The organism is Streptomyces sp. GbtcB7 (assembly GCF_019091445.1).
GTDB classification, from domain to species: domain Bacteria; phylum Actinomycetota; class Actinomycetes; order Streptomycetales; family Streptomycetaceae; genus Streptomyces; species Streptomyces mirabilis.
The window spans coordinates 56781-112051 of record NZ_JAGXJM010000031.1 but is presented as its reverse complement, the minus strand read 5'-3'; the positions used below and the strand labels follow the sequence as shown (position 1 = coordinate 112051).

Here is a 55271-nt window from a genome sequence, read left to right as displayed (position 1 = left end):
CCTGCGACGACGCCCTCCGTTTGGGCCGCCTCGCCGTTCTTGCAGGACATCCTGACGACGCCAAACCGCTGCCCGCATGGCTCACCCGTGAGGGAGCGGCCGAGGCCAGGATCGCCGCAGAGGTCCTGCGTGAAGCGGTGACGCGGCTGCGCGAGACTCGGAGGAAGGCCGAAGAGGTTTTCACGGACAGGGTGCTGCAGGAAGATTCCCTCGAAGAAGTCACGCACCGGTTTGCCACCGTGCATCGGTCCATCGCCGGGAGGCTGTCTGCAGCGTGCCGCGCCGACCGGCGGTTGGTCAGGTCGCTACTCCCCGACGGCGGTAAATGCACCAGGGCGGTTGTGGCCGCGCTTCCGGGCGCGGTGGCTTGGCAGCAGGCAGCACGAACACTGAATGCCGAGGCCAGTCGCCATGCTTCGGTCCTCGGTCCACACTGGCGGAGCGAGGACACCGCCTTCGATGGCCTGGACTCCCTCATCAAGCGAGCAGATGAGATCCTCAGGCTCGCTCCCCGAGTGATGAACCAAGATGCGCTGGCGCGCGAGGTGGCTTTCGGAGGGCAACCGCGCCCTGCCGCGAGGAACACCGCGGAACGGGCAGCCGGCCGGCTGACCGAGTGGCGGGACTCCCTCGTGCTTCCCCCTGTGCCGGGGCCGTCGTATGAATTGGAACCGGGAAGCCTCAGAGCCGCTGCTCAATGGAGCCGCGCGCATGTTGCACCTTTGCGAGCGGCCGAGCGGCTGATGCGGATGGTGGAGGAGACCGCCGTCGCGGGCGGAGGAGCGGTTGCGGCACCGGGCACCTGGACTCTCTCCGCAGCACGCGCCGGTGTGCATGCCGTACGGGCAGCCCGCGCTGCCGCGGTGGAGTTCGAGTCCAGGGCGGAAGACGACCGGGCACTGCTCGGGGACCTCTACACGGGCCGGAGCACCAACCTGTCCGACCTGGGTGCCGCCCTCGATTGGATCACCACTCTGCGTGAGGCGTCCGGGCTTCAGAGCAGGGTGCCACTGAGTGCCGCCGCCGCTGAGATCCTCTACTGCGCGGAAGCCGACACCGAACTGGAAGCCGCCGCAGGTGCATGGGCACGGGCCACCGGGGCATTGGCGGACCTGTTTCATCCGGAACGTGCGCAGCAGCTCCGTGAGTCGTTCTCCCGCGGCCAGGATGCGGCCTTGAAGGCGCTCGCGGTCCTGGACGGCGAGCGGGGCGGCCCTGACGAGTGGCGTGCCTACGACAAAGGCCGCAGAGCTCTCGACGAGTTGAGCCTGGGTGATCTGGTGGACCGGGCGGTGCGCCGAGGGGTTGCTCCGGCCGACTTCCCGGCGCTGGTCGAACGTGCGGTTCTACGCGCCTGGGCTGATCTCCAGCTGTCCAATGATCCACGGTTGGCAACCCCACGATCCGCGGACCGCGATGACTTGGTGGCCGGCTTCCGGGAACTGGACGCGAGGCTGGCCAACCACGCTCGTGCGCGCGTCATCCAGACCTGTGACGCTCGGCGCCCGCGAACCACGGACGCTCCGGGTGCGGCGTTGATCAGACGAGAGGGCGAGAAGAAGACTCGGCACAAGCCGGTGAGAGAGCTCCTGGAAGCCGCCAGGGCGACGGTACCGCTGATCAAGCCGTGCTTCATGATGAGCCCGCTTACAGTCAGCCGATTCCTGCCGCCCGACCTCGTCTTCGATGTGGTGATCTTCGATGAGGCGTCGCAGGTGCTGCCGCAGGACGCGATCAACTGTGTCTACCGTGGTCGGGCACTGATCGTGGCTGGCGACCAGAAGCAGCTCCCCCCCACCGAATTCTTCTCTTCCACAGGCGATGACGAGGAGGACAGCGAGGACGAGGAGTCCCCCGATCAGTTCCGTTCCGTGCTGGATCTGTGCAAGGCGAGCGGGCTGCTGGAGAGTTTGTCGCTGCGCTGGCACTACCGCAGCCGTCATGAGGACCTGATTGCCTTCAGCAACCGGGAGTTCTACGACGAGTCCATGACCACCTTCCCCGGGGCTCACGCGGAGGGTGCGGATGTCGGCGTCGCCTTCTACCGCGCCAGGGAAGGCGTCTACCGTTCCGGGGCAGCCGCTCGGAACAACCCAGGCGAGGCTGAGGAGGTGGCCCGCCGGGTGATCCACCACTTCAGCACGCGCAAGGGCAGATCGCTGGGCGTGGTCGCGCTGTCCCAGTCACAGGCCGTCGCGATCCAGGACGCGGTGGACGCGGCACGCCGGAGCCGGCCCGACCTCGACGAGTGCTTCTCCGAGGACCGGCTGAACGGGTTCTTCGTCAAGAATCTGGAGAGTGTGCAGGGCGACGAACGGGACGTCATGATCCTTTCCGTCGGATACGGTCCTGACGCCCTCGGCAAGTTCTCGAAGAACTTCGGCCCCATGAACAAGGCGGACGGCTGGCGCCGTCTGAACGTCGCCGTGACCCGCGCACGCTACCGCGTGGAGGTCGTGGCCTCGTTCGACCCGGATGAGGTGGGGAACACCGGCAGCAAGAGCTTCCGGCACTTCCACCGCTACCTGCGGTACGCGCAGAGCGGTCCGTCTGTGCTCTCCCAGGAGACGGTGGACCCGGAAGCCCAGCCGGAGAGCCCGTTCGAGGAATCCGTACTGGCGGTGCTGCGCGGCTGGGGCTATGACGTACAGCCTCAGGTTGGCGTCGCTGGCTACCGCATCGACCTGGGTGTCCGGCATCCGCAGCGGCCCGGGTTGTACGCACTGGGGGTGGAGTGCGATGGAGTCATGTACCACTCCTCGAAGGCGGCCCGTGACCGTGACCGGCTGCGTGAAGGAGTGCTGCGGGGACTTGGCTGGGAGCTGCATCGGATCTGGGGCACCGACTGGTATCGCGACCGGTCCGGTGCCGAGGCTCGGCTGCGCGGCGCCGTCGAACGTGCGGTAGCCCTCGCCGGTACGAGCCCCAGCGCCACGGGAGCGGTCGAGGGCGACGCGACGAAACCGGGAGCGTCGTCGTCACGGACCGAGCCACAGAGTGGGCCTGCGCGGCGGTCCTCTGAGAGCCAGGGCGCCGGAACCCGGACCTCACCAGCTTCCGCTCCTACCACGCGGCAGCGCAGAACCGTGCCGACTCCGCGGCATGGTGAGTCCCCTTCTGTCGCCACCTACCCGGTGACGGCGTTGGCCAGGACATCCTGGCAACGTGTCGAGAACGAGCTGTCCCAGATACGCGCGTACCTGCGCCAGCGGGAACCCCTAGATACCGCCATTGATTATCGGGTGCGCGCCGATAACCGGCGTAAATGGGAAAAGCGGCGTGAACAACTCGAGGAGCGCGCCACCTTCCTGGAGAGCTTCCTCAGGGCAACCATCGCCACACCTCGCACGACCGGGGGAGAGAAGGTCGCCCCTGGTCGCTTGGTCGGCCTGACCTTCGACGGCTCAGCAGCTGTCGAGGAATACGAGATCACTTCTCAGAGCCCGGTCGGGGAGGATGGCCAGGCGCTCAGCCCGTTCACGCCTCTCGCAGCTGCCTTGCTGTGGCGCGAGGCCGGCCTCCCGGTGGAGTACGAGGACGGCTCAGGGAAGCGCCGCACCGCCCACATCCGACACGTTCGCGACTGAACGAAACCGTACGGATATCGGCCAGAGCCAGATACAGAGGAGCGATCGCGTTAAGGGGTGAGGGAGGAGGTCCCCCGTCTATGTGCCGGGAGCTCACAGAGGGTCATCCAGTGTGACCGGTTGCGGCTACCACTTGTCCCGCAGACTCACGGGCTTGGTGTTCACCTGGGAGGACAGAGGCGCCTACGCCGCCCGCCTGGTGCGGTGGGCGGCCCGGTCGGGGGTGGGTCAGGAGGCGGTGGGCTTGTCGGCTGCAGGCTTGGCCGGGGTCCGTTTGCGGGCGGGGCGCGGCTTCGGCTTGTCGTCGGCGGCCAGGCTGCCGGTCTTGGCGGCGGCCAGCTTGGCGGGGGTTCGCTTCCGGGCCGGGCGGGCGGGCTTGCCGTCAGCGGCCGTGGTGTCGGCCTTGGGGGCAGGCTTGCGGCGAGGCCGCATCGGGACGGCCTTGGCCGAGGGCTCGTCCGGGCTCTGCGGCTCGGGTTGGGGCTCCGGGGCGGGCTCGGGCGCGGGCTGGGACTCCGGCGCGGGCTCGGCCGCCTCTTCCCGGCCGACGTCGTGCGGCTCGGTGTGCGCTTCTGGGCCGCAGTCGCGCAGCGAGGTGCTGGCCGCCGACGTCGACTCTGCGATCACCTCGGACAGCGCGCTGTCGAAGACCTCCTCCCACGGGCGGTGACCGACGTACAGCGGCTTGGCTTCGAAGACCGGCGTCAGGCAGTCGGTGATGTGGTCGTAGAGGACGGCCGCGGGGTCCCTGTCAGCTTCAAGGCGGCCGATGTGGATCCAGGTGTGCCAGCGGCGGCCGCGCGGCAGGGGGGCGGTGCCTTCGGTGGGTTTGTGGTCGGCGGGCTCGGTGCCACCGGTGGCCCACAGCTGGATGTTGCTGCCGTTGCCGAGGAGTCGCATTCCGATCTGGCGGTCCTGGGGGCCGTTGAGGCTGATGATGTCGTCGATGATGAGTTCGTTGAGCGTCCAGCCGAGGTAGCCGCCGAGGGTTTCGGCGGTGGTGTGGAGGGCTGAGGGTGCGAGCTGCACTGGGTTCTCCAAGAGGTCGGTTGGTGCTGGTTGGGGCCGCGCCCGGGTGGGCGGGGCTGGCTTGGGGTCAGGCCGGGAGGCTGGACAGGAGGGTGCGGGCGGCTTCAGCGAGCTGAGGGGCGCCTGCCTCCTCGCAGCCGGCGTAGCTGCAGGCGGCGCGTAGGGCGTCGCGGGCTGCGTCGGTCTCGCCGCGGCCGAGGAAATATGCCGCAGAGTCGAGCGAGAAGGCGGCGACGCCGAGGGCGTTCTCCTGGTCGTCGCAGGCGGCACGATTGACGAGGGCGCGGGCTCGGGTGGCCCACTTGCGGGCGGCGGTTTCGAGGCCCGGAAGGTCGAACTGAAGGTCGAGGGTCGAGGCTGCGAGCTGCATGGGGTTCTCCAAGAGGTCGGGTGGTGCTGTGTAAAGGCCCCGCCCTGGTGGGCGGGGCCGGTGGGTCAGGCGGGCAGAAGGCGGACGCTGTCGCCCTCGTCGAGGAGCATCGAGAGGCGGGAGCCGCTGTCCCAGTGGATGTCGAGCTGGTTGAGGGCGGGGTGGTAGCGGCGGATGGTGCCTTCGTCTCCGGGACGGAGTTCGGTGTGGGGGTCAGTGGTGGCGTCGAGGGCGACGCGCTGGCCGGCTTCGTACATGAGGGCACGACTCGATTCGGTCGAATGGTGTGGCACATTCAGAGGCGGGCGGCGGTGTCGTCCGCCGCCCGCAGCGGGATCAGGCCTCGCGAACGGTGACTTCGCCGGTACCGGTCGTATTCAGCGTCGTCTCGCTCAGCTTGGCGCCGAAGGCCCAGACTTCGGCGATTACCGTGTCGCCCTCGTCTCGCAGCTTCAGCGTCCAGCCGCACTGGCATTTCATGGTGCAGTTCGTCGGCCGCTCACTCATGCGGTTCTCCTCAGGATGTAGGCCGGGTTTCTCCCCGCCCATCCCTCTTATTCTAGCGGCAATCAGTGGGAGGTCAAGAATCTTTTCGACGAAACCCCAGGTCAGTCCACCTTTGAGCCGATCGGCCGGTCGGCGAGCGCCATCGCCTGCTGCACCGCCTCGGCGACAGCGAGGCGGGCGAGGATCTCGTCGCGCTCCTCGAACAGGTGCTCGCGCTCCCGTGCGGTCCGGTCTGACAGGCCGCCGTCGGCGAGAGTGTCGCCGCAGGCGATCACGACGTTTGGGCCCAGGCCCCACACGATTGCGTTGACGGCCGCGCCGGCCGCCGCGAGCGGGTCGAGTTCGTTCAGCGCCCACTCGTAGTCGGCCGGGTCGAGGCCCATGTGGCGCAGGTGCTGGGCGAAGGCGCGGAACATGCCGCCCGTTCCGCCGGCAGGCTCGTGGAACCGTGCGCCCTTCTCTGGCGGTTCCAGGCAGGTCATCGCGGCCATCATGTCGCACACCTCGGGCGGTGTGTGGTACTCGCCCATGCCCTGGCGGGCGCCGTGCGAGCGCAGCGAGGTGATCGTCCACGACATCACGTCGGTGTCGGAACGGCACCACGGGTCGGGGTCCCCGGTCAGCTGCAGGATGCCGTGGCGCAGCGCCGTCTCGGTCACCCGGCGTACCGCGTACGCCTTCTCCTCCACGCCGTCCTCGGTGAGCCAGCCCATAAGCGGGGCCATGCGGGCACCCAGGTCGGGGCGGTGGGCCCAGGTGTGCGCGTAGACCTCGCGGTAGCCCTGCAGCATCTCCCAGTCGGTCGCGTTGCTGATGATGCGGGTGACGTCCTGGGTGTGGCCCTTGATGGGGAACAGAGCCAGGGCGGCGACGATGCTGACGGGAATGTCGATGCGGTAGCCACCCCAGTTGGAGGCGTGCCAGGTCTCGGCAACGGCCTCGCCCAGTCGCTGCCCGGCGTCGCGCGGGTTGCCAATCAGCAGCGGCGCTATGCGGCGCTGCGCGGGGATGGGGGTGTGCACGGAGGGCAGCTCGGGGCGGGGGTCGGCGAACAGGCCGTCGGGCTCGTCGTCGGCCGCCGCGATCGGCCGGGGGGCGGGCGCGGGCGCCGGGTGAGGCGCCCGCGGGGCGGTGACGGTGCGGGCCGGCTTGGGGCGGGTGGCGAACGTCGCCGGGACGGGGGTCTCCTCGGCGTCGGCGAATAGGTCGAGCTGGTCCATGGGTTGCTCCGTTTCGGTGTGGACGTGACGGCGCCCCGCCACCCGGGCCGGGAATCCAGCCGGGTGGCGGGGCGCTTGAGAGGGGGTCAGGTGCGGTTGTCGGTGTCGGGGGCGGCCTCGTACCAGTTCCACTCTTCGCCGCCGATGCTGTACAGGCCCTCGTCGTCGGGCAGCATGATCAAGGTGGCGTACTGGGCCTCTTCCTCGTCCTCGACGTAGACCCAGCGGACGTGGAGGACGACCGCGCGAGGGTTGCCCTCGCGGTCGGTGCCGCCGTCGATGACGTGGATGGTCTCGACGCTCTCGTAGTTGTTCTTGTCGGCCTGCTCCTGCGTGCGGGCGGCGATTTTGCGGACGGTGTCGAGGGCGAAACGCGGGGAGACCAAGCCCTTCCACCGTTTCGTGGGGTCGATCTTGGCCTCGTAGGGGCCGAGCGTGTCGATGTGGACCCAGGCGTCGATCAGGGGGTCTTCGGCGTCGGCGAGCGGCTGAGGCTGGTCGGTGTCGGGCACGGTGGGCTCCTTCGGGTGTGCTGCTGGCGTGGCGGTTGTCGGTGTGGAAGGGGCCGGGCGCCCGCGGTGCGGGGCCCGGCCCGGTGGGTGGCAGGGGCGGGGGTCAGAGGTCGGAGCTGGCGGCGGCGAGCGCGTTGACGAGCAGTGCCACGGCCTCGTCGTTGCGGTCGTCGGCTGCCAGCGCGGCGTAGCGGAAGAGGGTCGCCGCGGTGGTGAGAGTGAGCTGGCCGACGTACTGCTCGAACGTCAGCTCGCGCTGCCGCCAGGACCGGTGCTGGTATCCGGCGCGTAGCGCGGCTGTGGCCATGGCGTCGGCGTACCGGATTGCCTGGCCGGTCAGGTCCAGGTCCCGCGCGGCGCCGGTGAGGGCCTGCGTGGCGACGGCGAGGACCTGGTCGACGTGCCGGACGGCGGGGGCGCTGCGGCGTTGGGCGCGGCAGGCGTGCTGGCGGGCGCGGACGCTGCGGATGCGCTCGACGTCGTGGAGCTGCCGGGCGGTGCGCTGGGCCTCCTCGGTGGTGGGGGCCTCGACCTGGTACGAAGACTGGCGGGCCTCGTACAGGTCGTCGGAGGCGTCGGGGTCTTGGGGGGTGGGTTCGACGGCGACGATGCGCATCGCGTACGGCTCGTCGTCGAAGACGACGAGCCAGCGGCGGCTGGATGGATCGGGCGTGGTCATGCGGAACTCCAAGAGGTCGATTATCAGACCAAGGTTGTGGCACATCTTGGATGCGGGTTGGCGGCGGAAGTCAGTACAGGGCGCCGACGACTTCGGCGATGGCCTGGCCGATCTTGGTGAGGTCGGTGGTGGAGGTGAAGGGCAGGTGGACGCTGTCGCCCTGGGCGTCGTTGCGGATGTAGAGGTCTCCGGCCTCGCAGACACCGACCGTGAACGGGATGTGGTCGCCGCTGCGCAGGTGACCGGTCGTCCCCCAGGGGCCGGGCAGGGCTCCCCACTGGTCCCCCAGGAACTCAAGGGCGGCGCGCGCGACGTCGTAGGGCGTGTGGGGGTGCTGCTCGGGCTGCTCGTAAAAGCTCGTGGCCATGGGGCGATGTATTCCTCTCTGGCTGCTGCGCGCGGTCTGTGGGTACGCGCAGCCGGATGTTTTCTTGCCGCGGGTGTCAGCGGCTGATCTGGCCGATGTAGACGTGCATGTCGTTGGGCGCGAGCCACAGGCTCTTGGTGATGAGTGCGGTCTTGAAGAGCGTGTTGTAGAAGCAGTGGCAGACGACCTGCGTGAACTGCTCCCGGGTGAGGCCGTGCGTCCGGTTGATCCGGACGAAGTCCGCGTCGGCCTCGAAGGCGGCGTCGAGGGCCTCGTTGACGAGGGCCGTGGCGTTGCTGACGTCGGCGCCGGTGACGTCATGGCGGTCGACGATGGGGTCTATCCGCAGTCCGAGGTAGGGGGGAAGGGGTGTGAGGGTCGAGGTGGTCACGTTGCTCTCCAAGAGGTCGAGGTGGGGGTCGGGCGCCCCCCCGTTGCTCTTATTCTACCACTCTTCGGCGTGTTTGCCCTGCTAGGACGGACTTTCTCAGGCGGTGGGGCGGGGGAAGGTGACCACGAGCGCGGTCGCGTTGTCGCACTTCTCGTCGTGGCGACGGCCCACGGCCAGGGCCTCGGCCACCAGCGATCCCGCGCTGTCCTTCGCGTCCAGCGCGAGCTCGGCGGCTGCCTCCAGCAGGCCTGGCTCGCGGGTCTCGAGCGGGTAGTACACCCCGTCGGAGCACAGGATGAGCTGGGGGACCAGGTCCACCTCAACCTGGGTGCGGCCGATCTCGCCGTCTTCCAGGTGGGCCGTCACCGAGTGGTGGTCCCACGCCTTGGGGGTGCAGCCGGCGTCCAGCAGTTCCTGCGCGTAGTTGTGGTCCTTCGTCAGCTGGTCGAGACCGACGATGTGGTTGAGCCGGTAGGCACGGGCGTCACCGGACCAGGCCAGCCTCAGCGTGGGGTCGCCGTGGTGGTAGACGGCGACGACCGCGACCGCGGCCGGGTCCATGTAGTGCCGGTGCCGCGCCCCCAGTCGGGCGTTGATCTGTGCGCGGATCTGGACGATCGCGTCGGCAGGGTCGCCCGAGATGGTGGCTTCGCGGGCGAGTGCGGGCGCCCACCGGCGGACGTGGGCCTGTACGTCGTCCTCGTCGCCGATGCCATCGAGGACGACGTACGCCCACCGGCCGCTGGCGCGGTCGTGGCGTACGGCGTAGGCGTCGCACTGCACGTCGCGGGTGCCGATGTCCTGGGCGGCGGACACTGCGGGGGCGCCGTCGACGATGCTCGCCGCGCGCTGCAGGCTCGCCCAGTGTGCGATCAGCTCGGCGCTCGCGGCCGGGAGCGGCTGCAGTCGGCCGTCGCGGTCCGGCGCCCCGGTGACGATGACGGGGCCGCGCAGGTCGGGGCCGGCCCCACCGGCGAGGTCGTGCCAGGTGCTGAGTGCGACCTTGTTGCGGGGGCGCTGGTGCGCGTAGGGGTTGGCGTGGACGGTCAGGTGGCGGCCGAGCCGCCAGGCGACGGCGGGGCCGTCGAGTTCATCGGCGATCGCCTTGTGCTGGCGCTCGGCGTCGTCGGCTAGGGGGAAGTCCTCGATGTGGCCGCCTGGCTCGACGTACAGGGCCTCGGTGTTCACGGTTGTCCTTTCGGATGTGGGGAGGGCTGCCGGGCCCGAGGTGGGGCCCGGCCGTGGGCGGACAGTCAGGCGGAGGTGCTGTAGCGGGACTTGAGGGCGTCCATGACCTTCGGCAGGACCTCGTGCAGCGGCTCGGGCACGTCGGTGTGGTGACGGGAGTCGTCCAGCGCCCCCAGCAGGACGACCGTCCCGTACAGGCAGTAAGGCAGCTGGTTGAGGTAGATGCCGTTGACCAGCGAGGTCGCGTACAAGTTCTCCGGCTTCGTGAGCGCGCCGCCAGCGTCGACGGCCATCGCCAGGCGGCGCTTGCCGTCGGGACGGGCGTAGTGGGCGATCTCGACCCCGCCGTCGACCTGCCCGCGCAGCGCCTCGATCAAGCCGGCTGCGGCAGGCAGCTCTATGTCGGTCAGGGTGCCGTCGGGGTCGAGGCGGACACCGCGAATGGTCTTGCTCATGGTTTCTCCCAGTCGGGTGAGGGGTGGGGGCCGCCGCGGTGGCGGCCCCCGGGGCGGGTCAGAACGGGCGGAGCTGCAGGGCGAGTTCGGTGAACAGCTGGCGGCCGATGTGCATCGCGTAGCCGGTAGAGAACTCATCCCGCTCGGCGCGGGCGGCCATCTCCACGAGGCACTTCAGGAGCACCTCGGGCATGCAGTCGATCCACGTGTGCAAGTCCTGGCCGTAGCCCGCCGTCTGCCAGGTGGCGGTCAGGACCTGGTCGACGGTGATCGCGGCCTGGCCAGCGGCCTCGACGGTGAGGCCGAAACGCTCGGCGAGCAGGGCCTGCAGGTGCGGGCCCTCGAGGACGTCGGCGAGACGTTCGACCACCTGGCAGGTGGTGAGGGTGTACGGGGCGGCGAGATGGTCGGTGCGAGCGGTGCTGCTCATGGCTTCCTCCAAGAGGCCGTGGTCGTGCGGGAACAGCACCGGCCGCCCACCTGGGCGGGTGCGCGGCCGGCGAGGCGGGGTCAGACGAACCAGATGTCCCGGTACGCCTCCAGCCGCTCCAGAGCGGCCGAGAACTCCCGGGTTCTGGTCTGGGTGAAACTCGCCGTGTCGATCGGGCCGTGATCGGGGTGGATGTGCTGGAACGTGACCTTGACCTCGCCGACCTCCTGCGACTGGCAGGTGATCTTCAGGACGGCCGGGTCATTGGCGTAGCGGACGTAGAGGCTGTCGCCGATGGTGGCGATGACGCTGTCTTCGTCTTCGCCGAGGCTGGCGGCGAACAGGTCCAGCAGAGCGTTCACGGGCTTCTCCAAGAGGTCGTCGATCGAGGGCATCCCGGCATCGCGGGACCGTTTGAGAGTTGTGGCACACATCGTGGAGCGGTCCGGCCAGGCGGCCGGACCGCTCGCTGCGCTAGCAGCCGGCCGCGCCCCGGATTCCGTCGGCGGCCCGGGCGGCCAGCCACTTGCCGAACGGCGAGTCCTCGAACTCGACGTCGGCCGCCTCGCTCGCGCGTGCCTCGTTCCTGCTCTCCATGGCGTGCCTCCTTGGCGATGGACCGGGGGCTTTCCCCCGCCCCGTTCTCTTATTCTAGCTGCGCTCTTTGGGTGGGGCAAGGAGAATTTTCGCGTTCTCCCAGTTCAGGGGCTTGTAGGCGAGGGGTGTGCTCCGGCCAGGGCATCGCGTCAAGGGCCCGGCTTGGGAGTGGGGGGCAGCGCGGGTGCGGAGCGGGCTTCTCGCCGTCGGCCAGCTCCTCCAGCGCGACGCGGGCCAGGTGGGCGACGTCGCCGATCAGCGCGGTCAGGGAGTGCGAGTAGTCCTCGGCGCTGGCGCTCGCCGCCGCGAGGTACAGGGCCTGGCAGGTCAGCATGTCGTGGTTGGCGAAGGAGGTGATGAACCGCAGGGAGAACAGGTGCGCCGGGTGCTGGGCGCAGTCGTTGTCCGGGTCGGGCGCGGTCAGGGCCCACAGGCCCTCGGGGCTGGGGTGCCCGTACAGGCGGACGAGGGTCTGCCGTCCGGCTTCGGCGATCGCGCAGCACACGCCGTACATCTGACGGCCGGTACTGGCTGCGGCTATCTCGCCCATCACCTGCATGGCCCGGTCGTGGTTGTGGTTGACGGCGTGCTGCAGGACGTTCATGACCAGCTGGTCGCGACGGGGGGTGTCCATGGTGGCTCGGCTCTCTACTACAGAGGGTGGATGGGTGCCGGGCCGCGACCGCGGGGGTCTCGCTGCGGGCGCGGCCTGGATCACGGGGCGGTCAGTCGGTGACGCGGTGGTGGTGTCAGGCCTGCGGTTCGGGTCCGGCGGGCCCGACGTAGTGCGCGTTGCGGCATTCGGTGGTCGCGATGTGGAGGCCGGCGTGTGCCTCGCACCTCATGCGGGCCGAGGGAGCCTGGGCGTCGTGCTCGGGCGGCAGCAGGGCAAGGCTCGCGGCCCAAGCGCGGCCGCCGGATGCCCACGCCATCGCGTGCAGGGCGAGGCGTCTGTTCGGCTCCTCCAGCAAGCTGAGGTTGGCCATGGACAGGGCGTGACGTCCAGTCAGGACACAGGACAGGCGCAGGACTTGCCACTCCGGGAGGGTGCCGATCAGCGGGCCGTCGCCGGCGGACAGGCACGCGGAGGCCACCAGCCGCCAGGCGATGCGGGACTGGCCCTCGCCGTCGTTGTGGATCAGACCGGTGCGCTCCAGCTCGGGCAGCCAGTGGCCGTGCGAGGCGAGCAGCCACACGGCGGCCTCTTCATGCCACGACCCGGCGGCGCGTTCTCCCAGGCGGGCGGCGAGGGCGGTGATGTGGTTCACGGTGTCTCCAAGAGGTGTGGTCGGTCAGGTGCGGGGCTTGGGGAGGTGGCCGACGTGCCAGCCGCGGCAGGCGCGGTTGCGGCACCGGTAGGCGGCCAGGCGTACGGCGCCGTTGGCGATCAGCCGGTCGCGGTGGTCCTCGGCCTGCTCCTCGGTGTCGTGGCGGCGCTTGCCAGTGCAGGCGCGGCCCTTGGTGCGGATCACCGCACGCCCACCGGGGCGGTCTCGGCGCTCGCGCAGCCGGGGCAGCGCCGGGCGGGGGTCTCCCAGTGGGCGGGGTCGGCGACCCCGGTGATCAGGCCGCCGCAGGCGGTCACCGACCCGTCTTTGGCGCGGTCGCGTTTGTGGACGTCGCTGTCGGTGCTGGTGCGCCACACCCACTCGCCGCGCAGGCGCACGCAGTTGACCTCGACGGGGGTCGCGCCGACACGGCCGGTCATGGTGTGGGACAGCTCGCCGGGGCGGCTGGTGGGCCGAGGGGTGCCGAAGTCGGTAGCGTCGATCGCCCGGGCCCACTGCTCGTACACGTCATCGCCAGGGTGGTACAGGAACACGCGCAGGCCGAGCGGGTCGTCGCCGGTGGCGATGCCGAGGTGGTCAACCTCGATGCTGTCGGCGGCCAGGCCCGGGTGGGCGCTGGCCAGGACCGCGCCGGCGATCATCGGCTGCAGGGCCTGGCGCATCGGGCGCGCGGCGGTGGGGTGGGGCATGGTCTCTCCAAGGCGAGGTGGGGCCCACCCCCGGGCGGGGGCGGGCGGGTGGGTCAGGTGGAGGCGAGGTCCAGCTGGAGCTGTTTGGGCTCCTTGGCCTTCTCCGCGTTGCGGCGCTGGGCCATCTCGCGCGCGGCCTGGCGGCAGGAGGGGCAGGGGCGTTCGCCGTGGCGGGTGTGGTCCTTGGCTCCGGCCTCGGTGCCGCAGGAAGCACGCAGCTTCGGCTCGGTCAGCTCCTCGTCGCTGACGTCGTCGAGGGCGTCGATGACTTCGCCGTTGCACCACAGGCGTCCGCCGGCGATGCCGTCGAACTTGGCTTGGGCCGGTTTGACTGTGGCGATGCACACGGCGTGGAACGAGCACGGCCCGCACGTGGCGAGCTGGGGCCCGCACAGGCGCTTGAGGTCGGCTCCGGTTTTCCAGTCGTCCTCCCTGACGGTGAAACCGTCCCGGCCGCGGCAGGGCGCGCGAAGGTCCCACCCGCTTGTCACAGGACCGCTTTGATGCACTCGCCGATGTGCCGGGCCACGTTGACCGACACCGCGTTCCCGGCCTGCATGGTCTGCTCGGCCTGGGTGCCGAGGACGATGTACCGGCGGGGAGAACTAGGGAACCGCTGGGCATCCAGCTGCTCGCGGGGCTTGAGCATCCGGAAGAAGCAGTCCTCCACCGCGGGCGCGGAGCGAAGGAGCGCCGCCGAGTCGCGGGTGGACAGGGTGTGAACGGGCTCGGCGGCCGTCTTGACGGCGGCCTTGCGGTAGGGGATGACCAGCGTGTTGCGCAGCTCGGCCGGGACCGGTCCGCCAGGGACGACTAGGCCGTGATGGTTGCCCTGCGCGGTGACTGTGGTGACCGGCTCGGTCGCAAGCGCCGGGTTGGCGTTCTGACGGTAGGTGATCACGAACGGCTCCGGATCGACCGTGAGCAGGGCCTCGCTGTCGCGGGTCATCCGGGTGCGCATCGGGTCGGCGACGTCGCTGCAAGCGGTGTTCCAGCTCCCGCCGGTCGGCACGAGCAGCGCGTCGCCCTGCTTGATGGTGCGAGTGGAAAACGGCCGCTCGGCCACCGCATAGGCCCGGTCCGTGCCGTCCTTGCCGTGGTTGAGGGTGACGGAGGATGGGGTGTGGGGGAACTTGACCAGGCCCGTGCGGATGCGCTCCATGGTGGTGTCCGCCAGCGGCTTCTTGCGGTCGCCGATGCGCTGGCCGAGATCGTCCCAGTTGATGACGGAGGCAGCCGGACGCACGTACGGCTCGACGACGGCGTTGCGGCAGCGCCTGCTGGGGCAGCGGTAGTTGTAGTCGCGGAGGTACTTGCCGACCCGGACCCTGGGGTCGAACCACGTCTTCTTTGCGCGGACGTCCTTGCCGCACTCGACGCAGAACGCCAGCGGGCGGGGCTCCAAGTCCGGCTTGGGCATGCCCTTGAGGCGGAAGACGAGGTAAAGGCGGTCTCGCCACTGCGGGGCACGCAGGTTGTCGTCGTCCCCGACGTGCGCGGATGTGACGCACAGTACCTGCGGCGCCTCGTAGCCCTGGGTCTTCAACGCCGAGACCCAGTCCTTGTAGTTGATCCAGTACAAGGCGAATTCGACGACGTTCTCGATGACGACGTACGGGAACCGCTTGGCTTCGCAGGCCCGCACGACGCACCAGGCCGTGGCCCTGGTCCGCTCGAACGCTTCCGAGGTCAGCGCCTTCCACTCCTCTGCCTCGTCGTCGTCGAGGTGTTCGAGGAGGTCGAACAGGTTGAACTGATCGGTGGGGTGGATACGGCCGCCAGCCGGGCTGACCTCGGTGCAGATGATCGACGCCCACAGCATCAGAGCGCGGGGCAGGAATCGCATCGGGTAGCCGGTGACGTCGGCGGTCAGGTGCTCGATGCTGGGATGGTTGGCGGCGTGGGAGTCCATCGCCGTCTGCCAGTGATTCATGGCGAGCTTGCCGCGCCATCCGGCCTCCACCAGGCCGGAGGAGGATCCGCCGGCCCCGGCGAGCAGGTCGTTGAACGTCAGCTCGATGTCTCGGGGAAGAGTGGCCAACAAGGTGTTCTCCAAGAGGTCGGGGCCCCGCGCCCTGGTGGCGCGGGGCCGGGCTTTATCGGGTGGGGGTCAGAGGAGGGACTGGCGGCTGACGAAGACGACCTGCAGCACGTCGCGGCGCTGCCAGACCGTCAGGGGCCAGTCGGTGCCGCCCTGTTCGTGGACCATCTGCCAGCCACCCTCCTCGAGGAGGCGGGTCTGCCGGCCGTACTCCTTGACGGCTTTCGCGTGGCTGTCGAAGGGGCCGGTGATGGGCCGGCTGCGGCCGGCGTGCTGGGAGTCGACGCCGACGAAGCTGACGGCGAACCGCTGCGCGGTCGCCAGCAGCAGATCGCCGAGCATGGCCCCGGCTGACTGGGTGTCCGCGTCGGTCAGGGACTTCAGGTGCAGGGCGGTGGCGGCGAGCATCGTGACGATGTCGGCGCCGTGCTTTTCGTGCTCGCCGCCCTCGGTCGAGTCGAAGACCAGGACGTCGATGTTCGGGTTGTCGTGGTGGGCGCGACCGATGCTCCAGCCGGTGACCTGCTCCAGCCGGTCGGGCAGCGCGTCGTGGTCGGCGATGACCAGGTGCGAGCCGTCGGGCAGGTCGGCGTAGATGACGGTCTGGCCGCCACAGGTCTCGACGTCGCAGACGAGTCCGGCCGCGCGCAGCGGCATGGTGACCGGTTCGTACTGCATCCACAGCGCCTGCCATTCGGGGCGGCCCACGCGGCCGTGGTCAGGAAGGGGTGCGAGGTTCAACGTGATCTCCAAGAGGTGGGTTGCACGGTACAGAGTTGTGGCACATTTAGATATCGGGTGGCGGGGCTTATCCCGCCGCCCGGCACCGGGGAGTCAGGCCGTGTGAGCGGGCTCGGCGGCCAGGGGGAAGCCGAGCTCGGCGGGGATCCGTTCGGCGACCTCGGTGCTGGCCGCGAAGCGGCCGTCGTGGTACTCGCGGGCGGACCCCTTCAGGCCGTGGAACTCGCCGTGCGCCTTGGTGATGGCGACCGGCCAGGCGGCGTCGAGGAATCCGACGACGCCCTCGGCCTCGACGACCAGGACGTCGCCGTCGCGGATGTCGTCGCGGCACTGGGTGGCGTCGTACGCCTCGGCGCTCGTGCCGGCGAAGCGGTGGACGGCCGGTGCGGCAGCCGGATCCTCGACGGTGACGACACCCTCGGCGGTCAGGGTCGTGGCGCTCAGCTTCACGCCCAACGACCACACCTCGGCGATCGCCCTGCCGTCCTCGTGCCGGACCTTCAGCATCCAGCTCCCGCCGTCGACCGAAGCGGTCGAGACGGTCGGCTGTTCACTCATGCGGTTCTCCTCGCGGTGTCGTGCGGTCGGGGGGCGCTTCCCTCTCCCCGCTCCTCTTATTCTACCTGCCACTATGTGGGGGTCAAGATTTTTTTCCGGAGGTACCGGCCTCGCGGGCCTTCTCCCGTCCCTGGCGGGCCATCTGACGCGCCAGCAGCCGCGCCGCCTCCACATCCTCGGGCCGCTCCTGCGCGACGCGCCGCGCCCGGTCCAGGTCCGCCTGGTAACCGCGCAACCAGTCCTGCTGGGCCTGACGCTCCGCTTCCGCGCTATCCCGCTCGCTGGCCGCGCGAGCGGCACGCGGGTTGGTGCCACAGGCACGGCAACTCGCAGCCCGGACGGGGTGTCTGCCGCAGCCATCGGGCTCCCCTGCGGCTCCAGCTGCGGGGGTAGGGGGGGACGGAAGGAAAGAGGAAGAAGAAGGAAAAGAAGGGGTTCCCCCGGGGGAACCCAGTGGGTTCCCCTCGGGAAACCCTGAGGGTTCCCCCGGGGGAACCCTGGCGTCGCTCTCCTCAGGGTTCCCCCGGGGGAACCCTGCCCGCTCCACGCCCTCGCCGGCGGCCAGCGCGCGGGCGTCGAGGTCTTCGTGCGTCCTCGCGGGCTTGGACGGAGCCGCCCGAGCGACGCCCGAGCGGGCCAGCCGTGGGTTCTTCGGCGCGGCGTCAGCCTCCTTGAAGCGGGCTTCCAGATCGTCGTTGGAGGGGATGGGAGGCACCCCCAAGGGGAACACCCGGTAGACCGCCCTACGGCCCGCCTTGCCGGTCTCCACGCGCTCTATGAGGCCCTTGGCGACCAGCTCGGTGACGATGGTCATGCACCGCTTGTCGCCCACGCCGACCCACGCGCGCAGCCTGCGCAGGCCTGGCTTGGACAGGCGCGTCTCGTCGTCGGCCGAGTCGCAAATCTTCATCATGGCCAGCTTCTGAGACTGGGTCACCACATCCTCGGGCAGGTACGCGGCGACGACCATCAGGTGAATGGACAACGGAAGTTCCCTCCACGGGCAGACCGCCGCCCGCCCCGGCCCGGGCGGGCGGCGGTCTGCCGATCAGGCCTTGAAGGGCCGCACGATGATGGTCTTGGGCGTGGTCTGGGCGCTGCGCTTCTCTGGCACGGCCAGGCCCGCATCCTTCAAGGTGGCGACCATCCGCTTCTCGTCGGGCACCATCGGCACCGGGATGCCCGTGTCTTCAAGCAGTTCGACCATTGCCTCCACGTCGATGTCCCACTTGGGGTTCCCGCCGCCCCACGCCAGCTCGTTGGCGCCGTACGCGCCCGCCGGGGAGGTGTCGATCTTCGCGCGGGCGAGCTTCTTGATCCGCTTGCCCTCGGTCTCCAGCTCGTGCCCGCGCACGTAGTCGGCGAGGGTCTGGGTGCGGTCGGCGTCGTTGTGGATCAGGACGGTCTGCACGGGGGTGCCGGGCTGTTTGGGCAGGCCCCAGCAGGCCGTCATGAACGGGCAGTGGTCGCAGATGGCGTCCAGGCCCGGCCCGTCGAAGTCGCGGTGCCCCTCCTCCGGGGCGTTCAGCTCGCGCACGCGCTGCACCCACCAGCGGGCGCGGGTGGCCTCCATCGGGTCGAACGCGAACTCCTCGACGTGCTCTTCACCGTTGTCGCGGTTGACGAACCGAAAGCGGATCCGGGCCACCTCCAGCGGGCCGAGCTTGGCCAGGTACCGCTGGCCGCGCACGTCCTCGAAGCCGGTCGTGCGCAGCAGGTCGGCGTACAGGTAGACCTGCCGCAGCTCGGCCTCGGTGGGCCCGTAGCGGCGCACCTTGTCCCACAGGAACGTCGACTTCGTCTTGACGTCCTCCACCGTCACCCCGTGCTGGGCGGGCACTTTGGGGCGGTGGCGGGCGGGGACGCGGGCGGCGGTCGCCGCATCGAGCTGCACGGCGTCGATGTGGCCCTTGATCGTGTTGTCGGCGACGGCGCGCTCCACCAGCCAGCCGTACTCGCTGCGTGCGGCACCCAGCAGGCCCTCGTGGATGTAGGTGCCGAGGATCGCGGCACGCTTTTCACTCTCGTCGGTCGGGGCGGTCCCGGCCACGATGTAGGCGGCGCGGCGCTCGCACACCGTGTCCGAGGCGCCGAGCTGCCGCTGCAGGGATCGCGGCCGTCTGGCGTCGACATCGTGCGCGGCCGTCCACAGGGACGGTGTGGACTCCGTGAACTCCACAGGCTGAGCAGTCATCAGGTACTCCAAAGGTCGTGGGGCGGGCCGGGGCGTAGGAGCCCGGCCCGCGGGGCAGGTCAGCGCCGGGCAGCGGCCGGCTTGGCGGCCGTGCGCTTGGCGGCGGGGGTGCGCTTGGCGGGGGCCTTGCGGACGGGGCGTCGGTCCGGGTCGGGCTCCTCTTCGGGCTCGCCGTCGCCCTGCTCGGCCCTGCGCTCGACGGCGGCCCGCAGCCGGTCGGCGTCGCTGAGCGGGCCCTGGCCCATCTCCGTGGGCGGGTTCTCGAGCTCGGTGACTTTCCGTTCGATCGCGCCGCGGATGGAGACGACCTCGGCGCGGGTCAGGCCCGTGTCGTCCTCGGCCGCCTCCCACCACAGCTCGCGCAGCCGCTCGACGTTGCGCAGCTCCATCACGTCGTGGTCGTTCAACCACGCTTGCACCCGGTCGCCGACCAGGGCGGGCATCTGGCGGGGCTGGGACTCCACCGAGCAGCCGAGCCGGTTGAAGACGAGGTCCTCGATGGTGAAGTCCGGCAGGGGCAGCGGCTTGCCGTCCTCGATGCGCAGCTGCAGCGAGCGGGCCTTGATGATCTGCGGGGGCTGGCCCCGGCGCATGCGCACCCACACCGAGGAATCGAAAGCCAGGTCCTTCTGCGCCTGGACCTTCCACTCCTTCAGGGCACGGCCGCGACCGTCGGTGACCGGCTTGCCGTTGTCGTCGATGGCGGTGATCTGCTTGCCGCGGGCGGTGATGATGGCGATGCCGGGGAACGTCTGCAGGAGGTGGATGACGTCCAGCCACCGCTCGGTGGCGTCGTTCCACAGGTTCATGCCGACGTCGATTGCGGCGTCCGGGTCATCCTGCAGGCGCTGCGCGTTGTTCTTGCCGCGCCGGGCCCGCTCGTTGGTCCAGGACTTGAGCATCCGCCACAGCGAGGACCCGGAGTCGACCGACAGCACCACCGGCGGCTCGCCGGCGATGGCGGCCCGGCGGGCCTCGGTGTGCACGGCGCGGATCTGCTCCAGGATGTCCCGGTAGGAGCCGTCATGGTCGATGATCAGGTAGTCGGCACCGGGGATCGCCGCGTACTCGTCGGCGCTGCCCTCCGCCAGGTCGATCCAGTACATCTGGCCGATCCGCTTCGAGGCGGAGAACTCGGCGGCGGAGTATGTCTTTCCGGCGCCCTCGTCTCCTTCGATGAGGATGAGCGGCCACGGCACGATGCCGGTCGGTTTGCGGGTTTTCAGCTTGATGCCCATCTGGGCTGCTCCAAGAGGTCGTTGGTCTCATGCGGCGCGCAGGGCCCTGGTTTCGAAGAGGTGCGCCCACTCGGGGTGGCGTTGGATCAGGAGCCGCACGTACCGGCTGCGGTAGTCGTTGTTGAGGCGGAAGGCGTCGCCTTGGGTTGCCTGGCCGTAGCGCCAGCGCAGGAGCTCGAAGAGCATTCCGATGCCGACGCGGCGGAAGCCCTTGGCGACGCAGTCGGCGGCCAGCGCCTCCAGATGCCGCAGCACCCACGGGTTGAGGGCGTGGAACGCCTCGAACCGCTCCTGGATGGGCTGGCCGGGGTGAATGGTGGGCTGCTGGACGGGCTGGATGCCGTCGTCCAGGTCGAGCACTTGCTGCTGATAGACGGGCACGAGACCCCCAGGAGAGCGCACTCCATACGAATGGTGTGGCACATCTTTCATGAAGGGCCTGACGCGATCAACCAGCGCGGTGCGCCGAAACTTGCGCCCGACGGTCGGCGACCGGGCCGTGACTGTGGCGGTGCACATCGTTCCTCCCAAAGGCAAGAGCAGCGGCGCCGTCCGGCGCCTCTGCTCTTATTCTATCCCGATTGGGGGTTGTGTCGAGTGACTTTCCGCAGGTCACGAGGCTTTCGCGGCGGGCCCACGGGGGACTATCGCAGAGCCGGGTCCGGTGTAGCGGCCCTGTCGTAGAGCCGCCTCGACCTGCGGCACGATCGCCCACATCACCTTGCGGGACTTCGCCCGGATGTCGGGGGCGGCCTCGAGGAGGGTGTCCAGCAGCCACAGCGGTGACCCCGACAGCTGGTAGTCCGCCGGCGCGAACCGGCCCTGCCGTACCACCGCCGACAGGTTCTGCTGGCTGGACAGGCCGAACAGCTGCGTCGCCTCCTGCAGACCGCACAGCGGCGGCACTTCGTCCACGCCGCGCGCCCACACACCGGGCTCCTGTGCGGCCACCAGCTGCTGCAGCACCCCCTGGTCCAGCTCCTTGGGCCGCGGCTGGGTCTGCCCGTACCCCCGCGCGAACGACAGCAGCCAGTACGGCGACCCCGACACGATCACGGCATGCTCGTAACCCAGCACGCCTCGCCCCAACCACGCTGTGACCTGCTGCCCCCTCACCCCGTACAGGGCGGCGAACTCCTGCCTGCCCGCCAGGAACGGCTTCTTCCTCACCACCGCCGGCCCCCTCTCTCTCCTCCTGGAATGCACTTAGATTCTACCTAGGACGGTCCGGGGGGCCGTTCGTGTGACTGCTAGTGTTGATGCTCCAAGAGGTCGAGGCCCCCACCGCACGCGGTGGGGGCCTTGGTCTTTGCTGCGCCGGTCAACCGAACTACGCGGCGAGGTCGTACTGGTACTGCGGCGGCCGGGCGTAGCCCAGCAGCCACCCGAACTTCGGCGACACGTAGTGCTCGGCCAGGCGGAACACCGAGTAGTAGCAGAATGCGGCCAGCGGGATCAGCACCCCGGACAGGGCCTGCGCGTCCAGGTCCAGGCCGTGGCTGGTGGCCAGGGCCACCAGCCAGCCGACCAGCGCCGGGACGCCGGTACGGATCAAAGACAGGTACAGGTTCACGAGGACTCCTTGGGTTGGCGGGCGACCGCGGCGTTCGCCCAGAACATGACCTCTTCGAGACGGAACATCGCGGCCTGCTTCTCCGCGCCGGCGGGCAGCTCCGCGTGCAGCGTCAGCGCCAGCTCCAGGCACCCGGATCGGATGTCCTCGTGGGCCTGGCGGCGCTCGTCGGTGTCGGCCGGGTGGTACGTGAACCGGCGAATGACGTCTGCAGCATCCAACAGGGCCTCACTTGTGGCCGTAGGCGAGGGTGAACAGGAACGCCCAGCCGTGCGGGCCGATCGCCACATCGTGCGGCTTGCCCTTGGCGCGGAACTCCGGGTGCGCGTCGAAGAAGCGGCCCACACCGGCCTGCGTGCGCGGCCCGTACGTGTCCGACAGGTCCGCTTCCGTGATGTTCAGGAACCCGGCCGCGCGCAGCGCCTTCTGCAGCGGCTTCGCCGACGGGGTGCTCTTACCGGGCGCGAGCCTGGTCGGGAACGCCGGCGGAACATACGTGGGCTTGGGCGGTGTCGGCTTGGGCGGCGATCCGGTCCCGCTGGACGAGGCCCCGGCCCAGGCAAGGAGCGCGGCCTTGTCCGTGAAGTTGCCGACGTTCGTATCGATCGGGGTGCTGGTGTACTGGTGGAAGCGCCACGGAGCCTTGATGCCGGGGTTGCCGGGCTTGCCGTTGTAGTGGGCGATCCACAGGCCGTCGCCCGCGAACGAGGTCGTGTCGCGGTTGGTCCAGTACTCGTAATTGCAGTAGAGGATCACCCGGTGACCGGGAGCCTTCTTCTGGACGTACCGGATCCAGTCGTCCTTCTGGGCGCAACTCACCCCTGGGTCTTCCCAGTCGAGGGCGAGAACGTCGCCGACGCGAAGCGTGATCTTCGACAGGAAGTAGTCGGCTTGCTTGGTCACGTTGCCGGGCCGGATGAAGTGGTAGAAGCCGGTGACCAGGCCGGCGTCGCGGGCGGTCTTGCGCTCCGCGACCCACTTCGGATTCGTGTAGGTGGTGCCCTCGGTGATCTTGATGAACGCGAAGTCGAGTCCGCGAGTGCTGTAGTCGGTCGCCTGGTACGAGGCGACGTCGACTCCTCTTACTGTCATCGGGCGCGTACTGCCTTCTCCCCCGCGCCTGGATCGATGATGGCGTTCTTCGTCGTGCTGCCCGCCTCCTACGGGCTGGCACCGCGCGACGCCTGCCACAGCTGGAGTGCGTAGACCACCAGCGGGGCGACGAACGCGGAGATGATCAGGCGGCGGTTAGTGGTCTGCTGCGCCTGGTCGTCCTCGCGCTGCCGCTGCGCGGCGGTGAGATCGCGCTCCAGGGTCTCCAGGCGCTGGAGCACGGTGCGCTGGTCGGCCCGATAGACCTCTTCGGTGACGACCTGGTCCAGGCGCGCCGCCAGCGCGGCGAGATCGGCACGCAGGTCATCTCGGAGCTGAGCGATCCCGCCGCGCTGGTCCTCGCGCAGCTGCGCCATGGCGCGGTGCAGCTCCCACAGGGTGGGCTCGGCGCTCGGCGGCTGTGTCACCGCGGCACTCCTTAAGTCGGCGTGCCCCGCGCCACCCACGATCTTACGGGTACGGGGCGACGCCGCGTCAGACAACGCGGCGTATACCGAGCATCGTTCGTGTCCCGGCCGCCGATCAGGTTGAGTACGGCACCAGGTCGGTGATCGGCTGCTTGCACTGCCCGCAAATGGCGCGGTACATCGGCGGCTCAGCGTTGGAGTACATGTCGACGGTGTACGTCAATTCCGCCGCCGGACACATGACGGTGCGGCACGTGACGTTCATGATGGTGGGTTCCTCTTCCATCAGATCTTGTCTCCGACGACGAGCCAATAGACCGTGGTGGCAGTGCTGTTGGTGCGCGTGATCCATACCGTCGCTGAGGTGCGCGAGACGGACGTGATACCGACGCCGGTCACCTGCGTGCCTGGCACCGTCGTGCTCGGCGTCGCGTAGCCGAAGAACGTGTTCCCTCGGACGTTAAGTCCGGTGATGGTCACCGAGGTTGGCGTGTTGGCCACGGGGGTGATGGTGACCTTGCCCCACGCGAAGTTGCGGGGGGACAGCACGCCTGAGATGTCCACCACCATGTCGGCTGTACCCGAGCCGTCCCACTCCAGGGAGATGAACGGCGAGCCGTCGCCGGGGGCGAGCGGACTGTCTCCGCTCGCGAGGATGACGTGCGCCTGTGAGCCGCCCGAGATCATCCCTGACTGAATGTCCAGGGTGCCGCCGGACGCCTTGCCGGAGATGCCGGTGGGGACCACCTGCGCCACGTTCGGCGAACCGAACGTCAGCTCTCCGGACTCCAGCCGTGAGTACGTGGTGCCGTCGGCCGATGTGGTCTGGAAGCCCGCTTGCCCGTCGCCTAGATTCGGCGCCATGAGCGCGGCCACTGAGCCGTCGCCACGGACGGCCCGGACGACAGCGCCTGTGATCGTCTGCCCGTCGATGGCACCGGCCTTGATGTTGCTCGCGGTGATGCCGCCCGCCTCCACAACCTCGATGGCGAACATGTCCACCTCGGCCGTGCCCGAGCCACCCTGGTAGTTGAGGTACAGGATCGGCGTGATGTAGCGGACGCTGGAGTGCAGTTGGGCGGGCGCGTTGGCATTCGGCGTCTCCGCTCTGACGGGGCTGGCCGTAGTGCCCTTGATGTAGCCGGTGTACGTAACCCAGCCCGCGCCGGCGGTCAGGTCCCTGGAGTCAGCGGCCGCATAGAACTGGCTGGAGAGCGAGTTCGCCCCGGAGTTGTTGACGAAGGTGACGCCGTCGGCGGCCAGCCCCGCCACCCCCGCGTACAACTTCTGATTTGTGCCGGGCGTTGAGTTGGCGACGGTCTGCCGCACCCGGACACTGACCCGGTAGGTCACCGACGGGTCGAAGGGGATCTTCACGTCGGACCGGTAAGCGCCCTGGACGAACCCGGCGCACCGCATCACGTTGCCGCCGGACTGGGCGTCAGTGACCGGGACCGTCGTCATCGTGCCCGACGCCGAGTTCAGCCACTTCGAGGCTGAGTCGCCGAAGTCGTACCACTTCTGTCCGACCTGCCCGGCCAGGCCTACCGTCAGGCGGTCGACGTTGATCGATCCGGCTTTGATGCTGGCCGCGTCCAGGGTGCCGGTCAGCACCGACCCGCCGTTGATGGTGGTGGTCTGCGGTATCTGACCTGCGCCCATCTGGGTCGGCGGCAAGGTCACCCCGGCGCCGATCGAGCCGGTCACCGTGCCCGCGCTGCCCGCCGTGGTCGCGGAGGCGACTGTGCCGTTGACGTTGGCGGCCGAGATCACCAGGTTCGTCGCGTCGATCTGCGTCGCCTTGATCTTCCCGACAGTGATCACGCTGGCGTCGATTGAGGAGATCACACCCGACGCCGCGGTGATCGTCCCGACGGCCAGCCGGTCGGCGGTGACCGTGTTGACGGCGAGCCGGTCACCGGTGATGCCCAGAGCCTTGATCTGCGCGGCCGTGATGCTGGCGGCAACGAGCCGGTCCGCGTTGACCGTCCCGGCCGCGAGCACGAGGCCGTCGATCTCGCCCGCGACCAGCTTCGGCGTGGTGACCGTACCGTCGGCAAGAGCCGGGCCGTCGACCGCCCCCGCCTCGATCTTGGCCCGGGTGACGGCCCTGTCGGCCAGGGCCAGGTCGTCCACGATGCCGTCCAGCACGGCCTGCGCGACCACAGGGGCGGGCCCGGCCGGGCCCGCGACAGCGGACGGCCCGGAGTCCTTCCCGGACGTCGACACGCACACCAGGCGCACCCACAGCGACACCCCGGCGGGCACGGTCATGGTGGCGGCATGCGTCGAGTAGAACGCGGCGAAAAGGGAGCCGCCGTCGGGGAAGTCGGCGCTGGTGGAGAAGTGGACCTCGACATGCGCGAAGTCGGCCGGGGCCTGGCTGCCGTCGACGAACGCACCGTCCCATGTGACGGCGACACCCCCGAGGACGGAGGCGACGACGGGGGCGGTGGGGACGGGCGGAGTGGGGCCGTTGACGGCGGCCAACGCCACCGTGCCGTCCGGTTGCATACCGATGCTGCCGCGCAGCAGGCCGCCGTCGTCGTAGACCGCGATGGAGCCGTTCTCGATCGAGGAGTTCGCCAGGCGGCTGGAACGCGACAGGTCACGCACCAGACGCTCCAGGTTGGCGATCCTCGCTGCGAGAACAGCGAGCGTGTCAGCCAAAGGGGTTCAGCCTCCATAGATGAAGGAGTCGGCGGGCGCGAGGCTCACCGTCATCCGCTCCTGCTGGTCCCCCTGCGCCGGCGTAAGCGTCCATCCGGTCACCCGCGCCCAACCGTCGTAGTCGGTCCACTCGTCGTGGACCTGCACCCACACGTCGTCGCCCACCTGGAAGGAGCCGAAGCGGGCCGCGGGGTGGTCGATGATGTTGACCTGCTCGATAGCGCCACGTCGTTGGCGGGCGATCCGCCACGAGCGGGCCTTCGCCGCAAGCTGGTCCTTGCCCTTGATGGTGGGCAGGTCCAGTACATCTTCCAGGCGCAGCCGGCCGTCCCGTACGGCCTCCGAGGCACGCAGCCGGGCCTGCCCCTCACCCGACCCCAAAGCGACCACGACCTGCGCGTACGTGTCGCCGTCGTAGGTGACCGGCATCAGGTCGGCGACGTTCACCCCCGTCGTGAACGACACATCGGTGCGGCGGGCGCCAAGACGTGGCCAGCCGAGCCTGATACGCCGCTCCGGGACGCCGCCCGCCCACGCCACCTGCTCGGCCCACTCCGGGCCGCCGAACACGGCGATCGCATCGGCGACGATGTCAGCCAGAGAGCGGGACTCCCACCAAGCCGACGCGTACGGCTCCTCAGGGGTGCCGATCTTCGCCTTCGAGGTCGTCGCATCGACGACCACACCCAGGTCACCGTCCGGCTGCTCCTGGCAGTACGCCCACACGTCCCGGATCACCTTGCACGGGTCGCCGTACGTGTAGGGGCCGCGGCCATCGAGGTTGCCGTGCATGTCGTGCCGCTTGCCCAGGTAGGAGCCGAACCCGGCAGCCTCGATCGGGTACTTGCCGCCCTCCGGCTCCGCCCGCCAGATCAGCCCGCCCCACATCAGCTTGGAGTGCCGCTCGGCGAAGATCAGCGTGTTCCCCGGGTCCACCATCGATCCGAGGACGTGAGCCAGGTGCGGTTCCAACGTGGCCTGCAACGACCCCGGCCCGTTCAGTTCCGGGCCATAGGAGACGTCAGACAGCGGCAGATCCCACACCAGGACCTGCCCCGTCGTCGCATCGCACGTCAGGTAGCGGTAAGAGGCCACGTCAGACCACGCCCTCCTCGAACTCCACGTCGGTGATCAGGGAGGTGCCTCCATCCACGCCGAGGTTCCCGGTCTCCGCCTTCGACATGAACGTCTGCAGGTACAGGGACTGGGTGGTGCCGCGCATCGCCGCGGGAACGGTCAGGCTGTCGGCGACCACGATCGTGCTGCGGCGGGTGTTGGCGCCCTGGTCGTCGTCGATGGCCGTGCCCTGGCCCTGCGCCGTCCCCAGCACCTGCCGCATGGAGGCGAAGACATTGGCGGTGTCCAGACGAAGCCCGGCGACGGTGGTCACGATCTTCGCGGAGACAGCCCACGCCGGCACGTCGATGCTCCAGCGGGCCGCCGACGGCCAGTTGTGCCACTGGTTGTCCTGGTAGACGAGCCGGTTGAGGGGGCTGCCTGGAAAGGCGGTATACAGCTGCCGGTCCCTGCGCGGGTTCGCGATCCGCCGCAGGTCGGTGATCATTGCGGCGGTGACGGTGGCACAGTTCGACGGCAGCGCGACCCTAGCGAGCGGTATCGCGGACATCCCCGCTGGCGGCTGCGTCGCCGTCGACGACACATTGGACACGACGTCGAAGAACCCGATGTTGTCCTTCGTCGGATCCAGACTGCCCTCGTACTCGGGGTCCAGTACCCGCAGCACCACCATGTCCGTGCGGCCCTGCGCCCCGGTCGGGGCGATGTTCACCAGCGCCGAGCCCACGTTGTACTGGGTATAGGAGCCCTGACCCCAGGCAGCACCGCGCACCACCCCGGAGCCGTCCCCGACCTGAACCCCGGTACCGGGGGTGGTCTGCTGGGTGACCTTCAGGTCGTTGTACTCGGTTACGCCCTGCGACCCGCGCGACAAGTCGCGGATCATCATGCGCATGGTGCGGGCGGGATGGGTGCCGCCCTTGACCATCATGGGGGGCTGAATCAGCGTCATCTCGATGTCCTCACAGGGCGGTGTAGGCGTCGCGCCACGACAGGGTCAGGCGACAGGTGTTCGTGTAGTCGGTGGCTGTCCACCGAATCTCGCTCGTCTTCGGCGGGATCTGGAACAGGTCCATGCGGGAGGCGGCGGTCAGCGCCGGCGCCGCGTTACCGGACCCGTTGCGCAGCACCCAGCGGGCGCCGGGCCGGGTGTCGATGTCGATCCACTCCCCAACGGCCAGGCTCGTCTGTAGCTCCAGCGCACGGCCCGTCTCCACCACCCACACCTTCGGATTGGTGACCGGGCCGTCGATGCGCAGCGATGGCCACGCGGCCACATCCCCGGCGTTGGTCACCCAACCGGGCCGCTCCGAAGGGTTGGACACGCCCGTGGTGATCGGGTCGACCAGGGGAGCCGTGAAGCCCTCGGAGTCGTCAGAGATGTCCAGCGGCAGAAGCAGGCCCTGCGCGTCGTCGGCATGCCAGCGCGGGTCCGTCGCCGCGAACTCCAGCGCGAGCGGAATCCACCCGTACACGACCTGCGACATCGACACGGCCTCCACCCGGCGCCACCTGCCGTACAGGCGCTTCACGGCCCTGCCAGGCCACTTGACGCGCAGCACTGCTAGGGCGCCCGCCGCCTTGCGGATGCTGTCGGCGCCGGTCACCTGCTGCAGCTGGGCCAGGAGGTCAAGAGCCGCGCCCGGGTCGTCGGGGGTGCGGATGCCGGCCTCGATCGACACGGCCCGCGTCCCGAACAGGTCCACGCCCGGGAACCCGCCGTCGTCGGTGGGGTTGTCGACGTCGGCGGTACGCCGGTCGGGGGCACCCAGCCCGGTGACCTCGCCGACCGGCAGCAGTGTGCCCGTCCCGATCACCAGGCCGCCGACGTCGAGCTGGTAGTCGTCAAGAGCCCTCACAGCTTGCCTCCTCGCTGCGCTGCCCGCAGGCGGCGCATCACCTCCGCGCCCATCTCCTGCGCCACCGCGCGGCCGTCCCCGCCGGTGGTGACCGACACCGGCATGTGGCCGATCAGCGGCCTGTCCGTCTCCTTCACCACCACCACCTGCACCCCGCCCTCGAGGTGGGCGTCCATGCGGGCAGGACCGGACACGCCCTGCGCGGTGAGCGTGTATCCGAAGCGATGGGCGACGTCCTCGAGAACCTGCGCCGCCGCCGACCGCTTGGCCTGCCCGAGCGGGATGTAAGCCTCACCGCCCGTAGACGGCTCCGCGAACCTGACCAGGCCGTTGCTCGTCGCGTACAGGCCGGGCGTCAGCATGCCTCCGGAGGCGTACGACAGGCCCTTGTTGGCCCGCTGCACGTCCGCCAGGAACTTCGTGGCCTTCGACCCGAGGGCCTTCTGCAGCTGCGACTTGCCCGCGTTGGCGACGTCGATGATGCGGTCCTCGCCAAGCTTGGTCGCATCCGCGACCTGGTGGATGCCCGTCTTGGACGTTTTGACCGCGCCGATGACCGACAGCAGGTCTGCCAGGTCCTCGTCGGACAACGTCGCCGACGCCGCCTTGGAGGCCTTGTTGGCCTTCGCGGCGGCCTTCTTGCTCTTCACGGCCTGCGCCGCGAGGTCCTGTGCGGCCTGGTCACCCTGCGCGGCCAGGCGGGACGCCAAGTCCCCGTAGCCCTCGGCCGCCAGCTTCGCGAGGTTCTTCTGGAACTCGGCAGTCTGCTTCGTCGCCCCACCGAGCTGGCTGGTGTAGTCCGACAGGGACGCTTTCGCGGCGTCGGCCAGCTTGTTCAGGTCGCCCGCCATGGACTTGAGGTACTTCGAGCTGCCCGTGGCCATCTTGTGGGTCAGGCCGATGCCCTCGACGCCCATCGCCTCCAAGGCGTCCGCGACGTCCTGACCGGCGCGACGCGCCACCGTCGACAGGTCCTTACGCCACCGCTGCGCCTCCCACACCGACTTGTGCAAGTTCTTCGCGAACTTGCCCAGCTCCAGGGCGGTGCCGTTCTTGTTCATCGAGTCCGACGCGATCGACGACAGCGAGAACAGGCCGTCCATGCCGCCCGCCGGCGTGTACGACCAGTTCGATAGGCCACCCTCGGCGCGGTACTGGACGCTCGCCCCGAACCGGTGAGCCACCTCGCCGAGGATCTGCTTGGAGCGGGTCCGCTTGGACGAGGCCAGCGGAATGTACGCCTCCCCGTCCGTCTCGGGCTCCGCCCACACCCGCCACGCCCCCCGTGGGGCGATCTGTGCCACGTGAGACTCCCGGCCCATGCCGCCATCGGCGTAGAACGACAGCAGACCGCCGTCGGCCTGCGGAATCGGCTTGTTCGCCCACGGCCCCGTTCCCCCGACACGCGGGATCACGGTCACCGACACCGGCGCCGGCGGATCGACGCTGACGGAGATGTTCTTCGTGCCGGGGATCTCCCGCACGCTCGCCCCGATCGCGTCCAACTGCTGCTCGACGGCCGCCATGTCCCCGGACAGCAGCGCCGACGTCAGGGCCGATGCGGCTTCGGTGCCCTTCGTCTTGGACACCTGCGAGATCAGGTCGAGCATCGCCGACCATTCGCCCTTGGACTTGCCGCCGGCCGTGTGGAACGCGGAGACCACACTGTTCAGGTCCTTCGCGCTGATCGGCGGGTTAGCGCCCCAGATCGCATGCAGCTGATCCATGGCGGTGGTCACATCGCCCGACAGCAGGGCTCCCTTCAGGGCGTTCGCCGCGTCCGCGCCCTTCTCCGCCGCGACCTGCGCCAGCAGCCCCATGCCGCGCCGCAGTTGCGTCCGGGCGGCCGTGCTGCCCGCCCGTACGGCCCTGGACATGTCGGTGACGGCCATCGCCTGCATGACCTTCCCGAACTTGCCCGCATCGTTGGTCTCGGCGGCGTCCGCGAACTGCTTGGCGATCTTCTTGCCGTAGCGGGCGGCGATCGCGGGCAACTGCGCCAGACCCGCCCGGAAAGCGGGCTGCGAGCGGGCCGCCGACTCGGTGATGATCGACTCCAGCTCGTCGGCCACCTTCGTCTTGCCCTTACTGAGGTCCTTGACGAGCTGGTCGAGGATCGGCGCCGACGACACACCGAGCTTGGCGAAGTGGTCGGTCAGGTCGCCGTACCCGGCCATGGCCAGCATCGTCAGGTTGCCCTGGAAGCCGCGCTGCGCCGTGAGCTGGCTGCGCAGCTCCTTCAGGTAGTCCGACAGGGTGGCCTTGGCGTTCTTGTTGGACTTGGCGACCTTGTCCTGCGCGGCCTGCCACGCCTTCGCCGGGTCGACGATGGCGCCCAGAGCCTGCGCCATGGCCTTCATCTCGTCGGTGTACTGCGGCATGCCGTCCTGGCCGGCCGGGACCAGGAAGTCCAGCGTCCACGCCTTACCGGCCTGGAACTTGGCCTGCAGCACCTTCGCGTTGACGATCTCCGTCTGAGCGGCGATGGCGGCCTCGTCCTTGAGGGCCTTCGACCAGCGGCCGTGCGCGCCCTGCAGGGCCTTCGCCGCGTCGTCCCACTTCGCCGCGTACTCCAGGTTGCCGGGCGCCTTCCCCGCCCTCACCTTCAGCGCGTATTCGGTGCTCTTCGACTGCAGCTGCAGCATCAGGCCCTGCAGCTTGGAGCCGCCCGAGGCGACCGCGTCGACCGCATCGGTGACGTCGACACCGGCCGTGCGCATCTTCGCGGCGAAGTCACCGGCGGTCAGCTGCTCGGTCAGGGTGCGGATACCGGCCCCGGTGTCGCCCTGCTCCCGCTCCCGGCGCAGCGCCTCCACCAGATCGTCGGTGGCCTGCTTCGCTTTCTCCTTCGACGCGGAGTACGCCGCATAGGCGATGACACCCACGCCCAGCAGGGCCGTCAGCCCGGACACCGCCAGGCCCGCGCCCTTCAGCGCAGCAGGCAGCAGCGCCCCGCCGGTACGGGCCGCGGTCTGCGCGACACGGAACTCCTGCCACTGCTGAGTGATCTTCGTGATCGCGGCGAGGGCGAGCATCCCGCCCGCCGACACCGCCAGCAGGCCAGCGCCGATGTCCTTCAGCGGACCCGGCGCGTCCGCCATGGCCCCGGCGAACACCGACAGGGCGTTGCCGACGGTCTGCATCACCGGCAGCAGCGCCCGCCCAAGGTCGATACCCAGGGCCTTGCTGCGGTTGACGAACATCGACCACTGGCCGGCGGTGGTGTTCATCTGCATCTGGAAGGCCTGCTGGGTGGCCCCTGCCCGCTCCACCTGGTTGGCGATGCCCTCATACGTCGAGGCGTAGTTCCGGCCGTCGTTGGCGGCCAGAGCGAGCATCGCGCGGGAGGCCCGCACATCGTGGAACAGGCCGGTGACCGCCTCGGCGGAGCCGTGCGTGGCCCGGGCCAGCTTGTTGACGACGACGTACAGGCCGTCCTGCTGCACCGCCGACGCCGCCGACTCGTAGCCGAGCTTGTGCATCATCGCGGTCAGCTCGCTGGTGGGCTGCATCAGGCGGGTCATCAGCATGTTCAGGCCGGTCGCGGACTCCGCCGCCGGAACCCCGGCGAGGGTCACCGCGGCGTACGCGGAGGCCAGGTCGTCGAAGCCGATACCGGCGGCAGCGGCCATCGGCACGATGTCGCCCAGGTGCAGGGCCAGCTCCTCGAAGCTGATGACGCCCTTGTTGACGGTCTGGAACATCACGTCCATCACGTCGGACGCCTTGGAAGCGGGCAGGCCGTACGCCTTCAGCACACCCAGCAGGGCCCGCGAGGCGATCTCCGTCGTCGTCAGGCCCGCGCTGGCGCCCTTCGCGGCCACGCCGAGGATCTCCATCGCGTCCGAGCCGTCGAAGCCGGTCGACACGACCTGGTACAGGCCCTCGGCGAGCTGGTTCGCGGACTGCGTCACCCCCGTCGACAGGGCGACGATCTTGTCGGTGAACCCGTCGACCGTGGCCTGGTTGATCTGCTGGGAGATCGTCATGACGTTCGCCATGCGCTTCTCCAGCGCCACCGCACCCACGACACTGGCGGCGAGGACCGCCGACAGCACCACCCCGGTACGCAGGTAGCCGTCGATGCGGGCCTGCGTGGCCACGCGGGTCTCTGCGAGCGCAGCCACCTCCGCCTGCCGTACAGCGGCGGCGTTGGCCGCGGCACGCGCCGCCGCGGCGGTCTCCGCCTCATTTCGGGCAGTCAGCGTCTGCGTGGCCCGCGCATCGGCTGCCTGCCGGGCCTGCGTCGCCCGCGCCGAGACGCCGGCCGCGCGGGCGGCAGCAGCCTGCGCGGCAGCGGCCCGCTCCTCCTGAACCGTCTGCGCCTGCGCGGCCCGTGTCGCCGCCGCCGCCGCGGCGTTCGAGGTGGCCTGTGCCGCAGCCGCACCCCGGCCCGTCGCCGCCTGCGCGCGGGCCGCCATGGTCTGCGCGAGAGCCTGGGCGCGCAGGGTGCGCTCCCCGGCCGCGGCCGCCACAGCCCGCTCCCTCTCCGCCTTCGCGGCGAGACTCGCCGACAACGCCTGCGCCCGCCCCGAGCGTTCGGCCGCTGCTGCGGCAGTCCGCTGAGCGGCCGCAGTGCGTTCCAGGGCCGCGGTGACACGGGCCTGGCCAAGGACCGCGTCAGCCGACGCGGACGCCTGCAGGCGGGCCAGTCGCTGCGCGGCCGTCCCCGTCTCCAGCAGCGTTCGGTTGACCTGCTGCAGCTGCCCGTCGAACTGGCGCAGCTGCGTCGCGGACTGGCGCAGACCGCCCGTCAGCCCGGCAGTCTGCGCCTGCAGATTGACGTACAGGTTGTAGCCGGTGCTCACCTACCGCTCCCGTCTGGGCTTGAGCCCGATCTTGACCCCGCGCCCGTCCGGACCGTCCGGTACCTGCTCCCGCTCCATGGCCAGCAGCTCGCATCCCGGACAGGTGCGGCTGTCGGTGACGTACGCGAACCGGTGACCGCCGAGCTCCGGCTGCCACTCATCAGCCCTGGTGCCGCACCCGGAGCACGTCGCCCGCGTGTAGGCCAGCCATGCCAGCGCCTTCGCCCGGTCCAGCGCCGTCCACCGCCCGTCACCGGCCCCCGTGAACTGGCTATGCGGCATTCCATAGGTGTGGCACAGCTCAAGCTCCGCCCGGAACGACGGGTCGGAGATCAGCCTTTTCCCAGGTCCGCACGGATCGTCTGGTTGATGAGGAGGGCCGCGGTGAACAGGGCTTTGGCCTCAGCGTCCGCCCACGTGTCCAGCAGCTCCTGCGCGTCGGCGACGCTCATGCCGTCCACCACTTCCCCGGCGTCGTCACGTTCGACGTGGCAGGCGGAGATCAGAGCGGCCGGGAACGTCTCGACGTTGTACTCCATGCCCTGGTCGGCCTGCGCCTCACTCGGTGCGTGCTCGCGCAGCAGCTGCTCCCACACCGGCCGGGGCAGCGCCCGGAAGGTCAGAGTGAGCGTCACCGCCGCAAGGGCGTCCTGAGACCCGTTCAGGGCCGCATCAGCGGTCAGGACATGCGGGTTGGACGCCACCCAGGCGTCACGCTGGTCCTCGCGGATGCCCTGCTCGGCGCACTCGGCCAAAGCCGTAGCGCGGGCCTTCGCCAGTGCCAGCGCCGCATCGGTGACAGCCGTCTTGGCGTCCTCGTCGTCACAGATCGACAGGGTCCGCTCGGGCAGCTTCCGGGCTCGCAGCCGGTTCATCTTCGCGGCCCAGTGCGCGTCCCTCGCGACAGCGGCGGCCGGCGGTTCAACAGTGGTCATGCAGCCTCCCCCCAGGTCAGCTGGACGCCGGAACGGCGGCGTCGAGCTTCGGCGTACCAGAGATGGCGAAGGTGACGGTGAACTTCGCCGGGTCCGAGCCCGCCGAGTAGGCGGGGGCGCGACCCGCGACGCGCACCGGGAAGACGTCCATGGACTTGCTCGCCGGGATGTCGCCTTTGCGCAGGAGGACGACGAAACCCACGGCGCCCTTCGACAGAAGGGTCTCGATGGTCTCCGCAGTCTGGTCCTCGTAGAAGGTGAGGCTGGAGGCGTCGGCCTTGTCCTCACCCGGGATCGACGTGGTCAGGGTCGACCCCATGTCGGGGGTGTCGACCGGGGAGTTGGCCAGCGACCAGCCCGCGATGTCGGAGACCGCGCTGGACAGGTCGGTGGCGTTGGCGCCCGTCAGCTCGGGACGGATCGGCACGTTGCCTACGTCGGCGATCGTCTTCAGGAAGTAGATCTTCGTGACGCCACGGCGCATGAACCGCTGCTGGGTGGTACCCAAGGGGGTTTCTCGCTCTCCGGGGACCCTGGCCCCCGGATACACGGAGGCCCGTCCCCAACAGGTCGCAAATGCGAGCCAGGGGGTCAGCCCGTGCCATGTGGCCGGACGTCCGCGAATGGGCCTCCGCGGTGAGGTGCGATCCGATCAGCCGTTCGGTACGGAGACCGTCAGCACGAATCGCTGCACGTAAGTGTAGGTGGAGCTAACGACACTGGTCCCGTCCTCACGGTCCAGCTCCCGGCCGATCACCGTCGCACCCACGACGCTGATCGGGTTGGCGAACTGTCCGCTGCCCGGCACCCGCGCCAAGAACGCCTGGCGCACCTTGTCGGCGTGCAGTGACGCCTGCTCGGCGGTGGTGCCCACCGAGGACACCTGCAGCAGCACACGGGCATCCGCATCCGAGTCACCGAACGCCGGGCCGATACCCGAGGTCTGCCCCAGCTCGTACAGCACGCAGTACGGGATGACGGTCCCCGTCGGCAGCGACGTCGACGTGGGCGCAGTCCCATACCCGCAGGAACGCGCGGTGGCCGTCTGCAGCATCGCCTGCACAGCGAGCGCCACCTGACGCCCCGACACACTCATCTACTCATCCTCCTCACTGCCCGCCACCCTGGAAGCGGTGACGAGCGCCTCGATATCGGCGACCGCGTAACGGTGCAGGCCAAGCTCCGACCACACCGGCATGTCGCCGGGGCACGACCCGCGCAGCAGCCCCAGCTCGCCGCTGTCCTCGACGAGTTCCACCACGAACACCAGCCGCGACACCATGCCGAAGCCATGGGCACGCATCACGCCAGCGAACGCCTCATGCACATCCTCCGCAAGAGTCACGCCCACCTCCCGTCGGCGACCTGCCCCAGCGCATCAACGAACAGGGGCCGCACCGTTTCCACGGCCGGGCCGACGTGAGGGTAGGGAGGCTGGTCGTAGATGCGGCCCAGACTGTCCGGGCCGATATACCCGTACTCCAAGCGCCGCGCCTGCGGCTTGTTCGTGCCGACGACCCCTGTCACCATGTCGCCGCCCACGAAGACCGCGTGCGTCCACGACCGCCGGTAGTCGCCCGTGATCACGTTCGGGCCGGGCCTGCCGCTCGCGTTCGCTTTGATCTGGGTCTCCAGCAGCATCGTGTAGTGCCGCACCACCGACACCGTCTGCGGCAGCACCAGTTCGGCACGCCCCTGCAGGGCGGCGGCGACCTGCGCGGCGTTGCTGTAGGCACCCGCACGGGAAGGCGGGTTACTGGGGGACGGCATCGGCCACCTCCTGCGGATGCCACCCGCCCAGCGCCCACTCCGATAGGAGCCGCAGCATGGCCCGGGTCAGCTCGTTGGGGCCGCCGTCCATCAGGTCGTGCCGGTCGAGCGCATGCCGCTGCAGCTCGCCCGCATCGATCGCGGAAAGGAACGCCGCGGCGGCCGGGCCCGGGTCCGGGGGCACACCGACGACGACGCGGGCCAGGCCCTCGAAGTCGTCCTTGGTCATCGGGGAAAGGAACAGCACCAGTTCCGCCGGCTGCCTGGCGTTCTGGCGAAGCGAGTAGCCGGAGATGTGGGAGGAGATGTCGCGGCCGTCGAGAGCCACCGTGCCGGTGGCCTGGTCGGCGGTGATCCGCACCTGACGCAGCTGATCATCCATGCCTATCAGCCTACGGACCGGCGCGGACACCCCCTTCAGATCGCGGAGGACGCGAACGTGATCCGCTCCGTGAGTCGGGTGGTCCGGCATATCTCCACCGTGGACGCCTCGGTGGCGTCCTCGGCCAGCCAGGTGCGGCCCGTCCGACCGTCCGCGCCCTCGGTGATGACCTCCACCAGGTCGCCGGGCATGGCGACCGGTGCCGCCGTCGGCGTCACCAGCCGGTACCAGGCCGCGCCCTCCGACAGCCAGTCAAAGCCGAGAATTTGAGCGACCACGATCTGCCCGTGTGAGGACAGCACCGCGCCCGGCCCCTTGTACACGACACTCGTCGGGGTCTCCCCGGGCTCCCCCGTCACCGGATCGAGGACAGGCTGGCCGGCCGTGCGGGAGATCCGCACCATGTCCGTCATCAGGGCCTCAAGGTCGTTGCGAGCTTGCGCAATATCCACCACTACTTATGCTCCCGTCGTCTGTGTGGACTCATCCATCCAGGTGGTGCGGACCACCGCGAGGGTGTTTGCGTCGGAGATGTCCACGACCCTCCACACCCGGTTGAGGAGCCCCTGATCCTGCGTTGCGGCGGTGACCCGCACATGGTCATCACGGGACGCCAGTGGGGCGTCCAGGGGCGTCAGCAGCCGGTACCGGTCGCGGGGGTCGTCCGGGACGGGCTGGCCCGCCAGGGCCACCACCAGGCCGGGCCCACCCGCGGCGAACACGGCACCCAGCCCGTCGTACACGATGATGTCCGGGCCCGGTACGTACACGCCCGTGTCCGGGTCCAGAACCTCCGGGCCGGGCCGGAAGACCTGCACCGTGTCCACCATGATCCGGGCCATGATCGGCGCGAAGGCGGCCAGCGAGATGGGACTGCTCATACGTTCGAGCCTAGGGCCGCGTGCGGACAACCCACCTGGCCGATTCACTGCCGAGCTCAGTCCCAACTCGTTGTACCGCTCTCCGGGTCAGGCCACTACCGTTTCGGGCATGGCGATCAGGACCAGCAGGGAGCTCATGGCCTGGCAGCCGCCAGCCGGTTGGCACGAGTTGAGCGGCGACCAACGACACGCCTACCTGGAGCAGCACGGCATACGGCTTCCGCTACGACCGGCCGACTGGGACACCTTGGAACACCACCAGCGCATGGAGTACCTGGTTTGGCACGGCCGGATCCTGCACGACACTCCCGAGGCACGGGCCGCCAAGGAGCGCGAGTACCGCAAAGAGCTAAGAGGGTGGAGGGTGCTGATGTGCTGGTGGGTCCTCTTCCTGCTCGTCGGGCTGGGTCTGGTGTGGGGAACGGATGTACTCGCCGAAGGCGTGGGGCTACGCATCGGGATAACCGTCTTGGCGATTGCCGGGTACACCATGGCGCTCTTCATACCGATGCAGATCACCAAGCCATCCGGACCACAGGCTTGAGCGTCACCGCCTTGCGCCGAGTGCCGCCCCGTTCAGCCCAACCTTCGATGGCACACCCTCAACCGTCGGTGCCACACGACGGGACAGTGCTACGACAGGGGCGGCAATACCTCGTAGGCGAACGCCACAAGGCAGTCTTCGCGGCCGACACCGTTGCGGTGGTAGTCCCCGTCGCTGGTGAGATACACGCCGAACGGCGCACGTGCGCCGATGTGGGCCCTGGTGACCTCCCAGGTCCACTGCACGGATTCGCCGTAGGTTTCGCCGTAAGGATCGTCGGAGGTGTGGCGGACGCCGTCCGGGGTCTGAAAGGCCCAGAACAAGCCCCGGTTCTGCGGGTCGACGCCTCGGCAGGTGAACGTCACGACGTCTCCGGGCCGCAGCGTCGTATTGGTGGTCAAAGTGAACATCTGGGGCTGCGCTTCGAGAGCGGTCTCAGTGCTGTTGCCGAGGCTGTCCCGCACAAGTTCGATACGCGGGAAGTATCCGCCGGCAGGGTCCTGGCCGCTGATGTGTATGGTCACTCGGTTCCTGATCTCTCCGGCGATCGCGCTCAACAGCTCCTCCTCGAAGGGGAGCAGTTCGCGGCTGTGGGCGACAGTGTTGCGCAGGGCCTCAAAGCGATCCAGGAGGACGGTGATTTCCTTCTTGGCACCCAGCGCCTCATTAAGCGCCTCCCAGTGCTTGTTGATCAGGCGGGTGAGCTGCGTGAACTCGGCGTACTCGATCAAGTTGGCAGCGACAGAGACCACGCCACGCCGGGTGCGGCGCTTCTGCTCGACCATCTGCTTGTCGCGGAGCCTGGTCACGTCGTCGGCATCGAAGACTTGGCTGATCCAGTCCTCGCCAAACTTGGCCCGCAGGACGACGGTGAGCAGGTCCCGCAGTGATCGTTCGCAGCTGGCCAGCGCGACAGGTGGGGTCATCAGCGGCATTCGGCTTCCTTTCCAGGGGACACAAGGGCTCCGATCCACGACCGTACGAGTCTGCCCCCTGCGGTACCTACCTGTGGGGCTGGGAACCGTGCCCGGCCTGCCCGGATTGGGGAGATCTGTACGGGTACCTGGAAGCCGGCGTCTGCATCGGCGAGGAATGCAACGCTGGCGTCTACTGCGGGGAACACGACGAGGTACCGCCGACGATCGCGCACGCGCAGGTGTTGGGTGCTTCGGCGGTCGGGCGGACAGCGGGTTCGATGTTGGAATCCGGTCGCGGGCGGCCGAGCCCCTGGGCCGTTTCCTGTTGGGACCGTTTCTTGCCAGCAGTGGGGTGAACGCGTTCGTGCTGTCGTGGTGCTTGCGCCCAGGACTGCGGTGACCATCGACGAGCTGCGTGCTCCGGTAGGCCGATCACAGCGGACGTCACCCGAACCCGCGGCTGACCAACCCGCAGCTCACATGCACGACCCCACCGTCGCGGCGTGGGTGCCGAGCTGAACGGCCGCACCCGGCGCGGTCCAATGCCTGAGCGGCTGGAACGGAATGCGGCCGCTGCGGCATCCAGCGGGACAGGCCCTGGCCGTCGGCGAGCCCCGGCATGACCATCGAGGCCCTCGCGCACGCCGTCGACAACGCCGCCCCGTACCAGGTCGAGCTGCGATTTACCCAAGACCCTTTCGGCGACCGTCATCCGTTGGAAAGTGTCCGCGACCAAAGTTCCGGCCGCCCCACTTTCACGTCACCGCATCCGAGTCACCGTCACAACCGGATGCCGCGTCGTACCGGCCAGCACCTCGACGACCAGCCCGAACTCCGCCGCAGTGTATGCGTCGCCCGCCGTCGTCCGCGCCCATCCCAACACTGGGGCGGCTGCTAGGTATGGGCCGACCTGGGCGGCTAGTGGCGCGCTGAGCCGCTGCGACAGCGCCGTACGCTCGTCGGGCAACCTCACCGCCAAAGTCCTCGGCCGCAGCGGCGGACCCGTGTAGCCGACGACCTCCGCGTCCATCGTCTCGGCGTGGCGGATCTTCAACCACGCCCCGGCGCGGCCGGCCCGGTAGGGGGAGGTGGTGCGTTTGGCGACGATGCCTTCGATGCCCTGGTGGAGGGTGTCGTACCAGGTGAGTGCGGTGTCGCGGTCGGTGGTGGCGGAGACGGCCTGGATCGGGGTGTTCGCGGGCAGTTCTGCCAGGAGGCCGAGGAGGGCTGCGCGGCGCTCGCTGTACGGGCGTGCTCGCATGTCCCCGTTCGGCGACGGCAGTTGCAGGGCGTCGAAGGCGATGTAGTGCGCGGGGCGGTGGGCGGCCAGGCGGTGGGCGCGGGTGGGGGAGGAGGCGGCTCGGGCTTGTGCGGCCTCTAAACTGATCCGCCCGTCCTCGGTGGTGATGACGGCCTCGCCGTCGAGGACGGCGCCGGCCGGGAGGTGGTGGCCGGCGAGCGCGAGGTCTCCCCATACGGCGGTGACCTCTCGCCCGGAGCGGGTCTGCAGGCGGACCCCGTCGCCGGTCCGCCACATGATCATTCTGTGGCCGTCGAGTTTCACCTCGTAGCTCCAGTCCGTTCCGGTGGGCAGTTCCGGTACGGACTGTGCGAGGGCGACGGAAACGGGCCAGTCCACCCGTCCAGCCTGCGGCGGCCGTGGCCGCGGCGCCCGTCGGTACCGTCGGGAAGCGGGCTGTTCTGGGGGATCCTAGGCTGGTGGGGCTCGGGGTTGTCGTGGAGGTCTGTGATGCCCCGACCGCTGTGGAGCGGCGCCATTTCCTTTGGCCTGGTGACCATTCCGGTGAAGCTGATGAGCGCCACCGAGGACCGCTCGGTCCGCTTCCACCAGGTCCATACGGAAGACCTGGGCCGGGTGCGGGTGCGCAAGTACTGCGAAACGGAGGACCGCGAGGTGTCCGCGGCCGAGATCGGCAAGGGGTACGAGGTCTCCAAGGACACGCTGGTCGCGGTCACGGACGAAGAGCTGGAGCAGATGCCGCTGCCGACCGCGAAAGCGATCGAGATCGTCGCGTTCGTGCCGGCCGCGTCGATCGACCCGGTGCGGCTGAGCGGCGATAGCTACTTCCTGCAGTACGACGGCCCCGTGGCGGCGAAACCGTACGTCCTGATCGCGCGGGCGCTGGCCCGCAACACGAAGGTGGCCGTGGCGAAGCTGGCGTGGCACGGGCGTGAGCGCCTGGTGCTGCTGCGGGTGCGGGACGGGGCGCTGATCGCGCACGTGCTCAAGTGGGACGACGAGGTGCGCGACCCCTCCGAGCTCGCACCGAAGGAAACCAAGGTCACGGACTCCGAGATCGATGAGGCGCTGCAGCTGGTCGACTCGATGACGACGGACGACATCTCCGGCTACCGGGACGAGTACCGGAAGGCCCTGGAAGCAGTGCTCGAGGCGAAGGCCGAGGGCCGACAGCCGCCCGAACCGACCGAGGAGGCCGAGGAGCCGGGCGGCAAGGTCGTCGACCTGATGGCGGCCCTGCAGGAGAGCGTCCGCAAGGCGCAGGCCGCGCGTGGCGAGGACGCCGGCGAGGCCGAGGTCCACGAGATGCCGACGGCCAAGAAGAAGATGGCCGCGAAGACGGCGCGGAAGGCGCCCGCCAAGAAGACCACGGCGGCGAAGAAGCCGACCCGGCGGCAGCGGGGCGCCTAGGGCGTGTAGTGGAAGTAGGCGCCTTCCGGCGTTCCGGGGGCGGGGATGCCCTCGCGGATCTGGTCCCAGGTGGGGGGCTTTCGCCTAGCTGCCATGCCAAGATCATTCCCTCTCGCCTCCCCCAAAGACCACTCGCTGGTGGGGTTAGCCGTACACGCCGAAGGCCCCCGTACCGCGCCCGGCGGATGGCTCGCGATGTCCCGCACCTACGACAGCGCATCCGACTACGTGATGACGAGCAGGACGATCCACATCACCGCGGTCATTGCCGGCATGCCGTAGACGATCAGCAGTGTTGAGCTGGGGCCGGGGCGCCGAAAGGCGGCCAGTATCTCTGCGATGTCCGGGAACCTCTGAATGATCCTTCTCTGGAGGACCTGGTTGTGCCAGTAGTGCCGCGAACCGGAGTAGGCCCAGATCACTGCGAGAGCGATGCCGAAGACGGCCATCACACGCGCCGCCGCATGCGTGCTACTACTCGTCGCAGTGGTGCTGTAGGCCACAACAAGGAGCGACTGCGCAATCAGGCATAGGTTGCCCCGCTGATTGAGCATGTTCTCTTCGTGGATCCCGAACTCCATCAGGCGAACATCTTCAGCCTGACGTTGCTCGTCGTTCCCAGGGGTCGACATGCGGCTGGCCTGCCCGCGCCTACGGGGAATAATCGACTCCGACGAGACGAAGTCTCCAACCCCGTCTTCGGCGGTCGTGGACGCGTCATGTCGGGCCTAGCACCTACGACGACGGCGAGGCCCCCGACCCCCGCAACGCCTACGACACCCCGCGCCTACAGGCGCGCGTACGCGGCGGGCCCGCCCGCGCGTCTCCCGCCGCCGCACGTGGGCGATCTACAGCGCGCTTCACGGCCTCGCGGGCGTCGCCCTCGCCGACGGCACGTGGCTTGTGCTCGCCGCCGCGCGGCACCCCGGCCCCGATGGGCCCCGACTCCAACGGCCGACACGAACACGTCGTCAATTTCGATCTTGACGTGTCGGCCCCACCGACCATCGCACCGAATAGCCCCGCACGTAGCACAGTTCAGGTCGCCTCAGAGGAGAAACAGGGAAAGAAACCTGAACGAGTGAATCTTACGGCCAATTTCCCTCGCGCGCACGCGCGCGCATGTAAGATGTAAACTAATTTTGAATGTATTGAGAATCTGAAATTAATCGAGATCAGATCGAATCAGAATTAATTCTCTTACATTATTCGCGCGCGCGTGCGCGCACCCGCGCGAGGGCCGTTCTAGTCCCTCGATCCGCCCGCTTCCTCTGCGCTAAGTTCGCCGCATGAACGAATTCACGGCGGCCGTTGCGCCCCTTACTGCATTCACGGGCGCGATCATTGGCGCGGTAATCATCGTGGCTATTGCACACCCGGACGCGACAATGCGCGTCCGCGCGTTCCGCGTACTGGAAATCCTGTTCGCACGACAGGACGAAAAGTAGTCGCAGCGCAGTACCTATATCTCTTCAGATCAGGCCGGAGTTGACTTTGCCACTCCGGCCTTTTCTCTTTACCCAGGAGGAAAGATTGGGACGGCCCATAGATGCCCGCGGCTGGGAATTCGAGGTCGAGACCGACACCGCGAACACCTTCGCGCGCATCGGCAACCTCACCAGCTGGAACGAGAATCCGGGCGAAACTAGTACTCCAGCTCTAGATCGTGATCTTCATGTCTGGGCTTGTCGCTGCAGCTCTACGTGCCGGCGTCCTGGTGAAGGTCCAGGAAGAACCGCAGCCGCACGCCGGGCTCGCCGGGCTCCCGGGTCGTACCGTCCGCCGGCGCGATGGCGCACCGCGCGGCGAGCAGCTCCTGGACCGCGAACGCGGTCTCGTCATCTGTGGCCGCGACCTCCACCACGGCCAGGCCCGGTACGGCCACATGCGCGTCATTGATCTGCCTCATGCCTGGCACGACGCGCCGGCGCCCCCGGAGGTTCTCCCGTCCGAACGGCTTCACCCAACCGGGTATGCAGCTAAGTGCGCGTGCTGACGTAGCGCACGGTCGGACCCCACTGCTCCATCACGGGCGCCATGCACCACTGGCACAGCGGACAGCCGCCGCTGCCGTACTTGTGTGTCTTGCGCTGGCTTCTCTGCACTTCACCCGCATGGGCGGCGAGGGTATTCGGCGTGACGAGTCGGGGTGAGCTGCTAGGAGTCTTCCGGGCGGAGTCCGTATTCGGCTAGCCACCCGAGCAGCTCGTGGCGGGGTGTCCGGACAAGGCGTCCTCCTGTGAAGCGGGTGTCATCGGTCACCTCTGCCACGCACTCGGCAGGGGGAATGAAGGACTGTGCCTCCTCGTCGGTGGCGAACTCGGCCTCTGCAAGTACCAAACCCTCCAAGTGACCATCGAAGACGTCAACGCCCAAGGGCGGAACGCTAAAACGGGTCTTCGACAGCAGGGCGGCCGGCAGTGAGGCGATCACGTCGTACTCGGCGGGCGACAAGTACGTATTCGTGATCAGGCCCTGGATGGCTCCAGGCTGAGAGATCGGGACTTTCTGGGTGAGCTTGAGCTCACAGCGGCCATCCGAGAAGTCGGCACGGCGCAGCCTCAAGCGGGTTCCGGCCACATACCGGTCGCTGATCACGCGAGTGACGGTCACTGCCGACGGGTTTGGCGGCGTGGCCAGCAAGAACCGCCTTTCCCGCTCGACACGAGCGTACTTGCCCGGGTGGACCGACTGGCCTTCAACGCCACCTTCCTTGTTCATCATGGGGACAGCCTCTCAGCTGCGAGGACGCGGAATCCCGAGATCGACCGGGGTTCGTCGTCGTGAGCGGATGGCCTCGGCTTGCTTGGTCCGCAGGAAGGTCAAGGTCAGGTCGATGCCCTCGATCTCCCCGAGCCACTGTTCCTCCTCCGCGCGTTTCCGCCGCATGACGAGGTCTTTCTCCAACTCGTCGAGACGGGGAAGCATCTTCGGGCTGATCTGCAGCATTGGGCAGCGGATGCCCCGTTGACTGAACGAACTACGGGGATTGTGCAGTTCAGGGGGCAGATGGGGTCTTCGGTCGCTACGGTCACCGGTCGTGATGAACGATGCTCCCGGACGGGACCTGGCGGCACTGGTGGTTCCTCGGTGGGGCCGGCTGATGGAAACCGGCAACCGGTACGAGCCCTATCGGCTCCTCGATCCCGACGGTGTGATCGTGGAGGCGGTCGCCGTCTACTTCCAGGAGTTGTTGGCCGCAGGGAAAGCTCCGTCGACGGTCCGCTCCTATGGGATGGATCTGCTTCGGTGGTGGCGTTTCCTGCAGGCAGTGGATATTCCCTGGGACGGTGCGACCCGAGCGGAGGCCAGGGATTTCAGTCGCTGGATTCAGCTGGTGGTCAAGCCGAGACGGGGCAAGACGGCGGCTCGACGATCGGCCCAGGTCAGTAGCTCCCCGAACCCGGTGACTGGGAAGCCGTCGGCCGGGCCTGGCTACGCGCCGACTACCGTCGCGCACAGCGAGACGGTGTTGCGACGGTTCTACGACATCCACCGCGACGCGGGGTCCGGCCCGCTGCTCAACCCGTTCCCACTGGATCTGTCACGTCGCTCCGGCCGGGCGCACGCGCACCACAACCCGATGGACGGCTGGAAGCCCGAGCGGGTGGGGCGCTACCGGCCCAGCCTTCCGCAGCGGATCCCGCGCTCGATTCCCGACGAGTGGTTCAACGAGCTGTTCGCTGCGCTGCCCTCCCACCGCGACCGGGCCCTGGTCGCGCTCTGGATCTCCACCGGAGTACGCGCATCGGAGCTGATCGGCATCCGCCAGCGCGACATCGACCCCGGCCAGCAGTTGATCAGTGTGGTGCGAAAGGGCTCGCGGGCGGTGCAGCAGGTGCCGGCGTCGGCGGACGCGTTCGTGTGGCTGCGCCTCTATCAGCAGGAGGTACACGGCGAGGTGCCACGCGGTCGCACCCAGCCGGTGTGGTGGATACGGCGGCGCCCGTTTCGGCCGCTGACCTATCACGGTGCACACCGAATGTTCGAGCGGGTCAACGCCTCGCTCGGCGCCGACTGGACCCTTCACGATCTACGACACAGTGCGGCCGTCCGCATGGTGCGCGACCCGAAGTTGACGTTGGCTGATGTGCAATGGGTGCTCGGACATGCGCATTTGTCCGCCACGGAAGTGTATCTAACGCCGCGCAAGGACGAAGTCGTGGCGGGGGTGCTGGCCCATCACGAGCGTCAGGCCCGTGAGCGCAGCCAGCCGGTGCCGCCGCCTCCGGCGCCGGGCTACAACCCAGCGTCGCTGGACGTCTTGTTCGGCCGGATGTCATGACCGCGGTTGTCAAACACGTGACGCGCAAGCCATTGGAGGCCACGAATGCGACGGCGGAGCAGGCGCAGGCGAGGAACAGCTATCTGCGGGCGCGTTTTCCGGCCCGGGCGGAAGAGCTGTGGTGGCCGTACACGGCACAGCCTTTGGAGGAGACGCTGCGGCGGCTGACTGCGCCGCCATTCGACTCGGCGGCCAATGGGACCCGAGCCGGTCGTCGACGCGGGGTGGCCAAGCTGCTGCGTTGGCTGTCGAGCTTGCCCGGAGATACCTGGCAGCAACGGTGGAGGGCCAGCGGCGCGGAGGATCTCCCCGGTGCTGCCTGGGTGGATCTTCCGCTGCGGTGGCTGCGCGAGCGCGGTCACTCGCCGTCACATGACCGCGATGACTTGTCCTCGGGGCTGCTCATGCTGATCTGCGGGGACGTCATCCGACCTGGTCTGCCCTGGATGCTCACCCGCACCCATCGGTATCTCGCCTCCGTCATGGCCAAGGTCCGGGACCCCGACGGGTTCGCGCGCCTGCACCAGCTGGCCGAGTCCGGGCCGGCGAGCTCGCGCAAGGACGCCCAGATTGCCGCGACACGCATCGCCACCCTGCTGGCCTGCAAGGGCGGACAGATCCGCGACATCACGGTCGGCGACTGCGTGGAACTGGTCGACGCCCAGCGCCGGGTGCATGCCCGTGGCGGGCAGAAGAAGGTCGACTTCTATCTGCGGCTGCGCGCCCTGGGCATCTTCCCCGAGGACTCCCCGGCAACGATCCGGGCATTCGGTCTTGCCCTCGGCCAGTTGAGCATCGAAGAGCTGGTGGATCGCTACCGGATCCAGTGCCGGCCGGTTCGCGATCTGATCGTGGACTATCTGAGGGAGCGGCAGCCTGCGCTGGACTTCGCCAGCCTCGACGCGGTCTCGCGCACGCTCGCGGGCCTGTTCTGGGCCCGGGTAGAAGCCCTGGCGCCGGGGATCGACTCGCTGCGGCTGCCACCAACCGTGGCCCGCGCCTGGAAGGAGGACTTGAAGGTCAAGAAGCGCACCGTCACCGGCCCCGACGGCAGCAGCATCGAGGTCTCCAGTCCGCGGCTCAATGCCAAGGACGAGCTCATGCGAGTGCGGGCCTTCTACCTCGACATCGCGCAGTGGGCGGCCGAGGAACCAGGCCGCTGGGCGCCATGGGCCGTGCCCTGTCCCATCAGCGACGACGAGATCCGCAAGGCGAAGGAACGCAGGCGACGCAAAGCCCGGATGGACCAGCGCACGCGCGAGCGACTACCCGTCCTGCCCGTTCTGACCAGCACCGCCGACCGTCGGCGACGCGCGGCCGCCGACCTGCTCCAGGTGGCGAGGAACACCGAGCCCGGGGCGCTGATCCCCGGCACCGACGGGTCGCTGCGCAGAGCCATCGCCCCCACGGCGGCGGGCCACCTCACCTGGGCCGAAGAGACGGCATCCGGCGGACGGCGACGGAACCTGACCTACGAAGAAGAGGAGGCATTCTGGGCATTCGCCACGATCGAGGTCCTCCGTCTGACCGGCATCCGCAACGAGGAACTCCTGGAGCTGACGCACCACAGCGTCACCCAGTACCGGCTCCCGTCCACCGGCGAAGTCGTACCGCTGCTGCAGATCGCCCCGTCCAAGACCGACACCGAACGACTCCTCTTGGTCAGCCCGGAACTCGCAGACGTCCTCAGCGCCATCATCAGCCGCTTGCGCGGCCCCGACGGGGCGATACCGCTGGTGGCCTCCTATGACGTCCGCGAGAAGGTCTGGAACCCGCCGATGCCACTGCTGTTCCAGCGCGACGTCGGCTCCGAACACCGCGCATTCACGCCAACCGCGATCCGAAAACTGCTGATCAACGCCCTGTCCACCACCGGCCTGACCAGCGCCGACGGCGAGGCGCTCACCTTCTCGCCCCACGACTTCCGGAGGATCTTCGTCACCGACGCCATCATGAACGGCCTGCCGCCGCACATCGCCCAGGTGATCTGCGGGCACAGAAGCATCGAGACCACGATGGGGTACAAAGCGGTCTACCCTGCCGAGACGATCGAGGCCCACCGAGCGTTCATCGCCCGCCGCCGAGCCTCTCGCCCAGGCGAAGAATACCGAACCCCAACTGCGGAGGAGTGGGACGCCTTCCTGGCCCACTTCGAGAAACGGAAGGTATCCATCGGCACCTGCGCACGCGCCTTCGGGTCTCCTTGTGTCCATGAACACGCCTGTGTCAGATGCTCACTCCTTCGACCTGATCCGGCCCAACGGGCACGGCTCGCCGACATCCGTGACAACCTGATCGCCCGCATCGCCGAGGCCGAGCGTGAAGGCTGGCTCGGTGAGGTGGAGGGCCTGCAGGTCAGCCTCGCCGGCGCCCAGGACAAGCTCGCGCAGCTCAATGCCGAGGCGACCCGCCGTTCCAATGCGGTCAGCCTCGGCATGCCGGCCCTCGGCCAGATCGCCCTCGGCAGGCGGGAGACGAAAGAGCCCTCTCCAACTGCTGACTAGGCCGCGGCCGGTAGTTCAGAGATCGGTCCCTGGGCTCACTCGGCGCGGCGTCCGACCCGCAGGACGCTCAGATAACGACGTGATGCTCGATCGCCCATCCGCGTGCGGATGCGCTCGGCGATGGCGTCGAGCAGGGGCTCACGGACGTCGCGGTCGAGCCTCCGGTACAGCGACAACGAGCGAAGGTGATCGGCAAAGCCATCCCCGTTGAACCACTGAACGGTTGGATACCAGCGCACGATCGTTGGGCCGAACAATCCCCCGGGATCGTCGACCAGGCCCCAACCCTCGTCGGTGGTGCGCACGTCGTCCTCCACCGGCGGATGACCCCAGCCGGGGTTCCCGGGACAGAACCGCTCGTGCAGATCGGCGGTCTCGGCATACACCTCCGGCTCTCCCGGCCGACGGACAACGACGTGGCCGAGCAGTGCCATCCAACCCCCGGGAGAGAGCACGGCGTGCGCCCGCTGCCAGCCAATCGACGGATCGACCCAGTGCCACGACGATGCAGCCACGAGAACATCGAAGCGTCGACCGCGGTCGTCCCACTCCTCAAAGGTCGACGTCTCGACTTCGACGTTGCGAAAGGAGGCGATCCGCTGCCGAGCGAGTGCGGCCATGTCCGTGCCCGGCTCAACGGCGGTCACTGAGCATCCCAGCGCTGCCAGCGTGCGCGTCGCCTGACCGGTGCCGCAGCCCACCTCCAGCACCGACGACCTTTCGTCCATGCCGGTGATGGCGCCGAGGTCCGCGAACAGTTCGTCGGGGTATCCCGGCCGGACCCGGTCGTAGAGCTCCGGCACCTCGTTGAACACTCGGCCGAGGTCGTGTCGATTCGGGCGCATCTGCGGATCATCAGTCACGAACGCACAAGCTATGAGGCTCGTCCACGCAGACGCCACCGGTTTACCGGCAGCCGCTGACGCGCTGCCGCCGGTAGTTCAGAGAAGCAGGCGTGCTCGTGCTGGCAGGGTGTGCCGTAGGGGCGAGCGCAGTTTCCGAGCTCGACCTTCCTCTTGTCGAAGTGCTCTTCGAACTCCGTCCACTCCTCGGGTGTGACGTCGGTGTACTCGTCGTCGGGTCTCTGCGACCTGCGGTTGTTCAGGAACTTCTGGTAGTGGCCGACGATGTCCTCTGCGAAGACAGCAACGTAGCCCTGTGTCGTTTGGAGGTTCAGGTGCCCGAGTAGAGCTGCTCCGATGTGGACCGGAAGACCTCCGTTGACGACTTCTGTGGCGAACAGTCTGCGGAAGTCGTGCGGGGTGAACGTGGCGTCCTTGAAGTCCGTGTTCGTCTGCGCGATCTCCTCGCAGCGTCGGGCGAGCATCCTGACGACTGTATTGGGAGCCATGACGCTGTGGACCGTGCCGATTTGGCGTTGGAACAGGAAGGGCATGAGCTCTGACCAGGTTCGTTCCTGCGGGTCGTAGCGTCTCAGCAAGGGGATCTGTCGGCTGTACTTCGTCTGCCGGCGGACGATTTGTGCGATGGCGTGGAACAGGTCAGGCGACATCGGGATGACGCGCTCGCGGTCGTTCTTGGAGGGGGCGACTACCAGAAGCGCGATGATCTCCCCGTTGGGCCGCTGATACTGGCGGATGCTCAGATGGGTGAGCTCAGTCAGCTCTTCGATGCGGATGCCGCTGTGTCGAAGGACCTCGATGACGGCCCACTCCCAGAAAGCCATCTCCTCGGCCTGGTCCAGGTGGATCATCTTGCCCGTTTCCTCGTCGATGACGCGGATCGTGGGGCCCTCGGGGGTCTTGATCCGCCGCCGGTCCTCCGGTGAGTTGCTGCGGCGGTACTTGCGGCCGCGGTAGGTGAACTGGGTGCCAAGAGGTGTGGTGCGGGCGGCCTCACGCAGGCTGGCAAGGCGCTCATGCCGTGCTTCGACGTGTTGAACGAGCACCGGCAGCAAGGGCTGGCGAGTCCGGGTCCGGTCGGCCATCCGCCGGTGGATCTCGCGACGCCGCTGCTTGAATCCCTTGACGTCACGTGGCCGGACGGGACATGGAACGACCCATTGCGCCCACTGTTCTGGTTCGGCAACGGACCAGCTTTGAAGATCGATGTAGAAGCCGCGGACCGCGAGCAGGATCGAGGCCCTGTCCTGGCGGACCTTTGACCTGTCGCCCTTCCAGTACTGGAGATCGGCCAGCCACTGTTCATAGACCTCTGGGCTGAGCCGGAGGTCCTTCTGACCGGGGGCGATGCGCTCGATGACGGCCCAGAAGTTGGCGGCCAGATGGCGGGCTAGTCCGTCCAACGTGGTGTAGTCGGTGTCGGCCTTGCGTCGAGCGAGGTAGTCGATCAGCAGCTGGCGAACGGCAACGCTCTCGATCTTGTAGCGGTCGACGAGACCCTCGATAGTGTGCTGGCCCTGCTGGAAGCACGAGCGCACCGTGTGAGGCGTCCCGCGGGGGAAATGCCCCATCTCCAGCAGCACTTCCCATGCAGCGCGGGCAGCGAACCGGGTCTTGTCCTGGTTGCAGGCTCCATGCGTCAGACCAAGCCGCTTGTTCTCCAACGAGTAGTGCAGCAACGCGGAGGGCGTCAGGTGCTCGAGGGCGATGCCCTGGGTGGTGAGCGCGCAGGTGACGTCGAACTTCGCTCGGTGCTTGTGGACCGAGTTCAGCCGTGTATGGGCGTCGACCACTTTAAAGAATTCGTCCAGCTCCGGATCATCCTGCAGCGATCGGAACGGCTCGGCGTAGCCGGAGAACCTGTTCACCCGGAACCCAGACAGGGAGGGCTGAATGATCCGCAGGCCGAAGGCCATCTTCAGCGCTGAAGTCACGCTGCTGGCCTGGCCCTTGTTGGCGGCAAGGATGCTGACCGACGGAGCGGCTTCGGCGTTGAAGCCAGCTGCCTCCCACCGTTCTTGCCACGTCTCGCCTGGATATGCCGCCAGGTGCTCGAACAGCATGCGGATGCCGGCTCGGCGCTTTTCGCGACAGCCTTCGCTGGCATCGCGCAGAATCTCTGCCGCAACGTGGAAGAGTTCGAGAACCGTGGCCTTGGAAAGATCACCGAACGGTGCGGGCGGATGCTGGGGCCTTGGGGCGGGCGCGGGCTTCACCACCGCGCTCACGAACCGGGTCACGTCCTGCCGTCCGCCACCACGGTAGCTTCGGCGACGGTCCCGGATCGTGTACGCCTCAACCACGGAAGGGCTAGCCACCGAACACCGCCTTGAAGTCCTCCGGGTCATAGCCCGGTGCAACGGTTTGCTGGACGCGCGGCCGGTTGTAATGGGCTTGCAGAGCGTCAAAGAGTTCCTCAACCCGGGCGTTGAGGTAGCGGCCGGTGGTTGTCAGGTCGCTGTGCCTCAAGATCACACGTACCTGGGGCAAGGTGAGGGCCGGATCGTTCGCCATGCGATTCGCGGCTGTGTGCCGGATGTCGTGGAGGGTCCAGTTGGTTCCCAGCTTCTCATTCGCGCGCTGGATCACCCTTCTCATCGCCCAGTAGGACAGCGGCTTGTCCGGCCCGCGACGTGTCCGAAAGACGGGCTCGTGGGCCGGCGGCATGCCCGCGCTGTCCAGATAGGCAGCCAAGATCACCAGGGCTTGTGGGCTGACGGGCACCGGCTCGCGTTCATCACTGCCCTTGGTCACGACATGGATCAGCTGGCGGGACCAGTTGATGTCGGCGGGGGTGACACCCAGTAGCTCACTGGCTCGGGCACCGCTGGAGACATAGAGGAGCACTGCAGCTCGGTCCCGGTCGTGGTTCATCGCCGCGAAGAGCTCGTCCCACATAGCGTCCGGGATCGCCCGTGGCTCTGTCTTCGGGACCCGTTGACGAAGGCGTGCCCGTCGGAACACCGGTGGAATCGCGTCTGGGTCCCGGTGAGCCAGGGCTTGCCGCCGCGCGGACGCCTCGGGAACAGGGTTGTCCACGGGGCCGCGTCCGTGGTGCCCATGGAAGGCGTAGAAGCTGCTGATCACCGTGAGGTTGTGGTTGATCGTGCTCGGCGCGTAGCCGACCCGTAGGTAGCTCTTGCCAGTGCGGCCGTTCACCGAACCCGGCCGCGGGGCGTCAGAGTTATGCCGGCGCCGTTGCGGGTTCGCCGCGACGCGCAGCCAGCCCACTAGGGCGCCCGTCTCTGCCTCAGTCGCCCTATGCCAGGGGACCTCAAGGAACCAGAGCACGCGGAACCAGCGCAGCAGATCGAAGGCGTAGCTCCGGCAGGTCAGCGGTCGGTTGTCGCTCAGAGCGAGGTCCCGCAGGTACTGAACCGCCGGCTCAAGACATGCTCCCGCGTCATCCAACACCACATAACGGGGGTACGACGTGTCCACTTCAGCGATGCGTCCCATCCGAGGCACATCGACCCGTCCCTCGATCAGGGCGCGATGAAGGTGCTGCAACAGACTCTCCTAAGGGGATCTCGATCCCCTCGCTCAACGAGGCAGAGAAGGTGCAGTTAACAAGTCACCCGGCGCAGAGGCCGACCCGGTCACCGGGGCAGGCCAGCGCGGACGGGTCGGGCTCCGTGATCGGAGGTACGGGAGTTGTCATCATGGATCCTGTTCCGGGTGACGATTTCCAGTCACCTCACCGACAGAATATCGGCCCGACTGACACTGTTGTTCGAGCCGCACCCGGCTCGGGCGGCAACATCTCCTGCGCCAACCCCTGCTGTCAGTCGAGGATGCGGAGCTGCGCGTCGGGCTTGCAGTGCGTACAGGCGCGCACGCCCGAGCTGAGGAGTTGGCGTGCTTCGTCGCGCGGGACGGGGCGTCGTCGTTTGCCTGCGGCGTAGCAGCCGCCCACGTGCACCTCGATGGGTGGGCGTCCGCTGCCGATGCCGAGTTCGACGATCCAGTCCGGCTCCTGTGGCCGGTTCTTCTGGCCCTGTTCCTGTTCGGCTTCTCGTTTCTGGAGGGCGGCGATCTTGGTGTCGATGCGCTGCAGCCACATGGCGTGCCACACCCGCAGGGTGAGCAGTCGTGCCAGGTCAGGCGGCAGGTCATCGAACATGCTTCCGATTCTAGATCCGTGGGCGATCGGGCTCGCCCTCTCGCGTGTTCGAATTCTAGTTCGATAACGTGGGTGGAGGAGGTGGGTGCTGTGGAGGCAGGGACGGAGGCACGGCGGGTGGCGAGTGTGATGCATGTGCGCTGCCCGGACCGGCTGCCGGAGGACGTCTACCGGCAGGTCCTCGAGCAGCTGGCGGAGCTGTCCCCGGTGGTCCAGGCGCTGCCCCCGTCGGCGGCGCTGGTGGAGCTGAAGGGCGCGCTGCGCTACCACGGCGTGGATGGGCGGCGGCTGGGGGAGGTGCTGCGGGTGCGGACCATCTCCCGGCTGGGTGTCGACGTGCGGGTCGGGATCGGCCCGTCCATCACGGTCGCGGCCACCGCATCCGGCCAGATCACCGAGCCGGGCGGCGTCCTCGCCATCGACCCCGGCCAGGTGGCCGACTGGCTCGGACCGCTGCCCGTCGAAGCCCTCCACGGCATCGGCCCCCGCCAGGCCCAGGTCCTGCGCGACTACGGCGTGCACAGCGTCGGCCTGCTCGCCGCGATCCCGCCCGACACCGTGCAGCGCCTCCTGGGCGGCCGGGCCGGACGCCGGGCCGCAGACCGGGCCCGCGGCATCGACCCCCGCCCCGTCATCCCGCGCGCCCTGCCCGCCTCCGCGAGCGTGAGCCGCACCTTCCCCCGGCACACCCTGGACGGCGCCGCCGTCAGAGCGGCCCTGCTCGACCTGGTCATCACCCTCGCCCTCCAACTGCGCCGCCGCAGCCAGGCGGCCCGCGGCCTGACCCTGACCCTGCGCTTCGCCGGAGGCACCACGTGGGAGAAGACCCGCCGCCTGCCGGAGGCCTCCGCCCACGACGACGACCTCCGCACGCTGGCCTACCGGCTGATCGACGCGGCAGGACTCCAGCGAGGCCGCCTCACCGGAATCACACTGAAAGGCGAGGACCTCATCGCCGCAGACCAGGTCGCCGAACAGATCAGCTTCGACCAGGCACGCGAGGCCCGGCTGGTCGCCGAAGAAGTCAGCGACCGCATCCGCGCCAAGTTCGGACCCGGCGCGATCCGCCCCGCCACCACACTCCTGCGCGTCTCCTGACCTGCCCGACCCCCGCCGTGGAGGCGAGACTAGTGCTGCTCCAACCGCCAGGACTTCCCGGCCTGTTGCCCCGCACCTTGCCGCACTGGCCGTACGCCACCGCGGTGGACCAGGCGCTGGTCGACCGCGGTGTCCCGCCGGGCATCGTCCGCCTCAACCTGGGCGCCCGCCTGGACGAGCGGATGCGCATCCGGCTGCGCTGGGATGTGAGCCGCTGCGTCGGCCCGGGCGGAATCCATCTCCTCTGGGACGAGGAGACGGGCTGGGCATACGCCTACGTCGGCCCCGGATACTCCATCCCCCGCGGGCCGGTCACCTCACTCCGGCGCGTCTACGCGACACCGGAGTCGGTCGCCGCCGCGGCCGACTCCCTCGTGCACACCGGACGCCCGCCGACCGAAGCTCACGAAGAGGAATGGCCGCAGGCGGACGCGGTACGCGCCGCGATCGACGCGTGCCGTCCACGCTGAGCAGGCGAAGGGGCATGCACCATTGGCACAGCGGACAGTCGCCACTGCCGTACTTGTGTGATTGTGCCGAAGGACCAGATCGTCGGAGACTCAGAGCGAATCGGACCAGATCAGCCCAAGAAAGAGCGTGATGCTGCACCTTTCCTCCGGGGTTCTAGGTTGCGGCGGATGTGGCGACTAGCGTGCGCCTGAGCACTCCTTCGCTGGTGTCGAGTGCAGCCATCAAGTCAGCGTGCAGT

At 68.8% G+C, this 55271-nt stretch carries 65 protein-coding genes and 1 pseudogene (2 of these 66 cut by a window edge); 9 read left to right on the top strand and 57 right to left on the bottom strand.

All coding sequences use genetic code 11. The features are described from left to right. Positions 1-3587, top strand: partial view of a DUF4011 domain-containing protein gene (locus KVT44_RS39685; RefSeq protein ID WP_217572611.1) — the 3' portion only. Its footprint begins 2062 nt before the window's first position; the window shows 3587 of its 5649 coding nt (coding positions 2063-5649); its start codon lies off the left edge, out of view; the stop codon is at positions 3585-3587. A gap of 228 nt (positions 3588-3815) precedes the next feature. On the opposite strand, the gene KVT44_RS60215 is transcribed toward KVT44_RS39685, so the two are convergent. From KVT44_RS60215 to KVT44_RS39460, 46 genes are all read right to left on the bottom strand, one after another. Next, positions 3816-4616, bottom strand: a complete 801-nt coding sequence (locus KVT44_RS60215) for a hypothetical protein (protein ID WP_217572609.1) — start codon at positions 4614-4616, stop codon at positions 3816-3818. Positions 4617-4683: 67 nt separating this feature from the next. Then, a complete protein-coding gene (locus tag KVT44_RS39675; RefSeq protein WP_217572607.1) occupies positions 4684-4986 on the bottom strand; it encodes a hypothetical protein in 303 nt (100 codons plus the stop codon). Positions 4987-5051: 65 nt separating this feature from the next. Beyond that, positions 5052-5243 (bottom strand): DUF4314 domain-containing protein, encoded by a 192-nt coding sequence (locus KVT44_RS39670; protein ID WP_217572605.1) that lies wholly within the window; start codon positions 5241-5243, stop codon positions 5052-5054. Positions 5244-5322: 79 nt separating this feature from the next. Beyond that, positions 5323-5493, bottom strand: a complete 171-nt coding sequence (locus KVT44_RS39665; RefSeq protein ID WP_217572604.1) for a hypothetical protein — start codon at positions 5491-5493, stop codon at positions 5323-5325. Between the two features lie 101 nt (positions 5494-5594). Next, positions 5595-6713, bottom strand: coding sequence for an N-6 DNA methylase (locus KVT44_RS39660; RefSeq protein WP_217572603.1), 1119 nt, complete (start codon positions 6711-6713; stop codon positions 5595-5597). 86 nt (positions 6714-6799) lie between these two features. Beyond that, positions 6800-7225 (bottom strand): hypothetical protein, encoded by a 426-nt coding sequence (locus tag KVT44_RS39655; protein WP_217572602.1) that lies wholly within the window; start codon positions 7223-7225, stop codon positions 6800-6802. 103 nt (positions 7226-7328) lie between these two features. Then, positions 7329-7904 (bottom strand): hypothetical protein, encoded by a 576-nt coding sequence (locus KVT44_RS39650; RefSeq protein ID WP_217572601.1) that lies wholly within the window; start codon positions 7902-7904, stop codon positions 7329-7331. 70 nt (positions 7905-7974) lie between these two features. Continuing rightward, positions 7975-8271: a hypothetical protein gene (locus KVT44_RS39645; protein WP_217572599.1), complete on the bottom strand. Its 297-nt coding sequence runs from the start codon at positions 8269-8271 to the stop codon at positions 7975-7977. Positions 8272-8347: 76 nt separating this feature from the next. Further along, the gene (locus KVT44_RS39640) at positions 8348-8662 is read right to left on the bottom strand and encodes a hypothetical protein (RefSeq protein WP_217572597.1); all 315 of its coding nucleotides are present in this window, start codon (positions 8660-8662) and stop codon (positions 8348-8350) included. Between the two features lie 96 nt (positions 8663-8758). Then, positions 8759-9850 carry a PP2C family serine/threonine-protein phosphatase gene (locus KVT44_RS39635; protein ID WP_217572595.1) on the bottom strand — a complete coding sequence of 364 codons (1092 nt, stop codon included), beginning with the start codon at positions 9848-9850 and terminating at the stop codon, positions 8759-8761. A 65-nt stretch (positions 9851-9915) separates the two neighbouring features. Next, a complete protein-coding gene (locus KVT44_RS39630; protein WP_217572593.1) occupies positions 9916-10305 on the bottom strand; it encodes a hypothetical protein in 390 nt (129 codons plus the stop codon). A gap of 58 nt (positions 10306-10363) precedes the next feature. After that, positions 10364-10735, bottom strand: coding sequence for a hypothetical protein (locus KVT44_RS39625; RefSeq protein WP_217572591.1), 372 nt, complete (start codon positions 10733-10735; stop codon positions 10364-10366). Between the two features lie 80 nt (positions 10736-10815). Next, positions 10816-11130 (bottom strand): hypothetical protein, encoded by a 315-nt coding sequence (locus tag KVT44_RS39620; RefSeq protein WP_217572589.1) that lies wholly within the window; start codon positions 11128-11130, stop codon positions 10816-10818. Between the two features lie 79 nt (positions 11131-11209). Beyond that, positions 11210-11332, bottom strand: coding sequence for a hypothetical protein (locus KVT44_RS60210; RefSeq protein ID WP_302832161.1), 123 nt, complete (start codon positions 11330-11332; stop codon positions 11210-11212). 49 nt (positions 11333-11381) lie between these two features. Continuing rightward, positions 11382-11966, bottom strand: coding sequence for a hypothetical protein (locus KVT44_RS39615; RefSeq protein WP_217572587.1), 585 nt, complete (start codon positions 11964-11966; stop codon positions 11382-11384). 115 nt (positions 11967-12081) lie between these two features. Continuing rightward, positions 12082-12600: a hypothetical protein gene (locus tag KVT44_RS39610; RefSeq protein ID WP_217572585.1), complete on the bottom strand. Its 519-nt coding sequence runs from the start codon at positions 12598-12600 to the stop codon at positions 12082-12084. A 24-nt stretch (positions 12601-12624) separates the two neighbouring features. Further along, a complete protein-coding gene (locus KVT44_RS39605) occupies positions 12625-12804 on the bottom strand; it encodes a hypothetical protein (protein WP_217572583.1) in 180 nt (59 codons plus the stop codon). Continuing rightward, positions 12801-13310, bottom strand: a complete 510-nt coding sequence (locus KVT44_RS39600; protein ID WP_217572582.1) for a hypothetical protein — start codon at positions 13308-13310, stop codon at positions 12801-12803. Before KVT44_RS39600 ends, KVT44_RS39605 begins: the two co-directional genes overlap by 4 nt. Before the next feature lie 53 nt (positions 13311-13363). Further along, a complete protein-coding gene (locus KVT44_RS39595; RefSeq protein ID WP_217572580.1) occupies positions 13364-13657 on the bottom strand; it encodes a hypothetical protein in 294 nt (97 codons plus the stop codon). 140 nt (positions 13658-13797) lie between these two features. Next, complete coding sequence (locus tag KVT44_RS39590; protein ID WP_254650541.1) at positions 13798-15351, bottom strand: DNA cytosine methyltransferase; 1554 nt, start codon at positions 15349-15351, stop codon at positions 13798-13800. Positions 15352-15420: 69 nt separating this feature from the next. Then, on the bottom strand, positions 15421-16092 hold the full coding sequence (locus KVT44_RS39585) for a hypothetical protein (protein WP_217572578.1): 672 nt from the start codon (positions 16090-16092) through the stop codon (positions 15421-15423). A 93-nt stretch (positions 16093-16185) separates the two neighbouring features. Continuing rightward, the gene (locus tag KVT44_RS39580) at positions 16186-16650 is read right to left on the bottom strand and encodes a hypothetical protein (protein WP_217572576.1); all 465 of its coding nucleotides are present in this window, start codon (positions 16648-16650) and stop codon (positions 16186-16188) included. Positions 16651-16732: 82 nt separating this feature from the next. Beyond that, on the bottom strand, positions 16733-17635 hold the full coding sequence (locus KVT44_RS39575) for a hypothetical protein (protein WP_217572574.1): 903 nt from the start codon (positions 17633-17635) through the stop codon (positions 16733-16735). Positions 17636-17698: 63 nt separating this feature from the next. Continuing rightward, on the bottom strand, positions 17699-18844 hold the full coding sequence (locus tag KVT44_RS39570; protein ID WP_217572573.1) for a PD-(D/E)XK nuclease family protein: 1146 nt from the start codon (positions 18842-18844) through the stop codon (positions 17699-17701). Positions 18845-18903: 59 nt separating this feature from the next. Next, on the bottom strand, positions 18904-20082 hold the full coding sequence (locus tag KVT44_RS39565) for an AAA family ATPase (RefSeq protein ID WP_217572572.1): 1179 nt from the start codon (positions 20080-20082) through the stop codon (positions 18904-18906). A gap of 27 nt (positions 20083-20109) precedes the next feature. Continuing rightward, complete coding sequence (locus KVT44_RS39560; RefSeq protein ID WP_217572571.1) at positions 20110-20463, bottom strand: hypothetical protein; 354 nt, start codon at positions 20461-20463, stop codon at positions 20110-20112. Between the two features lie 231 nt (positions 20464-20694). Continuing rightward, entirely contained in the window at positions 20695-21252 is a 558-nt protein-coding gene (locus KVT44_RS39555; RefSeq protein ID WP_217572570.1) for a hypothetical protein, read from the bottom strand. A 160-nt stretch (positions 21253-21412) separates the two neighbouring features. Further along, entirely contained in the window at positions 21413-21655 is a 243-nt protein-coding gene (locus KVT44_RS39550) for a hypothetical protein (RefSeq protein ID WP_217572569.1), read from the bottom strand. Continuing rightward, a complete protein-coding gene (locus tag KVT44_RS39545) occupies positions 21652-21876 on the bottom strand; it encodes a hypothetical protein (protein ID WP_217572568.1) in 225 nt (74 codons plus the stop codon). The genes KVT44_RS39550 and KVT44_RS39545 overlap by 4 nt, the downstream gene beginning before the upstream one ends. A 7-nt stretch (positions 21877-21883) precedes the next feature. Beyond that, complete coding sequence (locus KVT44_RS39540) at positions 21884-22747, bottom strand: glycoside hydrolase family 25 protein (RefSeq protein WP_217572567.1); 864 nt, start codon at positions 22745-22747, stop codon at positions 21884-21886. A 68-nt stretch (positions 22748-22815) separates the two neighbouring features. Then, positions 22816-23175: a hypothetical protein gene (locus KVT44_RS39535; RefSeq protein WP_101399757.1), complete on the bottom strand. Its 360-nt coding sequence runs from the start codon at positions 23173-23175 to the stop codon at positions 22816-22818. 115 nt (positions 23176-23290) lie between these two features. Then, positions 23291-23440: a hypothetical protein gene (locus tag KVT44_RS39530; protein WP_217572565.1), complete on the bottom strand. Its 150-nt coding sequence runs from the start codon at positions 23438-23440 to the stop codon at positions 23291-23293. Positions 23441-23460: 20 nt separating this feature from the next. Then, positions 23461-25845 (bottom strand): hypothetical protein, encoded by a 2385-nt coding sequence (locus KVT44_RS39525; protein ID WP_217572563.1) that lies wholly within the window; start codon positions 25843-25845, stop codon positions 23461-23463. A 6-nt stretch (positions 25846-25851) separates the two neighbouring features. Then, complete coding sequence (locus KVT44_RS39520) at positions 25852-26940, bottom strand: hypothetical protein (RefSeq protein WP_217572561.1); 1089 nt, start codon at positions 26938-26940, stop codon at positions 25852-25854. Between the two features lies 1 nt (position 26941). Beyond that, positions 26942-27874, bottom strand: coding sequence for a hypothetical protein (locus KVT44_RS39515; RefSeq protein ID WP_217572559.1), 933 nt, complete (start codon positions 27872-27874; stop codon positions 26942-26944). Positions 27875-27884: 10 nt separating this feature from the next. Beyond that, complete coding sequence (locus tag KVT44_RS60720; RefSeq protein WP_217572557.1) at positions 27885-28781, bottom strand: phage tail domain-containing protein; 897 nt, start codon at positions 28779-28781, stop codon at positions 27885-27887. Then, positions 28778-33589 carry a phage tail tape measure protein gene (locus tag KVT44_RS39505; RefSeq protein WP_217572555.1) on the bottom strand — a complete coding sequence of 1604 codons (4812 nt, stop codon included), beginning with the start codon at positions 33587-33589 and terminating at the stop codon, positions 28778-28780. The genes KVT44_RS60720 and KVT44_RS39505 overlap by 4 nt, the downstream gene beginning before the upstream one ends. After that, complete coding sequence (locus KVT44_RS39500) at positions 33590-33871, bottom strand: hypothetical protein (protein ID WP_254650540.1); 282 nt, start codon at positions 33869-33871, stop codon at positions 33590-33592. A gap of 50 nt (positions 33872-33921) precedes the next feature. Then, positions 33922-34524, bottom strand: coding sequence for a hypothetical protein (locus KVT44_RS39495; RefSeq protein WP_217572553.1), 603 nt, complete (start codon positions 34522-34524; stop codon positions 33922-33924). Between the two features lie 16 nt (positions 34525-34540). Further along, entirely contained in the window at positions 34541-35032 is a 492-nt protein-coding gene (locus KVT44_RS39490) for a hypothetical protein (RefSeq protein WP_217572552.1), read from the bottom strand. A gap of 144 nt (positions 35033-35176) precedes the next feature. Then, entirely contained in the window at positions 35177-35620 is a 444-nt protein-coding gene (locus KVT44_RS39485; protein WP_217572550.1) for a hypothetical protein, read from the bottom strand. Continuing rightward, positions 35621-35869: a hypothetical protein gene (locus tag KVT44_RS39480; RefSeq protein WP_217572548.1), complete on the bottom strand. Its 249-nt coding sequence runs from the start codon at positions 35867-35869 to the stop codon at positions 35621-35623. It abuts the gene before it with no gap. Then, on the bottom strand, positions 35866-36294 hold the full coding sequence (locus tag KVT44_RS39475) for an HK97 gp10 family phage protein (RefSeq protein WP_217572546.1): 429 nt from the start codon (positions 36292-36294) through the stop codon (positions 35866-35868). Before KVT44_RS39475 ends, KVT44_RS39480 begins: the two co-directional genes overlap by 4 nt. Next, positions 36278-36676: a hypothetical protein gene (locus tag KVT44_RS39470; protein ID WP_217572544.1), complete on the bottom strand. Its 399-nt coding sequence runs from the start codon at positions 36674-36676 to the stop codon at positions 36278-36280. The genes KVT44_RS39475 and KVT44_RS39470 overlap by 17 nt, the downstream gene beginning before the upstream one ends. Positions 36677-36711: 35 nt before the next feature. Continuing rightward, positions 36712-37128 (bottom strand): DUF6093 family protein, encoded by a 417-nt coding sequence (locus KVT44_RS39465; RefSeq protein WP_217572542.1) that lies wholly within the window; start codon positions 37126-37128, stop codon positions 36712-36714. Positions 37129-37134: 6 nt separating this feature from the next. Beyond that, a complete protein-coding gene (locus KVT44_RS39460; RefSeq protein ID WP_217572540.1) occupies positions 37135-37557 on the bottom strand; it encodes a DUF6093 family protein in 423 nt (140 codons plus the stop codon). A gap of 109 nt (positions 37558-37666) precedes the next feature. Here KVT44_RS39460 and KVT44_RS39455 point away from each other — a divergent pair, with 109 nt between their 5' ends. Further along, a complete protein-coding gene (locus KVT44_RS39455; RefSeq protein WP_217572675.1) occupies positions 37667-38101 on the top strand; it encodes a hypothetical protein in 435 nt (144 codons plus the stop codon). An 89-nt stretch (positions 38102-38190) separates the two neighbouring features. On the opposite strand, the gene KVT44_RS39450 is transcribed toward KVT44_RS39455, so the two are convergent. Next, positions 38191-39036: a hypothetical protein gene (locus tag KVT44_RS39450; protein ID WP_217572538.1), complete on the bottom strand. Its 846-nt coding sequence runs from the start codon at positions 39034-39036 to the stop codon at positions 38191-38193. A gap of 742 nt (positions 39037-39778) precedes the next feature. Further along, positions 39779-40657: a DNA ligase gene (locus KVT44_RS39445; protein ID WP_217572536.1), complete on the bottom strand. Its 879-nt coding sequence runs from the start codon at positions 40655-40657 to the stop codon at positions 39779-39781. A gap of 111 nt (positions 40658-40768) precedes the next feature. Here KVT44_RS39445 and KVT44_RS39440 point away from each other — a divergent pair, with 111 nt between their 5' ends. Continuing rightward, complete coding sequence (locus tag KVT44_RS39440) at positions 40769-41689, top strand: Ku protein (RefSeq protein ID WP_217572534.1); 921 nt, start codon at positions 40769-40771, stop codon at positions 41687-41689. A gap of 224 nt (positions 41690-41913) precedes the next feature. On the opposite strand, the gene KVT44_RS39435 is transcribed toward KVT44_RS39440, so the two are convergent. Then, entirely contained in the window at positions 41914-42270 is a 357-nt protein-coding gene (locus KVT44_RS39435; RefSeq protein ID WP_217572532.1) for a hypothetical protein, read from the bottom strand. Positions 42271-42446: 176 nt separating this feature from the next. Here KVT44_RS39435 and KVT44_RS61175 point away from each other — a divergent pair. Both KVT44_RS61175 and KVT44_RS39430 read left to right on the top strand, forming a co-directional pair. Then, positions 42447-42824: pseudogene (locus KVT44_RS61175) on the top strand (hypothetical protein); the annotation flags it as partial. A gap of 154 nt (positions 42825-42978) precedes the next feature. Beyond that, positions 42979-43137: a hypothetical protein gene (locus KVT44_RS39430; RefSeq protein WP_217572530.1), complete on the top strand. Its 159-nt coding sequence runs from the start codon at positions 42979-42981 to the stop codon at positions 43135-43137. Between the two features lie 251 nt (positions 43138-43388). On the opposite strand, the gene KVT44_RS39425 is transcribed toward KVT44_RS39430, so the two are convergent. The 3 genes from KVT44_RS39425 to KVT44_RS39415 form a co-directional block, all read right to left on the bottom strand. Then, positions 43389-43598 (bottom strand): DUF6207 family protein, encoded by a 210-nt coding sequence (locus KVT44_RS39425; protein ID WP_217572528.1) that lies wholly within the window; start codon positions 43596-43598, stop codon positions 43389-43391. A gap of 248 nt (positions 43599-43846) precedes the next feature. Next, positions 43847-44413: a hypothetical protein gene (locus KVT44_RS39420; RefSeq protein ID WP_217572526.1), complete on the bottom strand. Its 567-nt coding sequence runs from the start codon at positions 44411-44413 to the stop codon at positions 43847-43849. Positions 44414-44425: 12 nt separating this feature from the next. Further along, a complete protein-coding gene (locus KVT44_RS39415; RefSeq protein WP_254650539.1) occupies positions 44426-44638 on the bottom strand; it encodes a recombinase in 213 nt (70 codons plus the stop codon). A gap of 94 nt (positions 44639-44732) precedes the next feature. Here KVT44_RS39415 and KVT44_RS39410 point away from each other — a divergent pair, with 94 nt between their 5' ends. Both KVT44_RS39410 and KVT44_RS39405 read left to right on the top strand, forming a co-directional pair. Continuing rightward, complete coding sequence (locus tag KVT44_RS39410) at positions 44733-45974, top strand: site-specific integrase (protein ID WP_254650550.1); 1242 nt, start codon at positions 44733-44735, stop codon at positions 45972-45974. A 17-nt stretch (positions 45975-45991) separates the two neighbouring features. Beyond that, positions 45992-48478, top strand: a complete 2487-nt coding sequence (locus tag KVT44_RS39405) for a site-specific integrase (protein ID WP_308314232.1) — start codon at positions 45992-45994, stop codon at positions 48476-48478. Between the two features lie 35 nt (positions 48479-48513). Here the strand turns inward: KVT44_RS39405 and KVT44_RS39400 are convergent, their stop codons facing one another. From KVT44_RS39400 to KVT44_RS39385, 4 genes are all read right to left on the bottom strand, one after another. Next, entirely contained in the window at positions 48514-49341 is an 828-nt protein-coding gene (locus KVT44_RS39400) for a methyltransferase domain-containing protein (RefSeq protein WP_308314231.1), read from the bottom strand. A gap of 11 nt (positions 49342-49352) precedes the next feature. Beyond that, on the bottom strand, positions 49353-51581 hold the full coding sequence (locus tag KVT44_RS60715; RefSeq protein WP_217572522.1) for a site-specific integrase: 2229 nt from the start codon (positions 51579-51581) through the stop codon (positions 49353-49355). Positions 51582-51651: 70 nt separating this feature from the next. Further along, positions 51652-52851, bottom strand: coding sequence for a tyrosine-type recombinase/integrase (locus tag KVT44_RS39390; protein ID WP_254650538.1), 1200 nt, complete (start codon positions 52849-52851; stop codon positions 51652-51654). Positions 52852-53125: 274 nt separating this feature from the next. Further along, a complete protein-coding gene (locus tag KVT44_RS39385; RefSeq protein ID WP_217572520.1) occupies positions 53126-53464 on the bottom strand; it encodes a DUF6233 domain-containing protein in 339 nt (112 codons plus the stop codon). A gap of 129 nt (positions 53465-53593) precedes the next feature. Here KVT44_RS39385 and KVT44_RS39380 point away from each other — a divergent pair, with 129 nt between their 5' ends. Continuing rightward, positions 53594-54562: a hypothetical protein gene (locus tag KVT44_RS39380; RefSeq protein ID WP_217572663.1), complete on the top strand. Its 969-nt coding sequence runs from the start codon at positions 53594-53596 to the stop codon at positions 54560-54562. Between the two features lie 65 nt (positions 54563-54627). Beyond that, positions 54628-55032, top strand: a complete 405-nt coding sequence (locus KVT44_RS39375; RefSeq protein ID WP_217572519.1) for a DUF6292 family protein — start codon at positions 54628-54630, stop codon at positions 55030-55032. Positions 55033-55186: 154 nt separating this feature from the next. On the opposite strand, the gene KVT44_RS39370 is transcribed toward KVT44_RS39375, so the two are convergent. Further along, a protein-coding gene (locus tag KVT44_RS39370) for a hypothetical protein (protein ID WP_217572517.1) crosses the window boundary here: on the bottom strand, positions 55187-55271 show its final stretch. Its footprint extends 1028 nt past the window's final position; 85 of the gene's 1113 nt are visible here — the last part of the coding sequence; the start codon falls outside the window, past its right edge; the stop codon is at positions 55187-55189.

What these genes read in the sequence shown, in the direction of transcription:
- KVT44_RS39415 (WP_254650539.1), bottom strand. Translation starts at nt 44,638, where the DNA reads ATGCTGCAGATCAGCCCGAAGATGCTTCCCCGTCTCGACGAGTTGGAG.
- KVT44_RS39660 (WP_217572603.1), bottom strand. Translation starts at nt 6,713, where the DNA reads ATGGACCAGCTCGACCTATTCGCCGACGCCGAGGAGACCCCCGTCCCG.
- KVT44_RS39600 (WP_217572582.1), bottom strand. Translation starts at nt 13,310, where the DNA reads ATGCCCCACCCCACCGCCGCGCGCCCGATGCGCCAGGCCCTGCAGCCG.
- KVT44_RS39570 (WP_217572573.1), bottom strand. Translation starts at nt 18,844, where the DNA reads ATGACTGCTCAGCCTGTGGAGTTCACGGAGTCCACACCGTCCCTGTGG.
- KVT44_RS39470 (WP_217572544.1), bottom strand. Translation starts at nt 36,676, where the DNA reads ATGGATGATCAGCTGCGTCAGGTGCGGATCACCGCCGACCAGGCCACC.
- KVT44_RS39540 (WP_217572567.1), bottom strand. Translation starts at nt 22,747, where the DNA reads ATGACAGTAAGAGGAGTCGACGTCGCCTCGTACCAGGCGACCGACTAC.
- KVT44_RS39425 (WP_217572528.1), bottom strand. Translation starts at nt 43,598, where the DNA reads ATGAGGCAGATCAATGACGCGCATGTGGCCGTACCGGGCCTGGCCGTG.
- KVT44_RS39430 (WP_217572530.1), top strand. Translation starts at nt 42,979, where the DNA reads ATGAACGAATTCACGGCGGCCGTTGCGCCCCTTACTGCATTCACGGGC.
- KVT44_RS39460 (WP_217572540.1), bottom strand. Translation starts at nt 37,557, where the DNA reads ATGAGCAGTCCCATCTCGCTGGCCGCCTTCGCGCCGATCATGGCCCGG.
- KVT44_RS39630 (WP_217572593.1), bottom strand. Translation starts at nt 10,305, where the DNA reads ATGAGCAAGACCATTCGCGGTGTCCGCCTCGACCCCGACGGCACCCTG.
- KVT44_RS39410 (WP_254650550.1), top strand. Translation starts at nt 44,733, where the DNA reads ATGAACGATGCTCCCGGACGGGACCTGGCGGCACTGGTGGTTCCTCGG.
- KVT44_RS39495 (WP_217572553.1), bottom strand. Translation starts at nt 34,524, where the DNA reads ATGACCACTGTTGAACCGCCGGCCGCCGCTGTCGCGAGGGACGCGCAC.
- KVT44_RS60210 (WP_302832161.1), bottom strand. Translation starts at nt 11,332, where the DNA reads ATGGAGAGCAGGAACGAGGCACGCGCGAGCGAGGCGGCCGACGTCGAG.
- KVT44_RS39455 (WP_217572675.1), top strand. Translation starts at nt 37,667, where the DNA reads ATGGCGATCAGGACCAGCAGGGAGCTCATGGCCTGGCAGCCGCCAGCC.
- KVT44_RS39645 (WP_217572599.1), bottom strand. Translation starts at nt 8,271, where the DNA reads ATGGCCACGAGCTTTTACGAGCAGCCCGAGCAGCACCCCCACACGCCC.
- KVT44_RS39485 (WP_217572550.1), bottom strand. Translation starts at nt 35,620, where the DNA reads ATGAGTGTGTCGGGGCGTCAGGTGGCGCTCGCTGTGCAGGCGATGCTG.
- KVT44_RS39475 (WP_217572546.1), bottom strand. Translation starts at nt 36,294, where the DNA reads ATGCCGTCCCCCAGTAACCCGCCTTCCCGTGCGGGTGCCTACAGCAAC.
- KVT44_RS39565 (WP_217572572.1), bottom strand. Translation starts at nt 20,082, where the DNA reads ATGGGCATCAAGCTGAAAACCCGCAAACCGACCGGCATCGTGCCGTGG.
- KVT44_RS39615 (WP_217572587.1), bottom strand. Translation starts at nt 11,966, where the DNA reads ATGGACACCCCCCGTCGCGACCAGCTGGTCATGAACGTCCTGCAGCAC.
- KVT44_RS39420 (WP_217572526.1), bottom strand. Translation starts at nt 44,413, where the DNA reads ATGATGAACAAGGAAGGTGGCGTTGAAGGCCAGTCGGTCCACCCGGGC.
- KVT44_RS39625 (WP_217572591.1), bottom strand. Translation starts at nt 10,735, where the DNA reads ATGAGCAGCACCGCTCGCACCGACCATCTCGCCGCCCCGTACACCCTC.
- KVT44_RS39440 (WP_217572534.1), top strand. Translation starts at nt 40,769, where the DNA reads ATGCCCCGACCGCTGTGGAGCGGCGCCATTTCCTTTGGCCTGGTGACC.
- KVT44_RS39515 (WP_217572559.1), bottom strand. Translation starts at nt 27,874, where the DNA reads ATGACGCTGATTCAGCCCCCCATGATGGTCAAGGGCGGCACCCATCCC.
- KVT44_RS39675 (WP_217572607.1), bottom strand. Translation starts at nt 4,986, where the DNA reads ATGCAGCTCGCAGCCTCGACCCTCGACCTTCAGTTCGACCTTCCGGGC.
- KVT44_RS39500 (WP_254650540.1), bottom strand. Translation starts at nt 33,871, where the DNA reads ATGCCGCATAGCCAGTTCACGGGGGCCGGTGACGGGCGGTGGACGGCG.
- KVT44_RS39650 (WP_217572601.1), bottom strand. Translation starts at nt 7,904, where the DNA reads ATGACCACGCCCGATCCATCCAGCCGCCGCTGGCTCGTCGTCTTCGAC.
- KVT44_RS39450 (WP_217572538.1), bottom strand. Translation starts at nt 39,036, where the DNA reads ATGCCGCTGATGACCCCACCTGTCGCGCTGGCCAGCTGCGAACGATCA.
- KVT44_RS39620 (WP_217572589.1), bottom strand. Translation starts at nt 11,130, where the DNA reads ATGCCCTCGATCGACGACCTCTTGGAGAAGCCCGTGAACGCTCTGCTG.
- KVT44_RS39385 (WP_217572520.1), bottom strand. Translation starts at nt 53,464, where the DNA reads ATGTTCGATGACCTGCCGCCTGACCTGGCACGACTGCTCACCCTGCGG.
- KVT44_RS39380 (WP_217572663.1), top strand. Translation starts at nt 53,594, where the DNA reads ATGCATGTGCGCTGCCCGGACCGGCTGCCGGAGGACGTCTACCGGCAG.
- KVT44_RS39435 (WP_217572532.1), bottom strand. Translation starts at nt 42,270, where the DNA reads ATGGAGTTCGGGATCCACGAAGAGAACATGCTCAATCAGCGGGGCAAC.
- KVT44_RS39670 (WP_217572605.1), bottom strand. Translation starts at nt 5,243, where the DNA reads ATGTACGAAGCCGGCCAGCGCGTCGCCCTCGACGCCACCACTGACCCC.
- KVT44_RS39665 (WP_217572604.1), bottom strand. Translation starts at nt 5,493, where the DNA reads ATGAGTGAGCGGCCGACGAACTGCACCATGAAATGCCAGTGCGGCTGG.
- KVT44_RS39580 (WP_217572576.1), bottom strand. Translation starts at nt 16,650, where the DNA reads ATGAGTGAACAGCCGACCGTCTCGACCGCTTCGGTCGACGGCGGGAGC.
- KVT44_RS39530 (WP_217572565.1), bottom strand. Translation starts at nt 23,440, where the DNA reads ATGAACGTCACGTGCCGCACCGTCATGTGTCCGGCGGCGGAATTGACG.